Annotated in this window: 32 protein-coding genes and 6 pseudogenes (1 of these 38 running past the window's edge); 34 read left to right on the top strand and 4 right to left on the bottom strand. The window is 41.9% G+C overall.

Annotated elements, in window-relative coordinates; genetic code table 11:
* The first annotated feature begins 739 nt into the window (after positions 1 to 739).
* The 6 genes from V7K25_RS17915 to V7K25_RS17940 all read left to right on the top strand — a co-directional run bounded on the left by V7K25_RS17915 (position 740) and on the right by V7K25_RS17940 (position 8,371).
* Complete coding sequence (locus V7K25_RS17915) at positions 740 to 3,097, top strand: family 2 encapsulin nanocompartment cargo protein terpene cyclase (RefSeq protein WP_335159873.1); 2,358 nt, start codon at positions 740 to 742, stop codon at positions 3,095 to 3,097.
* Between the two features lie 68 nt (positions 3,098 to 3,165).
* Positions 3,166 to 4,575 carry a family 2B encapsulin nanocompartment shell protein gene (locus V7K25_RS17920; RefSeq protein WP_335159874.1) on the top strand — a complete coding sequence of 470 codons (1,410 nt, stop codon included), beginning with the start codon at positions 3,166 to 3,168 and terminating at the stop codon, positions 4,573 to 4,575.
* Positions 4,576 to 4,608: 33 nt separating this feature from the next.
* On the top strand, positions 4,609 to 4,761 hold the full coding sequence (locus tag V7K25_RS17925; RefSeq protein ID WP_335159875.1) for a hypothetical protein: 153 nt from the start codon (positions 4,609 to 4,611) through the stop codon (positions 4,759 to 4,761).
* Between the two features lie 281 nt (positions 4,762 to 5,042).
* The gene (locus tag V7K25_RS17930) at positions 5,043 to 6,452 is read left to right on the top strand and encodes a family 2B encapsulin nanocompartment shell protein (protein ID WP_335159876.1); all 1,410 of its coding nucleotides are present in this window, start codon (positions 5,043 to 5,045) and stop codon (positions 6,450 to 6,452) included.
* Positions 6,453 to 6,608: 156 nt separating this feature from the next.
* Complete coding sequence (gene crtE, locus V7K25_RS17935; RefSeq protein WP_335159877.1) at positions 6,609 to 7,538, top strand: geranylgeranyl diphosphate synthase CrtE; 930 nt, start codon at positions 6,609 to 6,611, stop codon at positions 7,536 to 7,538.
* Between the two features lie 530 nt (positions 7,539 to 8,068).
* Positions 8,069 to 8,371 carry a hypothetical protein gene (locus V7K25_RS17940; RefSeq protein WP_335159878.1) on the top strand — a complete coding sequence of 101 codons (303 nt, stop codon included), beginning with the start codon at positions 8,069 to 8,071 and terminating at the stop codon, positions 8,369 to 8,371.
* 186 nt (positions 8,372 to 8,557) lie between these two features.
* Here V7K25_RS17940 and V7K25_RS17945 read toward each other — a convergent pair whose 3' ends face one another.
* Entirely contained in the window at positions 8,558 to 9,262 is a 705-nt protein-coding gene (locus V7K25_RS17945; RefSeq protein ID WP_335159879.1) for a mobilization protein, read from the bottom strand.
* A gap of 11 nt (positions 9,263 to 9,273) precedes the next feature.
* On the bottom strand, positions 9,274 to 9,813 hold the full coding sequence (locus V7K25_RS17950; protein WP_335159880.1) for a hypothetical protein: 540 nt from the start codon (positions 9,811 to 9,813) through the stop codon (positions 9,274 to 9,276).
* 119 nt (positions 9,814 to 9,932) lie between these two features.
* Between V7K25_RS17950 and V7K25_RS31650 the strand changes: the two are divergent.
* The 15 genes and pseudogenes from V7K25_RS31650 to V7K25_RS18015 form a co-directional block, all read left to right on the top strand.
* Positions 9,933 to 10,011: pseudogene (locus tag V7K25_RS31650) on the top strand (IS1 family transposase); the annotation flags it as partial.
* 147 nt (positions 10,012 to 10,158) lie between these two features.
* A pseudogene (locus V7K25_RS31655) lies at positions 10,159 to 10,263 on the top strand (IS1 family transposase); the annotation flags it as partial.
* A 2,473-nt stretch (positions 10,264 to 12,736) separates the two neighbouring features.
* Positions 12,737 to 14,593 carry a fatty acyl-AMP ligase gene (locus V7K25_RS17955; protein WP_335159881.1) on the top strand — a complete coding sequence of 619 codons (1,857 nt, stop codon included), beginning with the start codon at positions 12,737 to 12,739 and terminating at the stop codon, positions 14,591 to 14,593.
* Positions 14,594 to 14,945: 352 nt separating this feature from the next.
* Positions 14,946 to 15,251: an acyl carrier protein gene (locus V7K25_RS17960; protein WP_335159882.1), complete on the top strand. Its 306-nt coding sequence runs from the start codon at positions 14,946 to 14,948 to the stop codon at positions 15,249 to 15,251.
* A 40-nt stretch (positions 15,252 to 15,291) separates the two neighbouring features.
* Entirely contained in the window at positions 15,292 to 16,689 is a 1,398-nt protein-coding gene (locus V7K25_RS17965; RefSeq protein WP_335159883.1) for a hypothetical protein, read from the top strand.
* A gap of 192 nt (positions 16,690 to 16,881) precedes the next feature.
* Positions 16,882 to 21,657, top strand: a complete 4,776-nt coding sequence (locus V7K25_RS17970; protein WP_335159884.1) for a type I polyketide synthase — start codon at positions 16,882 to 16,884, stop codon at positions 21,655 to 21,657.
* A gap of 4 nt (positions 21,658 to 21,661) precedes the next feature.
* Positions 21,662 to 24,556: a type I polyketide synthase gene (locus tag V7K25_RS17975; RefSeq protein WP_335159885.1), complete on the top strand. Its 2,895-nt coding sequence runs from the start codon at positions 21,662 to 21,664 to the stop codon at positions 24,554 to 24,556.
* A 177-nt stretch (positions 24,557 to 24,733) separates the two neighbouring features.
* The gene (locus tag V7K25_RS17980; RefSeq protein WP_335159886.1) at positions 24,734 to 26,599 is read left to right on the top strand and encodes a hypothetical protein; all 1,866 of its coding nucleotides are present in this window, start codon (positions 24,734 to 24,736) and stop codon (positions 26,597 to 26,599) included.
* 39 nt (positions 26,600 to 26,638) lie between these two features.
* Entirely contained in the window at positions 26,639 to 27,532 is an 894-nt protein-coding gene (locus V7K25_RS17985; RefSeq protein WP_335159887.1) for an SDR family NAD(P)-dependent oxidoreductase, read from the top strand.
* 163 nt (positions 27,533 to 27,695) lie between these two features.
* Positions 27,696 to 28,871 (top strand): MGDG synthase family glycosyltransferase, encoded by a 1,176-nt coding sequence (locus tag V7K25_RS17990; protein ID WP_335159888.1) that lies wholly within the window; start codon positions 27,696 to 27,698, stop codon positions 28,869 to 28,871.
* A 34-nt stretch (positions 28,872 to 28,905) separates the two neighbouring features.
* Positions 28,906 to 30,033 (top strand): UDP-galactopyranose mutase, encoded by a 1,128-nt coding sequence (gene glf / locus V7K25_RS17995; RefSeq protein WP_335159889.1) that lies wholly within the window; start codon positions 28,906 to 28,908, stop codon positions 30,031 to 30,033.
* A gap of 107 nt (positions 30,034 to 30,140) precedes the next feature.
* A complete protein-coding gene (locus V7K25_RS18000; RefSeq protein ID WP_335159890.1) occupies positions 30,141 to 31,067 on the top strand; it encodes a class I SAM-dependent methyltransferase in 927 nt (308 codons plus the stop codon).
* 207 nt (positions 31,068 to 31,274) lie between these two features.
* Complete coding sequence (locus tag V7K25_RS18005) at positions 31,275 to 32,498, top strand: MGDG synthase family glycosyltransferase (protein WP_335159891.1); 1,224 nt, start codon at positions 31,275 to 31,277, stop codon at positions 32,496 to 32,498.
* Between the two features lie 8 nt (positions 32,499 to 32,506).
* Entirely contained in the window at positions 32,507 to 34,072 is a 1,566-nt protein-coding gene (locus V7K25_RS18010; RefSeq protein WP_335159892.1) for an MFS transporter, read from the top strand.
* Positions 34,073 to 34,314: 242 nt separating this feature from the next.
* Positions 34,315 to 36,546 carry an SBBP repeat-containing protein gene (locus tag V7K25_RS18015; protein WP_335159893.1) on the top strand — a complete coding sequence of 744 codons (2,232 nt, stop codon included), beginning with the start codon at positions 34,315 to 34,317 and terminating at the stop codon, positions 36,544 to 36,546.
* A gap of 63 nt (positions 36,547 to 36,609) precedes the next feature.
* Here the strand turns inward: V7K25_RS18015 and V7K25_RS18020 are convergent, their stop codons facing one another.
* Positions 36,610 to 37,056, bottom strand: a complete 447-nt coding sequence (locus V7K25_RS18020) for a hypothetical protein (protein ID WP_335159894.1) — start codon at positions 37,054 to 37,056, stop codon at positions 36,610 to 36,612.
* 289 nt (positions 37,057 to 37,345) lie between these two features.
* Between V7K25_RS18020 and V7K25_RS18025 the strand changes: the two genes are divergently transcribed.
* The 7 genes from V7K25_RS18025 (at position 37,346) to V7K25_RS18055 (ending at position 52,703) form a co-directional block, all read left to right on the top strand.
* Positions 37,346 to 39,169 carry a ShlB/FhaC/HecB family hemolysin secretion/activation protein gene (locus tag V7K25_RS18025; protein WP_335159895.1) on the top strand — a complete coding sequence of 608 codons (1,824 nt, stop codon included), beginning with the start codon at positions 37,346 to 37,348 and terminating at the stop codon, positions 39,167 to 39,169.
* A gap of 250 nt (positions 39,170 to 39,419) precedes the next feature.
* On the top strand, positions 39,420 to 41,888 hold the full coding sequence (locus tag V7K25_RS18030) for an S-layer family protein (protein ID WP_335159896.1): 2,469 nt from the start codon (positions 39,420 to 39,422) through the stop codon (positions 41,886 to 41,888).
* A gap of 65 nt (positions 41,889 to 41,953) precedes the next feature.
* Positions 41,954 to 44,419 carry an S-layer family protein gene (locus tag V7K25_RS18035; RefSeq protein ID WP_335159897.1) on the top strand — a complete coding sequence of 822 codons (2,466 nt, stop codon included), beginning with the start codon at positions 41,954 to 41,956 and terminating at the stop codon, positions 44,417 to 44,419.
* 354 nt (positions 44,420 to 44,773) lie between these two features.
* Positions 44,774 to 47,323, top strand: coding sequence for a CHAT domain-containing protein (locus tag V7K25_RS18040; protein WP_335159898.1), 2,550 nt, complete (start codon positions 44,774 to 44,776; stop codon positions 47,321 to 47,323).
* 189 nt (positions 47,324 to 47,512) lie between these two features.
* Entirely contained in the window at positions 47,513 to 48,367 is an 855-nt protein-coding gene (locus V7K25_RS18045; protein ID WP_335159899.1) for a DUF928 domain-containing protein, read from the top strand.
* Between the two features lie 158 nt (positions 48,368 to 48,525).
* Entirely contained in the window at positions 48,526 to 51,405 is a 2,880-nt protein-coding gene (locus V7K25_RS18050; RefSeq protein WP_335159900.1) for a CHASE2 domain-containing protein, read from the top strand.
* Positions 51,402 to 52,703: a hybrid sensor histidine kinase/response regulator gene (locus V7K25_RS18055; RefSeq protein WP_335159901.1), complete on the top strand. Its 1,302-nt coding sequence runs from the start codon at positions 51,402 to 51,404 to the stop codon at positions 52,701 to 52,703. Before V7K25_RS18050 ends, V7K25_RS18055 begins: the two co-directional genes overlap by 4 nt.
* A 430-nt stretch (positions 52,704 to 53,133) precedes the next feature.
* Here the strand turns inward: V7K25_RS18055 and V7K25_RS31660 are convergent.
* Positions 53,134 to 53,362: pseudogene (locus V7K25_RS31660) on the bottom strand (ISH3 family transposase); the annotation flags it as partial.
* Positions 53,363 to 53,548: 186 nt separating this feature from the next.
* Here V7K25_RS31660 and V7K25_RS18060 point away from each other — a divergent pair.
* The 6 genes and pseudogenes from V7K25_RS18060 to V7K25_RS18085 all read left to right on the top strand — a co-directional run.
* Positions 53,549 to 54,510 (top strand): annotated as a pseudogene (locus V7K25_RS18060) (glycosyltransferase family 4 protein); the annotation flags it as partial.
* 131 nt (positions 54,511 to 54,641) lie between these two features.
* Positions 54,642 to 54,932, top strand: a pseudogene (locus tag V7K25_RS18065) (hypothetical protein); the annotation flags it as partial.
* A gap of 5 nt (positions 54,933 to 54,937) precedes the next feature.
* Positions 54,938 to 55,084 (top strand): annotated as a pseudogene (locus V7K25_RS18070) (NAD-dependent epimerase/dehydratase family protein); the annotation flags it as partial.
* A 109-nt stretch (positions 55,085 to 55,193) separates the two neighbouring features.
* Positions 55,194 to 56,018, top strand: coding sequence for an ABC transporter permease (locus tag V7K25_RS18075; RefSeq protein ID WP_335159902.1), 825 nt, complete (start codon positions 55,194 to 55,196; stop codon positions 56,016 to 56,018).
* A 71-nt stretch (positions 56,019 to 56,089) separates the two neighbouring features.
* Entirely contained in the window at positions 56,090 to 57,328 is a 1,239-nt protein-coding gene (locus tag V7K25_RS18080; protein WP_335159903.1) for an ABC transporter ATP-binding protein, read from the top strand.
* A gap of 176 nt (positions 57,329 to 57,504) precedes the next feature.
* Positions 57,505 to 57,671 carry the 5' end (the start) of a methyltransferase domain-containing protein gene (locus tag V7K25_RS18085; protein WP_335159904.1) on the top strand. Its footprint extends 724 nt past the window's final position, so only the first 167 of its 891 coding nucleotides appear in the window; its start codon is at positions 57,505 to 57,507; its stop codon lies off the right edge, out of view.

Here is a 57,671-nt window from a genome sequence, read left to right on the forward strand (position 1 = left end):
TCCTGCCAATGTGCCGTCCATACTACAACTTCGCTGTGCCTACCTCAATGGTCAACTTGCTATCTAATGTCTTTGCAAAAATGGGATGCTCCCACTGGTAACTTCCATATCGGTGGTTGTAATTATTATTCTGCATGGCTTAGAGCTTTACAAGCATGCCATTTTGTTATGACTTTATGTAGAGGAATGTTTATAGTAAGCAAGACATTGTAAAGTTAATATAAAGCAACAAAGCTGTTAAATAAAGTTTATTTGAATGTTAGCTTAACTGTCTTAACTGTCTTAACTGTCCTTGCATCTTCGCCATAGTCCTAAGAAGATATCTAAGTGTAAAAAAACAGTAAATTTGCTGTTTTTTTATTGTCAGATGCCACAAGCAAAGTGATTCAAAAGTAAATTCATAGCTCTAGGTGAGAAATTAAAGTTAGAACCTTGAAACTCTTATAACTGATTAGTGGATGTGGGTGAAAGTTCCATCCGTTAAGGACAACATGATTCCTTGTCTGACCACATAGAGGTTAATCACGTCTTGCGAAGCTAGTAAAAGGGCGCAATCACAAACCTCTCAGTTAAGGTCACACTGGCGCTAATAATGAGCCTCTATAGGGTTAGCTTACGCAAAAAATATCCTAGAAAAGCGTCCTACTCCCTATCAGCGAAAACCGATGTTAGCACGCCAATTTAACATGACTTGAATCAAGACAATGAGCTTAAACTGATAGATTTATTTAAATGTACAATGACTTCAAGCAAGCAACCTTTTGAGTTACCGAGTTTTTATGTACCTTGGTCGGCACGGCTGAACCCAAACCTGGAAGCGGCACGGGTACATTCTAAAGCTTGGGCTTATAAAATGGGGATTTTGGGTGGGGCAAAGGGATCGGAAGATTATGGGATTTGGGATGAGCGCAAGTTTGATGCCCATGACTATGCGTTATTGTGTTCCTATACCCATCCAGATGCCGATGAACCTATGCTCAATCTGGTAACTGACTGGTATGTTTGGGTATTTTTCTTTGACGATCACTTCCTTGAACTTTACAAGCGTAGCCAAGATATGGCCGGGGCTAAGAAGTACCTTAATGGACTACCAGCGTTTATGCCTGTGCAGCCCCAAAAAACGCCGCCAGAACCCACCAATGCCGTAGAACGGGGTTTAGTAGACCTCTGGGATCGCACCATCCCCAATGCCTCCCAAGACTGGGTAATCCGGTTTTCTGAGAGTACCATCAATCTTCTCAAAGAATCTCAGTGGGAACTCGCCAATATCAGCCAAAATCGAGTTGCTAACCCCATTGAGTACATTGAGATGCGCCGTAAGGTGGGGGGAGCGCCTTGGTCAGCTAACCTAGTGGAACACGCGGTTGGGGCAGACATTCCGGCTGCGATCGCGCCGACTCGACCAATGCGTGTCCTCAAAGACACCTTTTCTGATGGGGTACATCTGCGAAATGACATCTTCTCTTACCAAAGAGAAGTGGAAGAAGAAGGGGAAAATGCTAACTGTATCTTGGTTTTAGAACGATTCCTGGATGTGAGTACCCAAGAGGCGGCCAATCTCACTAACGATTTACTAACATCTAGGGTGCAACAGTTCGAGAACACCTTTGTCACAGAGCTTCCTTCCTTGTTCGAGGAATATAGTTTGAGTCCCGATGAGCGTCTGAAAGTAGTCCTATATGCCAAAGGACTTCAGGACTGGCAGTCAGGGGGGCATGAGTGGCACATGAGATCGAGCCGCTACATGAACCAGACATCAGACAAATCTTCGACAGCAAGCTGGTTTTTAGGCGGCCCGACTGGACTAGGCACATCGGCAGCCCGTCTAGGAGCTTTGTACGATAGTTTGGGACTAAAACGGTTTAAAAGCTTTACTCATGTCCTCTATCAACCTGTAGGGCCAGTAACTCTGCCACAGTTTTATATGCCCTTCTCCACCAGTTTGAATCCTCATTTAGGAGAGGCTCGGCGGCATTCTAAGGAATGGGCGCGTCAAATGGGGATGTTGGATGTACTGCCAGGGATGCCCAGCATTTACATCTGGGATAACCACAAATTCGATGTGGCCGACGTAGCTTTATGCGGTGCCTATATTCATCCCAATGGATCTAGTCCTGAGTTGAATATCACAGCTTGTTGGCTCGTTTGGGGAACCTATGCCGATGACTACTTTCCGGCATTGTATGGCTATAACCGAAATATGGCAGGAGCAAAAGTTTTCAACGCTCGGTTATCAGCCTTTATGCCCCTTGATGGGAGTCCTATTCCCGAACCAACGAACCCAGTTGAACGGGGTTTAGCGGATATTTGGGCGCGGACGGCTGGGCCGATGACAGCTAATGCTCGCCGCCAGTTTCGTCAGGCGATCGAGGATATGACCGAAAGTTGGCTATGGGAACTAGCTAACCAAATCCAAAATCGCATTCCCGACCCCATAGACTATGTGGAAATGCGCCGTAAGACTTTTGGCTCTGATCTAACCATGAGCCTGTCTCGACTATCCCAAGGGGACGAGATCCCATCAGAGATATTCCGCACTCGAACCATGCAGAATATCGAGAATTCAGCCGCCGATTTCGCCTGTTTGACGAACGATATTTTTTCTTACCAGAAAGAAATCGAATTTGAGGGCGAGATTAATAATGGTGTACTGGCGGTTCAAAATTTCCTTAACTGCAATATCCCCCAGTCCGTCGCCATTGTTAACGACCTGATGACCTCTCGTGCCCTTCAGTTTGAACATATCGTTGCGACTGAACTCCCTATTTTGTGTGACGATTTCAACCTGGATACCAGTGCCCGGAAGAAACTGTACGGTTACGTCAAGAAACTGGAACAGTGGATGTGCGGCGTACTCAAGTGGCATAGGGCAGTAGACCGCTATAAGGAATTTGAATTGCGGAATAACTCGACAGAACAACGTTTACTCCAAGGCCCTACAGGCTTAGGCACTGCCGCGACTCAGATTAGACCAAGTATTGGCCAGAAAACAACTCAAACCAATGTTCAGCCAATAGTGCAGAACGTACTGAGTAGTCCGACAGGGTTAGGGACTTCAGCGACCAAAATCGGAACGCTGTTAGGAAGGAAAGGTTAGCTCAATCTGAGTCCCTATTCCGGCCAATCAAATAACTTGTCAACAAACATTACCAATGGAGATTCATCATGACTAATACAGCAAACACTCCCCTAGAAAATCTAATTGAGCAACTGCCAATGGCTTTGCAGACCGAAGCGGCGCGGAAATTGGCAGGCACCACCAAAACCCAACCCCAGATGCAGGGAATTACCTCACGGTGGCTTTTAAAACTACTGCCTTGGGTAGAAACCGTGGGGGGTAGCTATCAGGTCAACCGCCGCTTAACCTATGAAGTTGGGGATGGACGAGTCAGTTTTTCTAGTACAGGGGCCCTGATACAGGTCATTCCGCAAGAACTCACTGAGTTACCTTTATTTCGGGGATTTGAAGATGTCGAGGTGTTAAACGCCTTAGCTAGTCAATTTGTACAACAAGAATTTGCTGCGGGTGATGTGATCATCCAAGAAGGTCAACCAGCTGATAGAGTATTGCTGATTGCTCATGGTAAAGTCAACAAAATTGGCGCAGGCAAGTATGACGATCGCGTTGTTTTGAGTGTATTAGCCGATGGCGATCATTTTGGTGATTACGCTTTAGTCGAATCCCAGGATACTTGGGATGTGACTCTCACAGCCATTACCCGTTGCACCATCTTGTCTCTGCCTCAAGCAGCTTTTCAAAACCTGGTTAACCAGTCTGAAGCTTTACAAACGCAAGTGGATCAATTCAGGGAAAAATTGCGCCAACCCCAAAACCAATACGGGGAAGCCTCGATTGATATTACCTCCGGCCACTTTGCAGAGGCAGTATTACCTGGAACTTTTGCCGATTATGAACTCAATGCACGAGAATATGAGTTAAGTGTCGCTCAAACCGTTTTGCAAATCAATACGCGGGTTGCTGACCTCTACAACGAACCCATGAATCAGACTGAGGAACAATTGCGCCTCACCATTGAAGCATTACGGGAACGCCAAGAACACGAAATGGTTAACAATCGTGACTTCGGACTGTTACACAATTCCGATCTCAAACAACGCATCTTTACCCGCAGCGGCCCTCCAACTCCTGACGATCTTGATGAATTGATCTCCATTGTTTGGAAAGAACCGAGCTTTTTCTTAGCTCATCCCCGCACCATTGCCGCGTTTGGTCGGCAATGCAACGCCCTTGGACTTTATCCCAACCCTATCCCTATGGGTAACAGTGCAATTCCGGCTTGGCGTGGCATTCCCATCTATCCTTGCAATAAGATTCCCGTTACGAAAGAGCGTACTAGCTCGATCATGTTAATGCGTGTGGGAGCAAGCAACCAGGGTGTCGTTGGTCTGCATAAAACTGGCATTCCTGATGAATATCAGCCTAGTTTGTCTGTCCGCTTCATGGGTATTAACGAAAAGGCCGTTATTTCTTACTTGGTTAGTGCTTACTACTCTACAGCCGTTCTTGTTCCTGATGCACTAGGCATCCTTGAAGATGTAGAAATTGGTTTATAAGTACTAGCTTTGCGTAAAATCATAGCGTTTTTAATGCAAGGCGACGCATTGGCATTGTCAGTCGATGCATTGGCATTGTCAGTCGATGCATTGGCATTGTCAGTCGATGCATTGGTATTGCCAGTCGATGCATTGGCATTGTCAAATTTAATTCGCTACGAATTAATGAAATGCTGTACTAAGTAGTCGGATATCCTCTAAGGGACTTCCAAATAAAAAAATATCCCAAAACTGACGCAAAAATCTTCTCTATTTCTCCTATCTCTGTGTTCTCTGCGTCTCTGTGGTTCGTTCATTTGGATAATTTATTTCTTGGAAGTCCCTAATACGGTTCGGTTAATATCCCCCCGAAGGGGGGTTGGGGGGATCTTCAAGGGCAAAATATCACTAACCGAACCGTCGTTCGCTCTTACTCTCCGATGCTCTCTCTTAGGAATGTAAATTTAGTTGCATGAAACGTTAACTTTATGACAGATGCTTTGATTAGGCCCAATTTAGACCGAGAAAACAGGCAACTCCAGATGAGCTTAAGCACAAAAGGGGCGCGGAGTTTAGCCAAAACCACGAAAACTCCGCCCCAGATGCAAGGCATTACCCCCAGGTGGTTGTTACAGATGTTGCCTTGGGTGCAAGTTAAGGGTGGAGCCTATCGGGTTAATCGTCGCTTGACTTATGATGTCGGTAACGGACAGGTCAGCTTTACCAATACAGGGGCCCAGGTGCGGGTCATTCCCCAAGCTCTTTGTGAACTATCTTTACTGCGTGGTTTTGAGGATATTGAGGTACTCAACGCTTTAGCAGACCGCTTTGTACAACAAGAATTTGCCCCTGGTGAGGTAATTGTACAGGAAGGTCAACCAGCTAACCAGGTGTTATTAATTGCTCATGGTAAGGTTAATAAGCTGAAGGCAGGCAAATATGAAGCGGAAGCTTTACGGGATATCTTAGCTGATGGCGATTGTTTTGGTGGCGAAGCTATAGTTCTGTCTCAGGAAACTTGGGAGGTTAGCCTGAAAGCTGTTACGCGCTGCATAGTTTTGTCTTTGCCGGTACAGGCGTTTCGGGAGTTGATGAACCAGTCTGAAGCGTTGCAGACTCAGGTTGATCGCTTTAGAGCTATATTGAGCAAACCCCAGGATAGGCATAATCAAGCGGCGATCGCTATGGCCGCAGGTCATAGTCAGGAAACTGAGTTACCCAGAACATTTGTTGATTATGACTTGAAACCACGGGAATATGAGTTAAGCCTCGCTCAAACCATTTTACGGGTGAATACACGGGTTGCTGACCTCTACAACGAACCCATGAACCAGACGGAGCAACAATTACGGCTGACTATCGAAGCGTTGCGAGAACGGCAAGAATACGAAATGCTGAATAATCGTGATTTTGGATTGTTGCACAATGCCGATCTCAAGCAACGCATCTTTACCCGCACCGGGCCACCGACTCCAGATGATTTTGATGAATTGCTCTCTCGGCGGCGCAAATCCCATTTTTTCCTAGCTCACCCTCGTGCGATCGCTGCTTTTGGCCGGGAGTGTAACCGTCGTGGAATCTATTCTCCAAGCACGGAGGTCAACGGAAAGATTGTACCTGCATGGCGCAACTATCCGATTTTTCCTTGTAACAAAATTCCGATCACTAAAGAGGGTACTAGCTCTATTTTGATATTCCGGACTGGAGAAGAAAACCAAGGGGTGATAGGTCTACACAAAACAGGTATCCCTGATGAATACCAACCCAGTTTGTCTGTGCGGTTTTCAGGTATCAGCGAAAAAGCGATCGTTTCTTATCTTGTCAGCGCCTACTACAGTGCAGTTATACTCATTCCCGATGCACTTGGCATCCTGGAAGATGTCGAAATTGGACGCTGAGGGAAGGGTAAACCTGACTTTTATTTATAGTGATTAAATTAAATGCCGTCGTGACAAATTGCTGTCTTTGAAATAAGTAGAGCGTTGTTTGATAGTTCCCTCAAACCAAATTTTGTCGATTAAGTGTAGTACTGTAATCTTAAAAATGAATTATTTATGGTGAATACTCAAATCTTTGAATGGTCATCTGTTAAAGAAACTACCTTTGACCTTAAAGCTTATTTATCAGAACGGCGATCGCAAGTTGAAGCAGCGCTTGAACAATCAATCACTGTAGTCTATCCAGAAATACTCTACGAATCCATGCGCTATTCTCTGCTAGCTGGAGGAAAGCGCCTACGCTCGATTCTATGTCTTGCCTGTTGTGAACTGGTTGGAGGCACAGTCGAGATGGCGATGCCTACTGCTTGTACGCTGGAAATGATTCACACCTTTTCTCTGATCCATGACGATTTACCCACAATGGATAATGATGACTATCGACGTGGCAAGTTAACTAACCATAAAATTTATGGCGAAAACATCGCTATTCTAGCTGGTGATGCGCTTTTAGCCTACGCCTTTGAGTTTCTTGTGGTTCAAACCAAAGGAGTTGCTGCCCAGCAGTTATTGCAGGTTGTTGCTAAGTTGGCTCATGCAGTAGCAGCAACAGGTCTAGTTGGCGGTCAAGTTGTTGATTTACAATCTGAGGGATTGCAGAATATTGACATCGAAACTCTCAACTTTATTCATGCTCACAAAACAGGAGCAATGTTCGAAGCTTCCATTCTCTCAGGTGCAATGCTAGCGAAAGCTGACAACGAAGTTCTGCAAAAGCTTTCTTCCTATGCTTCTTACATTGGTCTAGCTTTTCAAATTGTTGATGATGTTTTGGATGTAATTGGGACACAAGAAGAACTCGGTAAAACCCCAGGCAAAGACCAAAAGGCACAGAAAGTGACGTATCCCAGTTTATGGGGTATTGAGGAATCAAAACGCAAGAGCCAAGAATTAGTTGACCTAGCCAAAGCTGAACTTGTTGATTTTGGAGCAAAGGCACAACCTCTAATGGCGATCGCAGATTACATCATAGCAAGAACGCAATAGTCCTTAATTTGCCATACTTCTAGCGTGTATGAGGTCTGAAAAATGGATACCAAAGCTTTCAAGCGATCGCTGCATAGTTCTTAAGCATAAGTGCTACTAATAAATAGTTATTCCACTTTTTTTACCTATCTACATAAGGTAGTAGAGGACTTAAATCCGACCAAGAGAGATGTTAAGTTTGTGGCTACGCAATTTTATCTAAGAGTGCAACCGAACTAATAGTAGTCTCACGCCAGAATGGCTGTTGATAAATGTTTTTTCAGTTTACCTGTGAACAACACCAATTAGATAGACAGCCAGGGGTCTGTCTGCAAAGAGGATTTTATAAAGAATTTTTAAGAAATTAAGATTTTTCAGAAAAGGAAAGACCTAATGCTGAAGTAATCCCCAAAAGTTCAGAATCATAGATTTTGTAGTTTACACACACCCTAGTATCTGAAAACTTTACATGGCTTGCGTCTCTGATGTACTTCATCCATGTCGAAACCTAATTATTATTTTATTTTTTCAATTTTTTGGAGGAGAGCAAAATGAAGAAGTTCACCTGTTTCATGATTGTCGGGGCAGTATTGTCGATTAGTGCGCCGGCCTTTGCTGAAAATCGTGCAGTTAATATTAGTATTGGCAGTATTGGTGGTTCCTTAGATAATGCCGCTTTGCGAACAATTCGCCAGGTTATTGGGTTTGCAGTCGGTACTAGCACCGTTGATAAATTCATTGTATATAGTCCCAAGGCCGGATCTCCTATTCCCATCGAAGGAGGTTTATCTGCTTGTGCTGAAGCTGGATTCGGCACAAGCAATACAACATTTAATGCTTTTATCCAACAGTAGCGTTCAATTAATCCCAAAGCAGGGACTTTCTACAATGTAGAACTTACCGCAAGCTGCAAACAGAGATAAGAATGTTGCTAACTCTCCTTATTGAAAAGTAGATTAAGCTAATCGTCATTCATTTTCTAGTCAGAATGATTCCCTTGAATGCAATAGTCCTAGCTATCTAGTACCTCCAAAGATTTATTATTTAACTTCTTCATCCCAGATACCTACCTTCTCAAATTCTGCATAAGCAAGCTTTAGAAAATTTACTACTCTCTGTCTTCCTATAATTCCAAATTCTTTATTCTCTCTTGCCTCAGCAAAGGTCATTCTGTTTTGGTCTATTATGTTTCTTTCTTTATATGCTAGTTTCGGAAAATCTATAACAATAATTTTATATTTTTTGATTAGTTTCTGTATATTCACATCTGAATCTACATGTTCCCAATCATCACACAGCCCTAAATTGCGTACCAGAATATGAGGTATTTTCTCCCCATAGCTATTCACTGACTGTCCAAACAAGTTAAGACTATCATATCCTCCTGTAGAGACAAACCATTTGCAAAAAGTCACTCCCTCAGAATTCCCTAGTTCAATTAACTGATTTCTTTCTATCCAGTCAAAGACTGCTCTATGTGATTGTGCTGCCAAATTCACAACTACTGGCTTATTTGTCGCCATCTCAAATATTCTATCTGCCTTATCAGCCTGTCGCTCATTTTCGCTAAACACTGCATATTGACATATTCCTTTATAGACTCCTGCCACATCTGGATTTGATCTATCTGTTTCTACTGGTACAAACGGAATTTTCTTATCTAGAAAGTACTGAATCATTGTCCTAGTTACTAGAGACTTCCCTACCCCACCTTTTTCACCATCTACCAAATGAATCGTTGGCATAACACCCACCTCTAATACTGATTAAACTCACTCAATATATCTGAACTAGGCTTAGAAGTTTTTGGCGTTTGTCGCCTAGTACTTTTAGCAATTTTCTGAGAATCCTTACCCCCTTTTGACAATGATTGCTTCTCTTGGGACTCCTCTGTTAATTGGACTATATCTTTCGGAGGATTTTGAAAGTCCTCTGTTACTCCTATAATTGCTGGTGTTACCGATGATTTGGTTGAAGTCTGAGTCGAATCTTCAAAAGATAAAACTTGTTTTGGTTTAGCCCCTCGCTGACGAGAACGCTTTTCTTTTTCAATCTCAGTTAAATATTGCTTAAGTGTCGCTGCGGAAACTTTTATTTCTTGCTTCTCCAGTAACTGCGATAGGTCTTGATAACTATAGCCTTTCTTCAATGCCGATTGAAGTTGTTCACGCAGAAAGTAAATACTCTCTCGTAAGGATAATTCCTCTTTAGCTTTTTCTTCTAGCTTCTCTAATTCTCCCAGCGTGGTTTGGAGTTTATCAATTGGAATCTTTTGCCCTGGAGTTGTGCGTACCATTTTTGATGATGACTGAAACTGAAAATTTCATTAATCCTATCATCACATGTTCTTGTGTGGGTGATAACCACATACACATTAATGAAACTAAGCTCTTGCACCAGAGCGATCTAATCCGGCAAGGAATTTTGGCTTGGGTGTTGGAAGATCATAGTGCAGAAATATTTAAATCATTATGGTAGGAAAGTTTGCTGTTGGTAGTGCTATTTTTACGTCACAGATAGATAGAAGGTTTACTTCAGCTTTATTGAACCAGAGTTGAAGGAGAAAATACCCGTTTACGTCATTAAGCTAATGGGCATTTAAGTTGCATACAAGCAAGGCTCAAGCGAATGAACCTGGAAAAATGAATGGCTATTACCTTACTTAGCACGCCTACATTGCAAAACATTGTGCTATTCCAAGTCAGTAGATATGCTTAAACACTCAATTTGCTTGTTATTCTCATAGAGATATATTAGAATATATAGCCGTATTTTGGCTGACTCATTACGCATTTATACCACGCCACACTTTTTAAATATCCAAAAGTTAAAAAATAAGTGTTTTAGTGTAAAAAAGGCAAAATGCAGTATGCTAAGTGAAGAATGCAACAAGTGTGTAAGTTTCTGACCTACGCTGAGTGATAGTCAGAAAATCAGAAATTTTACTGAATGGCTAAAATACTTGGCTAATTTCACTTGCGACTCATTGGTTTGGACATTATAAAGGAATAAATCCCTTTTGTCTTCTACCTTTAGATGTAAAGTAGAGAGCTAAGTTTTTAAACCAGCAATCTAACTGAAGAAGTGTTGCATTATGTATCAAATGACTGTATTGTTTAAATTGGTTTTACAAATACCACTGAACACTACACAAATAAATGGGAAAAATGAAAAAATTGCTTTGCTGACTTTATGAACAGTATAAATCTGGACTTTCCAGGGTAAGCCTTTGAAACAAGTACTTAATAGGCATTTCAAGGTTTTGCAGTGATTGCATTTCTTGAATAGTTCCTATGGGTTGGGCATTTTCGTCTAGCCATAGTACCTGTAGCCTTTAAAAGACTTGTCTTCCCTGATTGGAATTAATTTAATTTACAGATATTGTTTTTAAATAGGAAGGCTGTAATGTTTACTTGAAATAGCAGATTTGCTTCAAAAATTAACTAAAAACTATATCAAGCCTGGATTTACCTTGGAACATCCAAAATGTTAGCAGGTAAAAACTAAGCCCTGACTTAAACCGTGAGTGAACCCCCTAGTATCCTAAAATACCAGAGGGATTATCCCAGGTTTAGCTGTCTATCAGTCTGTTAAAAAGTTAACCTTTGCGGGCTAACTTGATATATATTTTCTGCAAAATCTCGGGCAAGAGAAATTCAGAATCAACTGCGGCACTTTTGTGCAGCCGTTTTGCGTATGAATGACAACTAACTACAATTATGACACAAACTCTTCATCAAAATCAAGCTGTTATCAAGCATTTTTTTGTAAGCTTTAAGGCTTGCAAGAGGGATCTGTTGTACCAATGTACAGAGTCTATTTCACTGTGAACTTGGGGATTTATTGCTGGCTTATTGTGGCAATTTGCGCCAACGAACTCTACCAAGCATTTTGCACTCATTATCTTAATTTGAGCTGAGGTGATCCTCAAATAGACGTTTAAGCACTCTACATTCTTAGAACATTCTTGTAATTTTACAAAAAAGGCAGAGGGTAAAACGTGGAAGGAAATAAATATTAATGAAAACCTTAGTTGTAAGTACAGAGATGCACTAATAGAGATAGATAGCAAAATTTGTATCGAGATGTGTAGCACAAAATACAAAAGAGCGAGTTGAGTCTGTGGTTTTACCCAATTGGATCAACCCGGCGCGTGAGTAGGTATGCCAACTTAAGCGGACTGGGATCATCTGGCGTCGAATCTCTCGTTTAAAAACATGGTTTGCTTATGCTTTCTAAATCAGATAGGCAATACTGCAATATTAGACATAATGGAAATTTTTCACAAACTTCAATGTAACATTCACTCCTATTATCCACTTGGAAATCTAACTTATTTGATTTGCAAGTACTACATACAATAAGTCAGCATTTGCAAATATTGGTAATTCAATTACAAATATGTAAATACTATTTTTCCTATCCTCGACTGGAGAAATAAAATTTTCATATAAAATAAATATTGGAGTGATTAAAAATATATGTTATAGACAGTTAAATCATTATTAAGTCATCATTTAAAAACAAATTAAAAAAAGATGAGCAAGTGTTTTTAAAAGTAAGATTCAAAGTAAAAATCTGGAAAACTTGTGGAGAGTATCGATGCCAAGCTTAGAAGTTAAACAGTCTTGTATCATTGCTTTGAGGCTTTAGTTACCTAAAAATTAATAATTCAAAATTCACTATAATTTTCTTAAATTACATTGAAATAAACATAATAAGTTCAGTTGGTTATTATGTTTATTTCAATGTAATTTGCTTTTTTGTTAGTAGACAAAAAAGCAAATTAAAGACAGTATTAGTAATTATATTCTTAAGATAATTAAATCTATATCAAGAGAGGGATTTGTTAAAATTTTTTAAATGGTGTGTTGACTTATAAAAAGAATGACTATATTGTAAATTGTAAATCCATCAAAGACAAACACAATTTATCTCTGATTTGTGAAATGGGGGAACTCATCTAAATTAATTTAGATCACAAACAAAGTTAATCAGCAACGAATAAATTAGGATTTGTAATTTGATTTATTATCTAAGCTTCAAGCCTATCACTTAAATCTTTTTTAATAAACAGGGTTTAGTGAGATTAAATTAACATATTTAGGAAATAAGATAGTCTTATTGACACCATGCGATCGCTCTAAATTCCTGACGCAGATTCAAGATAATATCTGGCTGAAAAAATAACTGTAATTGAATATATAGAGGCACATTGAATGAGTGTTTATTCCAACAGCGTGATAAGTCCGCATCATTTTTCAACGTTAGTTGAATTGCTGATTTATAGAGCAAAAAATCAGTCTGAACAGAAAGCTTATACTTTTTTACAAAGTATAGAGACAGAAGCTGCATCGTTGACTTATGAAGAGTTACATGTGCAAGCACAAGCGATCGCAGCTAGTCTCCAGGCTCTAAATCTTGGCGGTGAACGTGCTTTGCTTCTATATCAACCTGGTCTAGATTTTATCGCTGCTTTCTTTGGATGTTTATATGCCGGCGTTATTGCTGTTCCTGCATATCCACCCAGACGAAATCAAAAATTATCCAGGTTGCAGGCAATAGCCGCAGATGCCCAAGCCAAAATTGTACTGACTTCTAAATCTATTTTAGATAACCTCCAAACTAGTTCTAATCAAGAGAATTTAGAAATTTCGGGATTGCATTGGCTAGCTACCGATGAGTTGAGTAACGATCTAGCACAAGCATGGCAACCGCAGGAATTGACCGGTGATACCTTAGCTTTCCTCCAATACACATCTGGCTCTACAGGGACACCAAAGGGGGTGATGATCAGTCATGGGAATCTGCTGCATAACGAGCAGATGATCGAGAAAGCTTTCGGACATACAAACAAAACTATCGTTGTTGGTTGGTTGCCTGTCTTCCATGATATGGGACTCATTGGAAATGTCTTGCAACCCCTGTATTTAGGAGTTCCTTGCATTCTGATGTCTCCAGTAGATTTTCTCCAAAAACCAATTCGTTGGTTACAAGCAATATCTCACTACAAAGCTACAACTAGTGGCGGGCCAAACTTTGCTTATGATCTTTGCATTCGCAAGGTGACACCCGAACAGTTAGCAACTCTCGATCTCAGCAGTTGGGAGGTTGCTTTTACCGGTGCTGAACCTGTCCGTGCTGAGACTTTAGAACAGTTTGCTTCAACTTTTGCACCTTGTGGCTTTCGCAAAGAAGCATTTTATCCCTGCTACGGTATGGCAGAAACCACTTTGATAGTAAGCGGGGGTGAGAAAACAGCTTTACCAATCACTTGCAATATAGATAAAGCAGCATTAGAGCAAAACCGAATTGTTAAGCAGTATGAGGCTCAGGGAAATACCCAGACAATAGTAGGTTGTGGGCAAAGTCCTTCTGATCAGAAGGCGATCATTGTTGATCCTCAATCTTTAACGATGTGTGCATCTGAGCAAGTGGGTGAAATCTGGGTAGCAGGCCCCAGTGTTGCTCAAGGTTATTGGAATCAACCTGAAGAGACAGAAAAGACTTTCCGTGCCTATTTAGCAGATACAGATATAAGCGATGGTGAAACCGCAATCCCGTTTTTTCGCACCGGAGATTTAGGATTTTTGCAAGATGGGGAGTTGTTTATCACAGGAAGACTCAAAGATGTAATTATCATCAGAGGGCAAAATCATTATCCACAAGATATTGAACTGACTGTTGAAAAGAGCCATCCAGCCCTGAAACCTGCTTCAGGAGCAGCATTTTCAATCGATTTCAAGGGTTCCGAGCGACTTGTTATTGTTCAGGAGGTAGAGCGTAGTTACTTACGTAAGTTAAACGTTCAAGAAATTCTTGGAAATGTCAGACAAGCACTGATTGCACATCATGGACTGGATATATACGCTACGGTACTCATCAAGACTGGAAGTATTCCCAAAACCTCTAGTGGCAAAATTCGCCGTCAAGCTTGTAGAACTGCATTTATTGCCGGCACCTTGGATGTGATAGAGGATTGGAGTGAGAATCCTCAGAACAAAGCTAAGTTTAAGCATCTAGAAGCAGAGGTTGATTCTGTTTTAAGGCAGTTAACACCTACTAATCACCTGTAAACAGTAATCAGATTATCTAGGAAAAGATTCATAGCAATCCAACTAAATAGCAGACATCCAAGATGAGTTTTGTTAAATCCCTTCAGAGGCAAAAGAAAGCGATCCCAAATAAATACCTGCAAACTGTCTAGAGGCTTATCTATAGGTAGTTAGATTAATAAACTATCATACATTTCCAATAGCTGAGTTGCAGTAGTGGCAGCTACCTCCAGATACCGGGATCATTTATTTTCTAGAGTTTTTTAGCTTGATTTGGAATGTAAATATCTACCAAAACAGCTATGGTTGCAGTAAAGAATTGAACGCATTTCATTTGATTGTTGAAACATTTACAGAGACAAGGAGTTAAACCATGACAATGCAGAATCTTGAATTGAATACCACATCTACAGTTGCACTGAAGCAGATCCCAACAGCAGCAGAGATTCAAGCCTGGATAGTCCTTTATCTAGCTGACTTGCTGGAAGTCGATTTAGATGAAATCGAAGTCACAATACCTTTTGACCGCTACGGTTTAGACTCTTCAGCAGCAGTCGGTTTGACAGGTGACTTAGAAGATTGGTTGGGATGTGAACTCGATCCAACCTTACTATACGATTACCCAACTGTTGAGGCTCTAGTTCAGCATTTAGTCTCAGAGCTAAAAGCTAAAAATTAATCTCAATTCTCTTCATATTTAGTGCATTCAGGAGAAAATCATGGTAACTGTAAACAAGACCCTCCAACCATTAGAAGCGCAGGAGCCAACGCACTTCCATCGGATTGAAAAAACTTACAAAAATAATCAAGACTCAGATTACACTGAGAAAATTAAAGAACTGGGTCAAGAATTTAATTACGCCAAAAACAGCAATTATTATTGGAGTAAACCTGACCTTTCGCTTCTTTATGGAACTCCTCTTTACGATGCGGCTTCTGACAGCCAAAAGCTAGCGCTTAACCATCTTTATTGGGTTGGCAATTATAACCATACTGCTGTTAGCGAGGCCAGTACAAGTATTTACAATATGGTCACATCTGGTGTTTTTCGTGCCGTTGGTGGTTATGAAACACTTTGTGATGAACTGGACTTTGAAACCGAGCAGGAAAGCTACCACATTCGTACCTTTCAAAAGATAGGCTACAAATCGAAAATGGCTATTGTCGGCAAAACCATATTGGGTAATTCCCTTTATGGCAAAACAGCAAAAGACAATAATAGTTGGCTTAGTCTGTTGATTCCTCAACCTGTGCGAGAGTATTTCACCTCTAGTCAAGGAAGTTCTCCCTTTTCAATACAGCGAGACAATACCTTAAGCGCGATCGCTAAGACAATGTTGAGCGATAAAAAGCAGTATTACTCTCAGTATTTGAGAAATTTAGAAGAAAAAGGTGAGCCGATTCCTGCACCAGCAGATGGATTAGCAGGACGAATCGCACCCCGCCACTGGTTACGGTTTTTTACTGTTCACTGGGGTATGTCGCCGTTTATGGCATGTCAGTACTATTCCTTGCGCTATACGGCTAATGCAATTCTCAAGAATCAAGAATATCCTTATGTCAGGTATTACCGAGAGTTAGAGCAAAAAGGCGAATATATTCCGGCCCCAACAGCTGTTTCTTATTACCACTTATTGGACGAGGCTTTCCATACAACTATCTCTCAAACCATTGCCAGAGATATGTATAAGGATTTTCCTAAGCCAACTGCTTACGAGAAATTTATATCTGGTTCGATAGTCTATCAAATCCAACGCAACCTTTTGAGCGGACTTTCTGGAGTCTTACCTGGTCGTTGTGTTTATGATGACCAGATGTTGATGCTATTTTACTACAAGCTCTTGAAGTCTTCTTTATTTGATATGGAAACAAAAGAAGCACTTGATTGGATGGAAAAATGTTTCTGTCAAGAACACGAAGGTTATCAAACCGGACTTAAATATCATCAAAGTCTTTTGGAATTGATGCGGAGATTATTTAATCGCCTAGACTATCAGTGGGCTGTCAACCGTAACATGGAGATTATGGCTGCTGGAGCCTCAATTGACAAAGCAATTCAAAACAATATTCCGATTTTTAAAGAGTTCAAAAAATCGGTTCTAGCTCAAGAAAGTTAAAGCAATCCGTAAGGGACTTCCAAATAAAAAATATCCAAAAAACTTACTTCCCTTTATTCCTGTGTGTTCTCTGTGTTCTCGGCGTCTAGGTTTATTTGGGTAATCTATTTCTTGGAAATCCCTAATTCGTAATTCGTAATTGAATTCTTAACTACGAATTAGTAATTAGTTAAAAAGAGGCATAATATTTTGATGGAAGCCATAGCAATTGTTGGCATTGGTTGCCGTTTTCCCAAAGCTAAAAATCCTGAGTCCTTTTGGCATCTTTTGCGTGATGGAGTAGATGCGATCGCACAAGTACCACCAGAACGATGGAATATAAACGCCTTTTATGAATCTAAGCCAGCGACACCAGGAAAAATGAACTCCCGTTCGGGCGGTTTTTTAGATCAAGTAGATTTGTTTGATCCTAACTTTTTTGGAATTTCTGCCCGCGAGGCAGAACATCTAGACCCCCAGCAAAGATTAGTCTTGGAAATAGCTTGGGAAGCTTTAGAAAATACTGGACTTGTGCCAAAAACTCTAGCAGGTAGCCAAACAGGGGTGTTCATCGGTGTTACCAACGCTGACTACCACAAACTGATCTACAAAGACTCTTCCCAGATAGGTGCATATAGTGCTACGGGGACTACTCCTTGCATTGCCGCCAATCGTCTATCTTACTTGCTGAATCTGCGTGGCCCTAGTATGGCAATAGATACGGCTTGTTCTTCATCATTAGTAGCAATTCATTTAGCTTGCCAAAGTTTGCGAAACAGAGAGTCCAATCTCTGCCTAGCTGGAGGAGTTAACTTGATGTTGGCTCCAGAGCCTGCGATTTCTTGCTCCCAAGCTCAGATGATGGCTCCTGACGGGCGTTGTAAGACTTTTGACGCTAGTGCTGATGGTTATAGCAGAGGAGAAGGTTGCGGCGTAGTCGTACTTAAGCGTCTAGGAGATGCCGTGCGTGATGGAGACAACATTTTGGCACTAATCAGAGGCTCGGCAGTTAACCAAGATGGTACAAGTAATGGACTGACAGCGCCCAATGGGCCTTCCCAGCAAGCAGTTATTCGCCAAGCCCTAGAACAGGCTGGAGTCGCTCCAGCGCAGATTAGCTATGTGGAAGCTCACGGCACTGGCACTTCTTTAGGAGATCCAATTGAAGTCAAATCCCTTAAAGCCGTACTGATGGAAGGTCGTTCCCCAGATCAACCCTGTTGGATTGGCTCAGTTAAAACCAACATTGGTCATTTGGAAGGTGCTGCTGGCATGGCTGGCCTGATCAAAGTGGTCTTACAAATGCAGCAACGGGAAATTGCTCCCCATCTGCACCTCAAGCAGCTTAATCCTTATATTTCTCTGGAAGGCACACCCTTTGCCATTCCAGTTGAGCTACAGCCTTGGTCTTCCTCTGGAAGTCGCTTGGCAGGGGTCAGTGCTTTTAGTTTCGGTGGTACTAATTGCCACATAATTTTAGAAGAAGCACCATCTGATTTTAGATTGCCGATTTTAGATTTTAGATTTGGGGATTGTGGTTCAAGAGAACGACCCCAGCACATTCTGACCTTATCGGCGAAAACTGCTCCGGCTTTAGCGGAACTAGCACAACAGTATCAAGATTTCTTTGCGTCTCATTCTGAAGTATCGTTGGCGGATGTCTGCTTCAGTGGCAATACGGGGCGATCGCATTTTGAGCATCGCTTGGCTGTTGTTGGTGAATCTGCTGTACAAATGTGTCAGCAATTGAGTGCTTTTGGCGCTGGAGAAGATGTTTCCGGTCTTAGGAGTGGGCAATTAAAGAAAAAGAAGTTACCGAAGCTAGCATTTTTATTCACCGGTCAGGGATCGCAGTATGTCGGTATGGGCCGTCAACTCTACGATACCCAACCGATTTTTCGGGAAGCTATTGACAAATGCGCCCAAATTCTACATCCATATCTTAACCAGCCTTTAGTTGAAATTCTCTATCCCGAAGCTGGCAAATCTTCGCCTTTAGATGAAACTGCTTACACTCAACCAGCCTTGTTTGCTCTGGAATATGCTCTATTTCAGTTATGGGAATCCTGGGGGATAAAACCAGATGCAGTGATGGGGCATAGCGTCGGTGAATATGCAGCTGCTTGTGTTGCAGGGATATTTAGTTTAGAAGATGGTCTAAAATTAATTGCCGAACGCGCTCGTCTCATGCAAGCATTGCCCCAAGATGGTGAGATGGTGGCGGTGTTTGCGTCAGAAGCTTTAGTAACCTCAATTATTCAACCTTATGCCCAAGTGGCCATTGCTGCTATTAATGGCCCTAAGAATATAGTAATTTCTGGCGATCGCTACGTTATAGAAACAGTTACCAACATTCTGCGAACACAAGGAATCACGACGAAAAAGTTACAAGTTTCTCATGCTTTCCACTCTCCCTTAATGGAACCAATGCTAGGTGAATTTGAGCAAGTAGCCAAAAATATTACCTACTCTTCACCTAAAATTAGCCTAATTTCAAATCTCACTGGTCAACCAATTACAGATGAAATGGCTACCCCTGAGTATTGGTGCAATCATGTGCGGCAGCCAGTAAGATTTGCAGACAGTATGGAGGCGCTGTATCAGAGGGGCTACAAGATATTTGTCGAGATTGGCCCCAAGCCTATACTCATGGGAATGGGTCGTTATTGCTTACCGCAGGGAGAGGGAACTTGGCTGCCTAGCCTGCGGACTGGGCGTGAAGATTGGCAACAAATTCTTGACAGTTTAGCGGCATTGTACATTAATGGTGCGATCGTAGACTGGAATGGTTTTGATCGAGACTATGCCCGTCGTCAAGTTGTGTTACCAAATTATCCATTTCAACGCCAGCGCTATTGGTTTGAAGCAGTTAAGACTGGGCATTCAAAAACAGAGTCTTTATCCCAAGATCGTATTCAGACTCAAATCTTCAATCTTTTACATCAAGGGGAGACTCAAGAACTAGCCAAATACTTACAAACTGCAACACAATTTTCCCAAGAAGAAATTAAAGTACTGCCTAAGCTGTTAGAAATATTAGCCAAGCAACATCAACAACAATTAACAGCAGTATCTTACAAAGATTGGCTCTACGAAGTTAGTTGGCAGCCTAAGCCCCGGCAATTGACACAAATCAACCCTCAAGAACCTGGTAGCTGGCTGATTTTAGCTGATAGATCGGGTGTTGGACAAGCTCTAGCTCATCTTTTACAAGAGCGGGGTGAAAGTTGTTTTCTGGTTTATTCTGGGGACGGCTATGAAGTTAAACAGCCTGGAAATTGGAGGATTAACCCATCGAACCCAGCCGATTTTGAGCGACTTTTCCAAGAGGTAGTGGGAACTAACAAGTTACCGTTAAAAGGAGTTGTTCACCTGTGGAGTTTAGAAGCAGGATTGACTTCAGAATTAACCGTCCCTTTAATAGAAAAGATTCAGGTTCTTGGTTGTGCTAGTACTCTGCATTTAGTACAAGCTCTTGCCTCACGCCTCGCTTCGCCCCGTTTGTGGTTAGTAAGCAGGGGGGCAGTACCAGCAGTATCCTCATTGCAAGCACCAGCCCAGGCTTCTTTGTGGGGATTGGGTAAAGTTATTGCTTTAGAGCATCCCAAGTTGTGGGGAGGACTACTAGATTTAGCTGCCGATGCTCCCACAGATGAAGCAGTAAATCTGTTAGCAGAGATTTGGGATTCTCAAGGGGAAGACCAAATCGCCTTCCGAGAAGGACGGCGTTATGTGGCTCGTCTCATCCGCAGCGAAGTACCAGAGGCTCGTTCAGTGCGGCTGCAATCGGATAGCACATATCTAATTACTGGAGGGTTGGGAGCATTAGGTCTAAAAGTAGCGCAGTGGATGGTAGAGCAAGGGGCGCGGCATTTAATGCTGACCGGACGCAAACAGGCATCAGCTGAAGTACTCCAAGCGATCGCTCAGATGGAAGACATGGGAGCTAAGGTTGCGATCGCTCAAGCTGATGTCGCCCAATGGAGCGATATGGTTAGAGTATTCGAGGAAATTAAAACCTCGATGCCGCCTCTGGGAGGAATTATACATGCTGCTGGTATGCTTCAAGATGGTATTCTCCGACAGCAGGAGTGGAAATCCTTCGAGCAAGTTATGGCAGCAAAGGTTAAAGGAACTTGGATTCTGCACACATTGAGCCAGCAGTTAGAACTGGATTTCTTTGTCACATTTTCCTCGGCTGCGGCGTTATTAGGTTCGCCAGGTCAAGGAAATTATGCAGCCGCTAATGCTTTCATGGATGCGTTAACCGATTATCGCCGAGCGTCGGGACTACCAGGATTGAGTATCAACTGGGGACTTTGGAAAGATGCTGGCATGGCTACAAGTCTGGGAAACCGCGACCAAGCGAGATTGGCTGCCCAAGGGATGGAGTCAATACCACTAGAACAGGGATTGCAGATATTAGGAAATTTGCTAGGACAGGATAGAAGCCAGGTAGGAGTATTGCCAGTTAACTGGTCTAAGTTCTACGAACAATTTCCTGAAGGTGTGGTTTCACCATTTTTGGAATCTTTCATTGCAATAGATAAAAAACCATCGTTGCAGCGAACAAAATTTTTACAACAGTTAGAGGCAACATCTGTAAATGAGCGGCAAACTCTTTTAACTGCTCACATCCAAACTGAACTTGTTAAGCTTTTGGGGATTGATTCATCGGAATTAGAGCCGCAACAAGGTTTTCTTGATCTCGGCATGGATTCTCTGATGGCGGTGGAGTTGAAAAACCGTTTGGAAAGTACTCTGAGTTGTTCTCTACCTGCAACTTTAGTTTTTGACTATCCCACAATCGAAGCGCTTGTCGATTATCTACTTAAAGATGCGATCGCGGCATTTTCTGATGAATCTGCTGTGGAGTCAGAAAAAACCAACCATGAGGAGCAAGTTGTAACTGAGTCATATTTAGACGATTTATCAGACAGCGAAGCCGAAGCACTGCTGCTTGGTAAATTAAATAGCATGAGGTACTAAAGAGATGTCAGAACAAGAAAATACTGTATCACCCATCAAGCGGGCGCTTCGGGCGATTGAAGACCTGCAAGCCAAGGTTAACCAGTTGGAGTACGCCAAACGAGAACCAATTGCAATTATTGGTATGGGTTGCCGATTTCCCGGTGCTGACAATCCAGAGACATTCTGGCAACTGTTACGCAATGGAGTTGATGCCATTACTGAAGTTCCTGCCGATCGCTGGGATATTGAAAAATTATACGATCCAGATCCTGATGCTCCTGGCAAAGTGTGTACCCGCAAAGGTGGTTTTTTAACTCAGGTAGATGGCTTTAACCCAGAATTTTTTGGGATTTCAGCTAGGGAAGCAGCAAGTATAGATCCTCAACAACGGCTGTTATTAGAAGTTGGTTGGGAGGCTTTAGAAAATGCAACTCTTGCACCAGAGCATTTGTATAACAGTTCTACAGGAGTATTTATCGGCATTTACCTCAATGATTACAGCAAGGTAATGTCGTCAGTAGGAGACTCAACCCAAATCGATGCTTTTAGTGCGATCGGCAACTCCTTGAGCGTAGCGGCTGGGCGTTTGTCGTATATTTTAGGGCTAAAAGGCCCGAGTATGGCGATCGATACTTCTTGTTCTTCTTCATTAGTTTCAGTGCATTTGGCTTGTCAAAGTTTGCGGTTGAGAGAATGCAATTTAGCCCTAGCTGGCGGAGTTGGCTTGAATCTCGTCCCAGACACCAGCATTGCTCTCTCCAAGTCACGGATGCTAAATCCTAACGGTCGCTGTCAAACCTTCGATGCTGCTGCGAATGGCTTTGTGAAAGGAGAAGGCTGTGGTGTCGTCGTCCTCAAGCGTCTCAAAGATGCTTTAGCTGACGGAGACAACATCTTAGCCTTGATTCGGGGTTCTGCGGTAAACCACAATGGTCGCAGTAGTAGCTTGATTGCTCCTAATGGGATGTCTCAGCAAGCTACGATTCGCCAAGCTTTAGAAAATAGTGGCGTAGACTCAGCCCAAATTGACTATGTAGAGGTTCAGGGTACTGGGACATCAGTTGGAGAACCAATTGAGGTGGCAGCTTTGGGGGCAATATTTGGTAAGAATCGTCCTCAAGATCAGCCTTTGGTTATTGGTTCAGTAAAAACCAACATTGGTCACTTAGAACCCGCTTCTGGGATCGCCAGTTTAATTAAGGTGGTGCTGGCTTTGCAACATGGAGAAATCCCACCGCATCTGCATTTTCAGCAGCCTAATCCTAACATTAAATGGGATGAATTTAGGCTAAAAGTTCCGACTGAGCGAATGCCTTGGACTGTAGGAGCAAAGCGCCGACTGGCGGGAGTGAATACCTTTGGTTTTAGCGGCACTAACGCTCATGTGATTTTGGAAGAGGCTCCCATTTCAGAAGTAGCGCCAAGGTTAATAGAACGCCCCTTACATTTACTAGCACTATCAGCTAAGACAGACGAAGCTCTAATTCAGTTAGCCGAACGGTATGAGAAGCACTTGGCTGCTAACCCAGACTTAGCTTTAGGAGATATCTGCTTTAGTGCCAATAGCGGGCGATCGCACTTTCAACATCGCTTAAGTGTGGTAGCATCTTCATCTAGCGAACTTTATGAAAAGCTAGCCGCCTTCAGGGCTGGACAAGAAGTAGCAGGCTTATTTAAAGCAAAGGTGGCAGGTTCTCCAAAAATAGCCTTCATTTTCACAAACTTGAGCTACCAGTATTTAGGAATGGTGCGTAAACTCTACGAAACCCAACCTACCTTCCGTGCTGCCCTCGACCATTGCGATCAAATCCTGCGTTCTTACTTAGAGCAACCATTACTAGAGACAATTTTCTCTCAATCTCCCCCTGCTCCTCCTGTCATCTTCTCCCTAGAGTATGCCCTTTTCCAATTATGGAAATCCTGGGGTATACAACCCACCACAGTTATGGGTCATGATATCGGGGAATACGTTGCTGCTTGTGTAGCCGGAGTTTTCAGCTTGGAAGATGCCTTGAAGTTGGTTGTCAAGTCCCAAGTAGACGAGTTTGAGAAAATTGCTAGGGAAGTAACCTACTCCCAACCACGAATTCCTGTAGTTTCTCATCTAAATGGTGAAATTGCTACCCCTGAGTATTGGTCTGAGCAAGTACGAAAACCTGTAAATGCAGCCAGCGTAGATATTCTAGCTCAACAGGGGTACGAAATATTTGTAGAAATAGGTAGCGATCGCTTGTCTAAAAATGAAAAAGTTTCGCTTCCCAGTCTGCATCCAGAAAAAGAAGATTGGCAACAGCTACTAGAGAGTTTGGCAACTTTATATGTACATGGGGCAAAAGTAGACTGGTTAGCTTTTGACCTAGATTACTCGCGTCAACGTCTGCAATTACCAACCTATCCCTGGCAGCGAAAGCGTCACTGGTTTGGAGCTAATCGGAATGGGCAAGAGAAAGTTGAGAGCGTCTCCTTGAATAAATCTCTCAATAATGCAGACTTCAAACAATTAGTCAAACAGTTAGAAATGACCGCAGAACTTTCACAAGCAGAGTTAAATTTGCTGCCGAGACTGTTTGAGCTATTAGAGAAGCAACACCAGCAGACCGAAACTAAGGAGGAAACTAACATAACATTGCAGCAACTTAGTCTCAAATCTCTGACAGCAGAAGATATTCAAGCTTGGTTAGTTAACCAAATTGCCCAAGAACTGGGAGTTAAACCCGATGAAATCAATGTCCGGCTACCTTTTGACAGTTACGGCTTAGATTCCGTACTAGCGATCGCGATCGCTAGTACTGGAAAACAATTCCTCGGACTAGATATGTCTCCACTTCTCTTAGTGCATTATCCCACTATAGAGTCACTTTCACAGCACTTAGCCAAAGAAGTAGAAGCTTCTGAATCAGAAACCTTTGAAATTTAAGTTAAGCCTTTCTTTCTTCCTTCGCGTCCTTCGCGTCTTTGCGGTTCGTTAAAAAAATTGCCTTTTACCCAAGCCTATTGACACATAATTCATTCTGTTAGCGGTAGCAGGGCGTTTAGCCCATTCTGACTCCTGACCCCTGAATTCTATTTACATAACAACAAAAATGGTGAATCTATGAACGTATCAGAACTTTTGGAAAATCTTAATCATCAAGGCGTTCAGTTGTGGGCTGATAATGATAAACTCAAGATTAATTCTCCGAAAGGATTACTAACAGCAGAAATTCGCACAGAACTAGCTGAACGCAAAACAGAAATTCTGGCGTTTCTGCAAAAAAGTAACGATGTCGTTAGTGATAGTTCTACAACTAAAGCTCAAGACCTGAGTTTGCAAACAATTGGCCGTTTGATTGGTGGCTATTGCCGTAAAATTACAGGCTTTATTCCTCCTGTCATCGATCCCAAGCTGATGGCGAATAGGCTTAAAGTTACCTTTAGACCTTTGCCTAATGGTTACAAAGAAGAGACAGTTTTACAGTTTAGGAAAGAGTTAGAAAATAAACTGCAAGAAAATGGAGTTCAGATTCTATCTTGGGAAGAAGCAACTAAAGAGTTTAACTACGAAATTACTATTCCTTTAATAAATTTGAAAAGAAATATCACCACAAGAGTGATTAAATCAGGTGTTAATGCTGTCGTAGATGTTGAAAAATATCCGTCTTTGTTTGGTAAAGCAAAGATATTTTTAGCAGAATTGCTCTATCGGTTATATTCTCATTTTGTTTTCAACAAGAACCCGATATCTGCTTCTAAAATAATGCAATTTATCAGTTGGGCTGAAGAGAGTGTCCAACCACTTGAAGACCCGACAAATACTCAAGCGATCGTTTTAACAAAACTGAATCCAAAGCTAATTGATCCAAAAATACCTTATCAACAAAAGATTCCAATTGGTGTAAATACCCTCATCAAGAACTTTTCGGAAATTGTGATTGGGGTTGATAGCACCAATATCTCTATCTTAAACATGAACCTCTCAGACTCAGTATTTTCTACAGAGTTGCTTGATGAGTTCGTTTCTAAGTCTTTAATTCCTAAAATCTTTGTACCAATTCAACCATTACCTTTAAGTCGATTTGAAATTGGTGAATATGACGCGAAAGCATCTGTCTATGCAGGACAATTAGTCAAATTGGGTAAAGAGTTAGCATCAACAGAGTTACTACCTTCTGGTTTTAAAATTAACGATGTGATGAAAAGAAAGTCACACCGTGATATTGTGGACTGGATGATAAATGGTAGAACAGGAGTTTCTTACGGTTTTGTCGCTTACGCGGAACCCCCACAATATATAGGTGCTGTAGAAATATCTGAGAGGGAGTGGGACAACTTATCAACAATCGCAGGATTCAGTAGTGATGAACTGCGTCAAAATGAAATTGGTAGAAGGTATATCAAAACTAAGATTGCCGAAAAATACGTATTTAAACAAATACCAGATATCTGGCTTGCTAGTTCTCGTTCTGGCTCAAATAAAACAAACCTGAATTTAGAAACAGACGTATTTAGGGTTGGATTACAAGATAGATTATTACTCCAGTTACCAAAAGGTCTTGATTCTGTAGTGGGCGATATCAAACCATCTTATGATATCTATGTCATGGTGGCGATCGCACTGGCTGCTGCTTTATATGCACCAGAATTAATTGAAAATGGAATGCCAATGGTTCATTTCCACGGATATCCTGCAAAAGAGTGGTTGCAACCCCATGAATACTGTACTGGAGTTCAAAATCCCTCAGTTCCTTGTGGAACTTATGAATCAGGAGTTTTTAATTTCTTAGGTATATACAATCTAGTGAATAAATATGGCAGCAATATTGCCTTAGCCAGTCTGATAGAACCAGATCATGGCACAAATATCATCGCCTCTGACTGGAAATATTTACTTGCCAGAATCAAAACTGGGGTTGAACAGGAGCAAATTGAACTGGGTGGTAAGCATTTCCCTTCTCTCAAAGAGAGCGTTGCTACTTCCTGAAGTAAGTTGGTACTCAATGAAAGAGGATGTTAAGCAAACATGACAATTATTGCAGGTCAGACAGTACTCTTGACAGGAGCCTCACGCGGGATAGGAGTCTTTATTGCTCGTGCTTTGGCAAAAGAAAAAGCAACTATAGTTGGTGTTTCGCGGGAGCAAGAGGCACTAGATCAAGTAGCTGCCGAAATCAAAGCTTTAGGAGGTCGCTGGTTAGGTATTAAATATGACCTCAGCAAGCTTGACGATCTGCCAAACCTCATTCAGCAAATCAATCAGCTTGCAGGGCCAATTGACATTTTGATTAACAACGCAGGTATAGAGATATACAAAAAATTTCAAGATTATTCCACTGCGGAGTTACAGTCAATATTAACAATTAACTTGCTATCGGGGATGGAATTAAGCCGTTTGGTACTACCAACGATGTTAGCCCAAAACAGGGGTCACATTGTTAATATTGCTTCTCTGGCTGGTAAAAAGGGAAACCCTTACAACAGTGTTTACTCTGCTAGCAAAGCTGGTTTTCTTATATGGACTGATGCACTCAGACAAGAACTAGCTAGTACTGGCGTGGAGATTTCTGCAATCTGTCCAGGATATGTTTCTGGTGAGGGAATGATTGCTGATACTGGCGTACCTATACCAAAGTTAGCTGGCGCATCTACACCAGATGATGTCGCAAAAGCCGTCATCCGCGCCATTAAGCAGAATCAAGCAGAAGTGATTGTCAATCAAGATCCGACAACAGAAACTATATCAAAACTGCTAATGGCACTGTGGCAAATTTTTCCCTTATTTGGCGACGCAGTTTATCAGTGGATGGGAGTAGGTAAGCTCAATCAACTCCGGATCGAGAATCAAAAGCGCGTTGCGTTGAAATTTAGTGGAAGTAAATCAATGGTAGCAGCAATATCAGACAAAACTAGTACTTGACCACACCAACTTTGATAGGTAAATAAGTTCGTAGAAAGGACTTTAGTCCTTTTCTTAAGCACTAAAGTGTTTACTACATATCAGTGAAAGATGACGTTGTTTATTTAGATATCAAATTTAAAAAGATTGTCCTGAACCCGAATACAAACCCAATGGAAAAACCATGAAAAAAGTATATTTGATGATTTATGATTTAGGCGCAGGTCATCGCAGCACAGCCAATGCTTTGCAAAAAGTAATCGAGAAGCGACAATTGCCTTGGGAAATTCATATAGTAGATGCTTTCAAAGAAATTATTGGCACGACTGCTCCACATTACGTTTATAATCAGCTAATACTCAAAAAAGACTGGGCAAAAATTATTAATGACCCTTTCTTAGTTCCCTCATTCAAATTACAAATACGCCTTTCTCGTTTTGCTTGGCTAGGACGTTTTAAAAGATATTGGCAGCAGCATCAACCTGATATGGTGGTTTCATTATTGCCTTATATCAACGGGCTAATTAATCAAAGCTTGCAGGCAGTATCGCCTAGTGTGCCTTTTACAACCGTAATGACCGATCATGCCGATTGTCCACCTCACTTCTGGATTGATCCACAAGCACAGTTCTTAATTTGTCCTACTCAACGAGCAGTTGAACAAGCAAAAAAATTGGGTTATACGCAAGAGCGAATTTTCAGCACTTCAGGAGTGGTAATTCATCCTCGATTTTCTGAACCCGTAAATAGCGATCGCAAAATTGAAAGAGAACGCTTAGGTCTAAATCCAGATTTACCAACAGGTTTAATCACTTTTGGTAGTCAGGGATCAAAAGCAATGCTAGAAATTGCCGATTCTCTAGAAAAATCGTCACTAAATCTACAACTCATTTTTATCTGTGGACGCAATGAAGAGATAGCAAATACTTTGCGCCGTCAACAGAGTCGCTTACCAAGATTCATTGAAACTTTTACTAGTGAAATTCCTTACTATATGCATCTATCGGATTTCTTCATTGGTAAATCCGGCTCTGTAGGTGTTAGCGAAGCTGTGGCAATGAGCTTGCCAGTAATTACAGATTGCAACGCCTTAAGTATGTTTCAAGAACGACCTTCGGCTGAGTGGATTGCAGAAAATGAGATTGGAATTGTAGTCCCCGATTTTCGGGATATTAACCAAGCTGTAGCAAAGCTAATCCAACCGGAAACTCTGGCTCAGTACCGTGCCAACGCCGCCGCGATCGATAATCAAGGAGTATTTGAAGTTGTTGATATTTTGGAACAAATACTTGAAAACTCCTTCTCAGTTGCACCTTCTGCAACAGTTGAAATAAATAAGCAGTTATCCTCAACAGTTTGATGAATTCCGAAAAAAATAACCGGAGTGAAATAATATGCTATTTGATTGGCTGATTGTAGGGGCTGGATATTCAGCCTGTGTAATGGCTGAACGGCTAGCAACTCAGCTTGGACAGAGAGTACTTATTGTAGAGCAGCGAGATCATATCGGAGGTAATGCATACGATTACTACAACGAGCATGGTATTCTAGTTCATAAATATGGCCCTCACATCTTTCATACTAAATCTAAGAAAGTATGGGATTATCTCTCTCAATTTACAGAATGGAGACATTACTATCATCATGTGCTGGGAGTATTGGAAGGTAAGAAAGTTCCTATCCCTTTTAACCTCAATTCTCTCTATGCACTTTTTCCTGAGAAATATGCAGAAAAACTGGAGAATTTGCTTCTAGAAAACTTCGGTTTCGGAGTAAAAGTACCGATTTTGAAACTGCGAGAGAGTGCTAGTGGCGATCTCAGCTTTTTAGCTGATTACATTTATGAAAATGTTTTTTTGCATTACACAATCAAGCAGTGGGGGATGAAACCAGAGGATCTGGATCGGGGGGTAACGGGACGTGTTCCAGTTTATATCAGTCGGGATGACCGTTACTTTCAAGACCCCTATCAGGCTATGCCTAAGCTAGGCTATACAGAAATGTTCCGGCGGATGCTTGCTCATCCCAACATTAAGCTACTGCTAAACGCAGATTACCGCGAGATTATCAAAGATGTTAAGTTTCATCGGCTACTTTGCACTGGGCCGATTGACACCTTTTTTGATTATATGTATGGTGAATTGCCCTATCGTAGTCTGCGCTTTCAATTCGATACTTTGGATCAAGAACAGTATCAAGAAGTGGGTACAGTTAATTACCCTAACGATTACGACATCACTCGGATCACTGAACAAAAGTATTTGTCAGGGCAAACTTCTCCTAAAACTACCTTGGTGATGGAATATCCCCAGGCTTATGTACCAGGGAGGAATGACCCTTATTATCCTATTCTCAATGAAGAGAGCCGCGATCGCCTCAGTCTTTACCTCAAAGAAGTAGAAAATCTCAAAGGTACAGTACTGTTTGCCGGACGACTTGGGGATTACAAGTACTATGACATGGATCACGCAGTACTTCGCGCACTTGGTTTATTTGAGAAAGAAATAGCGAATTCTATGTAGAAAGTGCCAAAAGGATACGATGCGATCGCACTTGTGATGGATAAAAAACATAGAATTTCCCTAAAGTTCTGACTAAAAAATTGTTAATATTTTCTAACAGAAGGATTATGGTGCAACAACAACTCGTTAGTACAACCAAGCAACGCCTTGAATGTTTGATTTGCAATTATCGCGTCGATCCGAATGATGAATCTGCATTTTCTACGTTTCCATGCAACGTCAGAGCCTTTATGGATGAAAAATTTAAGCTTTGGAGATGTCCTGATTGCAAGACAATTCATTGTTTAGATGTCGTGGATCTTGATCATTACTACGCAAAATATCCGATTGCCCAGGCAACATTGACATGGCCATTTCGCGTCTTCTACAGAAAATTACGCAAACAACTCACCAAGTATGGGTTTTCCAAGACTCACTCAATACTCGATTATGGCTGTGGTGCAAACGGTCTATTTGTACAGTACCTGCGACAACAAGGCTTTACCAATTGTCACGGATATGATCCTTACGGGACCAAGGACGGCTTTGGCGATCCGGCAACGCTTCAACAAGGAGCATTCGATTACATTTTACTCCAGGATGTCATCGAACATGTTGAAGATCCTAATGCTCTGTTAGATAGGTTAAACAACTTGCTCGCCCCTGGTGGTTATATTCTGATCAGCACACCAAACGCGTCTAACCTTAACTTAAATCGACCTGACATAAACGATATTTGTAACGCGGTACATGTCCCCTACCACCTTCATATTTATACTCCTGAATCCATCGAATTATTGGGGCGTCGTCAAGGGTGGGAGTTTATAGATTCATTACGGCCTAATCATGATACACTCTGGCCCAGCCTGAATGCTCGCGTTTCAAATGAGTACCAACGGATTCTCGAGGGCCCAGTAGATGTCTTTTTTGAACCGATCAACTCAAGGAAAGTGTTGACTTCGAGCAGATTTATATTCTTCGCATTTTACGCAATTTTTGGCTATTGGCTCAATTTTTATTCTGGGATGAGCATCATTTTCCGCAAAAGCATTTAATCCAACGATCGCCTTCCTTAGGATTTGTGTAAAAATAACCTGAACAATTTTTGTGTGAAAGCTAGATTTAGCAAGCTATTCCAAATAAATTTTGTACAACTTATTTTTACATGATGCCTTATAGAGTTGCTGGAAGAATCAATTGAATAGAAATTTGCACAGCAGCATAACAAAGAAAGTTTTGTTTGTAAGAGATTTTTTGTATTTATGGAAACAATGCAATCACCCTCATATCCCAAAAAAAAGTTTTTGATCAATGTTGTTACCGGAAATAGTGGTGGAGGTCATATCGCCACTTCTAATGCCATATCTTCAATCATTGAGCAACAACTCCCCTGTCAAACTAGTATTACCGATGTGGATGCATTAGCGCAGCGTTTAGCAGAAGGAAAAAAGACACTAGATATCTACAGGCTATTCGGAACTAGTGGAGATCAAGTTCTCAACCAGATTATGCAAAGCGGCTGGACATGGATTCACCATCTGACGATGCCCTTTAATAAACTACTTATCAAACTAAATCACGATGCTGGTGTGAGGATATTCGAGGAACATTGGCGCGAGCAACAGCCAGATATGGTAGTTTCTGTAGTGCCGTTGTTTAACAAAATGATATGGGAAAGTTTACAGAGAGTAAAACCAGACACCCCTGTAGTAACAGTTTTTACAGATTTAGCTGATTTTCCGTCGGCGTATTGGATAGAACCGGAAACAGGAAGTTATATAGTCTGTGGTACTGAAAAAGCAGTAGAGCAAGCTCATTCTTTGGGAGTAAAGGAGGAGCTGATTGTCAAAACTTCGGGACTAGTCATTAACCCTCGCTTTTATGAACCAATTGTCAGCGATAGTGCCGAAGAAAGGCAACGGTTGGGTTTAGATCCAGACTGTCTGACTGGACTTGTATTATTCGGGGGTAATGGCTCCAAAGCAATGCTGGAAATTGCCAAGCGTCTGGAGTCTTTCCACCAAAAACTACAACTCATTTTTATTTGCGGACGCAATGAAGAACTAGCTTTAGCTTTACGTGAGAGTCAAAGTCTCCAGAAGAGGTTTGTCACCACTTTTACAAAAGACATTCCTTACTATATGCATCTTTGTGATTTTCTGATTGGTAAACCAGGTAATGTCAGTATCAGCGAGGCACTGGTTATGAATCTACCAGTAATAGTGGAACGCAGTATTGCCACAATGCCACAAGAACTATACACTACTGACTGGATTCAACAGCAGCAGGTGGGCTTGGTTATCCCCAGTTTTCGAGATATTGATCGAGCGGTTGACCAGTTTCTTCAGCCGGAAAATTTTGCCCGCTACCGTGCAAATGTCGCTGCCATCAACAATAGAGCCGTGTTTGAAATTCCCGATATCTTACAGAAGATTCTTGCTAATAATTATAAAACAACTGTGGCAGAACCACTCCAGCAGAGGTAGTAACAGCGATGAATCGAGATCGTGTTAAAGCAGTTACCCTGGCGGTAATGTGTTTCGCCCTCTTCATGGCCAATCTTGATGACACTGTGATGAATGTGGCGCTTCCCCAGATTCAGATAAGTCTAAACTCTGGCGTGTCGGGATTACAGTGGATTCTCAACGCTTACACTTTGTCTGCGGCTGGTATAATGCTGCCAAGCGGAACATTAGGAGACATTTATGGACGTAAGCGAGTCTTCCTTACAGGGCTAGTCATCTTCACGATCGCTTCTTTAATTTGCGGTCTGGCTCCAAGTTTGAGTATCTTAATTACTGGGCGAACCCTTCAAGGAATTGGAGCTGCTGCCCTAGTAACTGGTTCTCTCTCGATCATTGCTGATACCTTTCCTGAACCGAATGAAAAATCAAAAGCCCTTGGTATTTGGGCTGCCGTGTCAGGACTTGCCCTCGTTGCGGGGCCTGGACTAGGCGGACTACTAGTGGATACTTTGGGATGGCAAAGCGTGTTCTTTCTCAACCTACCGCTGGGCGCGATCGCTTTTTGGGTGACTTCGCGTGTTGTTAAGGAAAGTAAAGATCCCAATAAACAACGTCTTGATGTGCCTGGTTTACTGCTTAGTGTAATATTTCTAGCTTCACTTACATACATACTTACCCAAGGGAATACTGGGCTGTGGCGATCGCCGCTCATTGTCTTGCTGCTGATAGTTGCTGGACTTAGCTTTCTGGCATTTTTATTTGTTGAGTCCCACAGTAGCCACCCAATGCTACCATTATCCTTGTTTCAAAATTCGACATTTACTGTTGTCAATGTCGTTGAGGTTTTGGTATTCTTCAGTGTTGTCAGCTTACTTTTTATCTTCAGCCTGTTCTTCCAACAAGTGCAGGGGTACTCGGCAACGACAGCTGGCTTGCGCTTCCTGCCGATGAATGGAGCTTTTGTAATTGCATCTATATGTTCTGGGTGGTTTGCTGCTCGCTTAGGGTGGCGCTTTGCGATCGCGACAGGACTTATCCTAGCAAGCATAGCTACATTTTCGTTGATCCGAATTAGTGCCGATACAGAGTATGGAGCGATTTTGTGGAGCCTGATTCTTTCGGGTTTCGGTAGCGGCTTGACACTCGCGCCCTTAGCAGCAGTAGGTCTGAATTCTATAACCTCGACAAAAGTGGGAATTGCCTCAGCAGTAATCAACACTAGTAATCGTTTTGGGAATATCTTAGGAGTTGCTATCCAAGGAACAATTCTCACCCAACAGCTAGCCTCAGATTTGGCGCGATCGCTCTCCACTTGGGGTCTACCCTCAAACCTCCAAGAAAGCCTCATCGCTGATGTTTTGCATGGTGGATTTAAAGTCCCCAGTCACCTGCCACTCAACATTTCGACCCTAGCTATGCATCAGGCAATTAGCAATGCATTTGTGTCGGGTTTACACGCAACTGTGCTTATGGCAAGTATTGCCCTGCTAGGTGGGGCATTTTTGATTCTGGTATTTGTTCAGCCAACTTTTAACCAAGCCACTAAGAATTCTCGTCTTTATATTAAACACAAGAAGCAGGGTAAGCGTATCTAAATTAGACTTTACAAAACAGATAATTTATGTATTCACAAAATATCAGAATTTATCGTTTTTTGAAACTGTTAAATAACTTGCAAAAAATAAATGCTTTACTATTTGGCCTAAGTGTTGGATATTATTCATTAGAGATGCCTAAATATAACCACCAGAGCATCAGCTAACGGAAATTAGTCACAATTCCGAAACTAAGTGTTGAATAAATCTAAATTGTTTCTCAAATAAGGGATTTAAAGACAATGGCTGATGAAAAAATAGCAGTCTCATTATTGACACCTGCCAGTGATATAGTCTTGGGAGGAGGTACAAATGATTCTGAAGCCCTTTTCGGTCGTGCCGGAAACGATACGATTTATCCTGACAATCCGATTGCCAGCGCTACTCAAGCAACAAATGTAGATTATTTGTTCGGGGATCTATTTGATAACTCTGCTGAAGAATTTGAGATTATTCTGAATATTCAGAATGCTCAACAAGGTGGAAATCCGTTTCTTATTCTAGACAGAGATATCCCATCTGTAGGGGCAGATAGATTTGTTCTTGGTGATACAACTCAGCCTTACTATACTGCCTCTAACCCAGATACCCTTCTAACTACAGACTTCCTTGGTTTGAACGAGTATGCTGTCATTTATGATTTCGGTCCAAATAATGATGTCATTCAGCTAAATGGTAAACCGAAAGACTATCGAATCGTAAAAATTGATGGATTACAGATTGCAGGAGTCGCACAACCTCTTTCTGGAGAAGCTATATTTTCACTGCAACAGGGAGCACCTGACCTCGTAGCTTTTCTGGTTGAAAAGCCTGATGTCAATTTAGATTTGAAGTCAAACAATTTCCGGTTTGTCGGTGAAAAACCACCAAAAAAACCAACAGAAAACAAGAAGATTCAGCAATTAGGAACTACCGGAAACGACCTCAGTCTTGCTACGGGTGCAGATTCTGCTGGCAATGTTTATATATCAGGAACTACCAACGGGTCATTGTTTGGAACAAATCAAGGTTTTGGAGATGCTTGGGTAGCAAAATATGACACCAATGGCAACCAGGTCTGGGGTAGGCAGTTTGGCACTTCTAGTGATGAGTCTAACTTTGCAATGGTTGCAGATAAAGATGGAAACACCTACATGGCCGGTGGCACGTCGGGTAACTTGTTTGGAACCAAGCAAACAGAAGCTGATGTTTGGGTGGCTAAATATGACACCAATGGCAACCAAGTCTGGGGTAGGCAGTTTAGTGCTGGTGGTTTTACTAGTGGAGCCTTTGGCATTGATCTAGATCCAGCAGGGAATGTCTATTTATCAGGAATAGAAATTAACAATAATGATAGAACAGACATTTTCAATTTTGCCGTTCAGGATAATTCCTGGGTGTCTAAATTTGACACCAATGGCAACCAGCAGTGGCTTACCCTGATTAAAGATCCTTCAGCGACCTTTCCTTTTAACATAACTCCCTTTTTTGACGAATCTTACGACCTTGCTGTTGATAAGGATGGCAACAGCATAGCTGTAGGCTGGACTCAGGGCTTAGTTAGAGAATCAGACCCATCACGACAACTTTTGAAGTACGATGCCTGGGTGTCAAAGGTGGACACTACAGGGCAGGTAAAGTGGGTTCAACAGCTAGGAAGTATAAATCAGGGACTTGATTTTGCCTGGGGTGTTGATACTGACAGCAAGGGCAATATTTACGTTACAGGATGGACTACAGGGGATATTGGCACAAAGGTAGGAAAAAAGGGACTTGGGGGTCGCGATATTTGGATTAGCAAATTTACCCCAGATGGCTCTGAAGTGTGGGCTAAACAATTTGGGTCTCCAGATGATGATGGCATGTACCTATCAGACATGCAAATCGATGACAAAGACAACATCTTTGTGATTGGAGAATCTAACGGCAAGTTAGGAAAAGGCCAAAAAGATCAATCTTATAATGCCTTTGTGGCGAGGTTCGACACTGATGGTAACAACAAGTGGATTCAACAATTTGGAAGCAAAAACAATCTTGACTACCCTACAGGTGTTACTACTGACGGAAAAGGCAATCTTTTTGTGACTGGAACTACTGATGGATTATTAGGGAACAGTGGTGGCGTTAATACCTCAGCTCTGGACGGTTGGTTAGCTCAACTTGACGTCAACAAAGGAAAACTGCAAAAATTTATCGGTAGTTCAAATGATGTCATCAGTATTGCCGATCCTGAATCAATTCCCACCATTGATATCACTAATGATTTGGTAACTAAGGAAAGGCTGCCTCAAGGCGATAACGTGATTAACCCTGCTGAGGGTCTTAACCCTACTCTAGGGATTAGTACTAACTCTGCTCAGAGAACCAGTAGCAGCAGTGCATTCAACTATGGACAGTTCACTTCTAGTCTTGGCAGCATATTTAACTCTCAGTCTGAAGGTTCTTTTAATTCAGCTTTGACTCAGGGAGTTAATAATGGCAGTATAGTGATTTGAAATAGAGATTTGGTAGAAATATAAATATACGTTATCCAAAACCCTTGTAGAGACGTAGCACTGCTACGCCTCTACATTCTTTTTCACTCCTATGTCTAAAGCGATGCAGAAGGCAAACAAAGCAACTTTTAGATAGCCTAGCGTATTAATTTCGCAGCAAAGATTTTCTGTCAGGACTTGAAACAAGGTTTTGAGCTTCCAAAGTTTGCGGTATATTTGGGCTATCAACACAGTGAAAAAGCAACCGTCGCGCGAGTACCGCGTGCCTACTGCGCTATCAGATGGCAAATTAGTGAGAATAAAAGTTTCTTTGTCTTCATCACTTAATAGTTCTTCTAAGCAGACTTTGATGCGACGTGCCAATAAGCATTGAATATCATCGGCACTTAAAATAAGATTCTGCTCAAACACAATGCCGCGATCGCTTTGACCTACCAACCGCAAATCATCAGTCGCTTGCCAGAGTAGGCATTGATGCTGTCTAATCTCAAGTTCCCAAAGGTCTACCACTTCTTCTAAGATACAGGGTTGGGTTTCACTGCCGTTTAACCTAACATGAACAAGGATTAAGTGTTGGGTTACTCTGCGAGACGGTATTGGGGTTACTTCTTGAGAAAAAACAGTATTTACCCTGACGGCAGCTGTAAAAAATACAGCGAATATTTATATGAAATGATATAACATCCGTTACATTCAAGTATCGGGGCTTAATTAGATAACTAGTCATGCAAAATAAATTATCTAATTGGGCAAGGGAAATATTAATAGTGAAATCGCGTTAAAAAATGGCTAAGTATTTATGCGTATGTATTTAAATGTGAAGAAAGAATCGATAATTAACTATACGCAAAAACAGCAACTGATTCGTAAACTTCGCATAGCAACAACACTAAAACCTTTAACATTCGGCTTTGTTCTAGCAGCAGTATTGTGCAACTATGATCGGGTGATGTCTACGAAGGGCTGCGCCTACGCCCAAACTTCTAATCCTCAAATGTTACCACCTGGCCGGATAGAAGATACCCCTGTGATTCCCTTACCTTCGGATGTACTACCGCAGCCATCAGATCAGAATCAATTACTTCCTTCGCCACAACTACCCGATCAGCCAACTTTAGGAGAGGATAATCCTAATGCTAAATTTCGGGTTGATCGCATTGAAGTTGTTGGCAGTACAGTTTTCAAACCAGAAGATTTTACCACTATTACGGCTCCCTTTGTGGGACGAGAAGTATCATTTGCAGAATTGTTGCAAGTCAAAGATGCCATTAGCAAGCTCTACACTGATAAGGGCTATGTAACTACTGGCGCTCTAATTACACCGCAGACAATAGAAGCTGGAGTCATTAAAATTCAGATAGTCGAAGGCAGTTTGCAAGAAATTAAAATCGTTGGCAATCGACGATTGCGTAGTCAATACATTCGCGATCGCATCCGCCTCGGTGCTGGCCAACCCCTAAATGTACCCCGCTTAATAGAAAAACTGCAACTGCTTCGCCTTGATCCGCGCATTCAAAACCTATCAGCTGAGTTGCAGATGGGTATACGTCCCGGAACCAATATATTGCAAGTCGAGGTTAAAGAAGCCGATACTTTTTCGCTGACAACAACTTTAGACAACGGGCGATCGCCTAGTGTTGGCAGTTTTCGCCGGGGTGTGAATCTGCAACAAGCTAATCTATTGGGCTTTGGTGATACTCTCAGTGTAGGATACGCCAATACCGATGGCAGTAATACAATCAATCTGAATTACACACTGCCAATTAATGCTCACAATGGCACTGTATTCTTTGGTTTTAACCAAGGGTGGAACCACGTAATTGAAAAACCATTCACTGTCCTTGATATTCAGTCAAACAGTAGGTCTTACGAATTCGGTTATCGGCAACCGTTAATGCAAAAGCCAACTCAGGAATTAGCGGTGGGGCTATCGTTCTCACGCCAAGAAAGCCAAACAGAGTTAGGTCTTGATAATATTGGCGGGTTTCCTTTATCGCCTGGTGCAGATGCGAACGGAAAAACCAAGATTTCTGCTCTGCGTTTTATCCAAGAGTATACCCAACGCAGCAATAAACAAGTTTTTGCAGCGCGATCGCAATTTAGCGTCGGGGTAGATTGGTTTGATGCCAATGTCAATAAAGATGCCCCAGATAGCCGATTTTTTGCTTGGCGGGGACAGGCGCAGTGGGTGCGGCAATTTGCACCAGACACTCTGTTTTTAGTTAGAGGTGATTTACAACTAGCAGCAAATTCCCTCGTACCTTTAGAGCAATTTGGTCTGGGTGGACAGTTAAGTGTGCGGGGTTATCGTCAGGATGCATTACTAACAGATAATGGTATGTTGTTTTCGGCTGAATTCCGATTGCCGATTGTGCGTGCCTCCAAGCTTGGAGGAGTGCTACAACTGACACCATTTATTGACGTGGGCAAAGGCTGGAATAGCAAGGGCGATAATCCATCATCTAGTACGTTAATGGGTACTGGGCTAGGACTGCTGTGGCAACAGAGTGATAAATTCTCAGCTAGGCTGGATTGGGGCATTCCTCTGATATCAGTAGACGGTGAAAAGCGATCGCTCCAAGAGAATGGGCTATATTTCTCACTTAGCTATTCGCCGTTTTGATCGAGACTGCTGCATCTCCTACCTATGTGTAAGAATCATTAACCTTTTAGTGATAAGAGCAAATAAATTTCGGAAGAGAAGTGCAAAAATCGGAAAAGCCTCTTTCCCCCAGCAACAACTGCGATCTAAGTGATAAGTCTTTAGCCGGACACAATATGATACCCACAATGGTAACTACAAGTTGTTGATAGCGTTAGATGTAATATGATTTCGGGAATCTTAGCTAATAAGTATAAATGGAAATTAGGTGATGAAAGCAACCGTTATTTGCTTTGGTTTAGTAAATGGAATATTGATCGGTGCCATCGCCTCCAGCTTTGCTAATGCTCAGGTTACTCCCGACGGCACGCTGAATACCAGTGTCTCCCAAAGTGGCAATAACTTTACCATTACCAATGGCGATCGAGTTGGCAACAACCTCTTCCACAGCTTCAGCCAATTCTCGGTTTCCACCAACGGCTCGGCTTTCTTCAACAATGCCGTAGATGTGCAAAATATCTTTAGTCGCGTAACTGCGGGTAATGTTTCTCAAATTGATGGTTTAATACGGGCCAATGGTAAGGCTAATCTATTTCTGCTCAATCCTAGTGGGATTATTTTTGGCGCAAGCGCTCAATTAAATATTGGCGGATCGTTTATCAGCACAACTGCCAACAGCATAAAATTTGCCGATGGTCTTGAGTTTAGCACAATTAATTCTCAATTTGCCCCGTTGTTAAGTATCAATGTTCCCATTGGATTGCAAATGGGCAGCAATCCGGCACCCATTACCGTTCAAGGCACAGGACACTCTTTAAGTAATCTCAGTGGACTGGCTCTGGTTCCCCTAACTCGTATTCCTAGTGCTACAAAACTGCGGGTACAGCCAGGAAACACTATAGCTTTAGTTGGTGGCGACTTACATCTAAATGGGGCAACCTTGAGCGCCGAACAAGGGCGAGTTGAATTAGGTAGTGTGAGCAGTACAGGATTGATCGACCTGATACCAAATGCCCAGGGCTATACATTGGGATATGCAGATATACAAGACTTTGGTGATATTCAGTTAGCAGGGCGATCGCTATTAGATATCAGTGGCATGAATGCGGGTTCGGTGCAAATTCAGGGTAAGAAAATTCAGTTTACCGATGGCTCTCTGGTGCTGGCGCAAAATTTCGGCAATCTCTCTGGCGGTGATATTCGCCTTCAGGCTATGGAGGGCATTGATATAATTGGCACAACACTTGATACCGCAATTCCCAGTGGAGTACGTAGTGAAGCTCTGGGTATCGGATTTGGCGGGAACATCATCATAATTACTCCCAGGCTCACCCTGGAGCAGGGAGGATTGTTGTATAATGCAACTTTCGGGGCAGCTTCAGGTGGCAATATCCACATCAATGCCATCGCGATCAATGTGTCTGGCTTTCAACCTACTAATCCTGCTAACGTTTCCGTCATCAACACTAATACACAAGGGACTGGGAATGCTGGTGATATCTTAATCAATGGTAATAGTCTACAGGTATCAAACGGTGGCTCATTATCTTCGGCTACCTTTGGTAGTGGCTCTAGCGGTAAAGTGACGATTTATAATACCAACACCACAGTAAAGGGAGAAAGCCCCTCTGGACTTTACAGCAATATTAGCTCAACTACATTTGCCACCGGAAGTGCCAAAGCTTTAACATTAAATACCGCCAACTTGCAAATTCTAGATGGGGGAGCAGTTGGTGCCACCGCATTTTTTGTAGGTAATGGAGGGGATTTGAGCATCAACGCCACGGAATCGATCGCAATCAGTGGTAAAAATCGGGCAAATAATAGTAGTATTAACGCCTCCACCATTCGACCGAATCCCTTCTTGCGGCAGCGATTCGGTTTACCAGATATACTCACAGCAAATGCTGGCACTGTGAGCATTACCACACCGAAGCTAACCCTGACGGATGGCGGGACAGTCAGCGTCACCAGTCAAGGCAGTGGAAATGGTGGCAATATTAACATCAGTGCAGATACCATCCAATTAAAAAATGAAGGGTTGATTCAGGCACAAACAGAATCTGGTAATGGTGGCAATATTACATTGTCTGCCAACAACCTGTTGTTTCTGCGAGACAATAGCCTGATTACCTCAACAGCTGGTGGCTCAGGGAATGGGGGTAATATCAGCATCAATGCACCCATTGTCGCTGGCTTAGAAAACAGCGATATTATTGCCAATGCTTTTGAGGGCAAGGGTGGCAATATTGCTATTACAACTCAAGGCATTATTGGTTTAGAATTCCGCAATACCCTGACTCCAAAAGTTGACCTCACCAATGATATTACCGCTAGTTCCGAATTTAATATCAATGGCACGGTAGAAATTAACAATATTGGTGTTGATCCCAATTCTGGCTTAGTAGAATTACCAGCAAATGTTAGCGATCCATCCCAACAAATTGCTATAGGTTGTTCTAGTAATACTGGCAGCAGTTTTGTGGCAACGGGACGAGGTGGTGTACCACAAAATCCAACGCAGGAAGTGAGGAGCGATCGCACTTGGTCTGATATCCGCGATATCTCTGCATACCGCAAAACCCAGAAGGTACAAGCACAAATACCCACCGCTCCAGAAACTCTTATTCAAGCTACATCTTGGCATCGCAACGCCCGAGGAAAAATTGAGTTAGTTGCAGATAAATATCCTACTCAGGTGCAGCAACGATTAACCTGTGCTGCTGTTCCCAAAAGTTAATGATGTTATTGATCGTGCCATTTAGGGAATTCTAACTTTAAATCTGGGTAAGGAAGTTTTTAGTGATGAGAGTCGTACCTTTTCTATTTATATTAATAAGTGGGTTCTTAACTTCAGGGATGATGCGATCGGCGATCGCTCAAGTCACATCCGATAGCACAACTAACACCATTGTCAATCCAAGTGGTAATAATTTTAATATTCTTAACGGGATTGAAAAAGGTAATAATTTATTTCATAGTTTCAGTAATTTCTCTGTGCCTACGGGTGCTTGGGCGACTTTTGATTTAATCAACACACCAAATATTACAACTATATTTAGTCGGGTTACGGGTGGAAATGTTTCCCATATTGATGGGTTAATTCAAACTCTCAACAGTAATAATCCTGTCAGTTTGTTTTTAATGAATCCGGCGGGGATTGTATTTGGAAAAAATGCCTCGTTAAATATTGGTGGCTCCTTTGTGGGAACAACGGCGAATAGCATTAAGTTTGCTGATGGAATAGAGTTTAGTGCGACTAATCTCGGTGCTACGCCGTTGTTGACGATGAGTGTGCCAATTGGGTTGCAAATGGGGCAAAATCCGGGAGATATTACCGTCCAAAACACCGGACACCGTTTAATTAATATTGATAATGCTATAGGTTCTCCTCTGGATCGAAGTAACAATCCTGTAGGATTAAGCGTTACCTCTGGTAATAACTTGGCATTGATAGGGGGAGAAGTAGCCTTAGATGGTGGAGTGTTAAATGCACCTTCTGGACATATTGAACTTGGTAGCGCTAGTAATGGCACAGTTAATCTCAACACCTCTTCTCCTCATTGGAATTTTGATTATGGCAATATAAAGCAATTTGGGAATATTCATCTGTCCCATCAATCCCTTGCCGATGCCAGTGGCACCCCTGCGGGTTCTATTCATTTCCAGGGTCGAAATATTAGCTTACAAGATGCGTCTGCTGCCCTATTAGTTAATCAAGGAAGCAATAATTCAGGCGACATTAGCGTTAATGCTAGTGAGTCATTGCAACTTGGGGGAGTTGGCACTGATGGATTTTCACAAAGTCGATTGCGTGCTGATAATTTTGGCGATGGTGCTGGGGGTAATATTTTGGTTTCTGCCTCCCAAGTATTCCTCCGCGATGGTGGTTCTATTGATGGATTCAATTTTGGTAAAGGTTCAGGAAGTAATATTTCTATGGAAATTAGAGATTTGCTTCAAATTGTGGGATTATCACCTATTAATGGATTGGCCAGTTCACTGATTACTAACACCAGCAATTCGGGGAAAAGTGGTGATATTCGAGTAGTTACCAAAAAATTGCAGATTTTAGATGGTGCTGAGATCGACAATGTTAGCTTGGCAAATGGTATGGGAGGTAATACCACGATTAATGCTGCTGATTTCATCGAAGTGATGGGGCAAAATTTGAATGATAGCCTCATAGTGGTTAGCACATTCAGCCAAGCAAATGCAGGCCAATTAACTATTAATACTGCCAAACTGAGAGTACAGGATGGAGGAGGTATCGTTGCCTCTACCGTAAATAGCGGCAATGCAGGGGATTTGCTAATCAATGCTTCTGACACCGTTGAAGTTAGTGGAGTGGGTAGTATTTCTCGTCTCCCAAGTCGAATTGGTGCTAGGGCCGAATTACTTGTACCACCTATTCGGCAACTACTTGGATTACCAGATGTGATCACAGGTAAAATAGGTAAACTCGTTGTTAACACCCCACGCTTGCAGATTACAGATGGAGCGGTTGTTGGCGTTGACCATCAAGGGGTTGGCGATGCTGGAAAACTTGAAATTAATGCAGGTTCAATCCGTCTTGACAATGGTGCTAGACTTACCGCCGCTACTTTTCAGGGTGAAGGTGGTAATATTTTTGTCCAGGCAAATGACTTGATCATGCGTCGTGGTAGTTCAATAGTTACTAATGCAGGTGGTATTGGCAATGGGGGCAACATCACCATTAACTCTCCCATCATCGTTGGCTCGGAAAATAGCGATATCATCGCCAACGCATTCCAAGGTAATGGGGGCAACATTCAAATCAACACCCAAGGTATATTTGGGCTAAAATACCGTAACGAACTCACCCTAGAAAACGACATCACAGCCAGTTCCAAATTTGGCGTAAACGGTACGGTAAATATTAATAATTTTGGTGTTGACCACAACTCTGGTTTCGTTGAACTGCCCGTAAGCTTAACAGATTCATCCCAGCAAATTACTACAGGTTGTTCTGCAAATCAAGGCAGTAGTTTTGTGGCAACGGGACGAGGTGGGATACCGCAAAATCCAACACAGCAAATTGGGAGCGATCGCACTTGGTCTGATATTCGCGATCTCTCTGCATATCGCAAAACACAGCAAGTACAAGCCCAAACGCCCCCATCTTCAGAAACTCTAATTCAAGCTAGTGGTTGGCATCGTAATGCTCAGGGAAAAATTGAGTTAGTTCCAAATAAATCTTCTGCTCAGGTGCAACAACCATTAACCTGTGCTGCTGTTAAGAGGAGTTAATTATTTTGGGTCTTTGGCTTGCCGTTGCTGTCGAGAAAATGTAAGTCTGCATTGGTGGAAAAGAAGGTGGTCATAGGTTAAACCGGAATGACACAGTATTTTGGCGTTGCTGAATTGAAATATGAATCCAGATGTAGAGACGTAGAACTGCTATGTCTCTACAGGGATTTTGGTATTATACAAAATCATTTTCATACATGGAATCAGCAACGCCGTATTTTAATTGTATGTGAATCGCTCCTCAACTGATAGCTGGTATTGTAATTTGGGCATTATACACATAGTCATTTTCTAAACATTTGTGCTGTGACTAATTTTCAAACAAACTACTCAATAGTAAATAAATAATTATTTATGATTTTCCGAATTAAACAAATTCGTTGGCTATATGTCAGCCTCAGCATTTTAAGTTTGTGTTTAGCATTTACCATTACACCTATAAAAGCATCTCCACTAGTAACAATCTCTGTTCTCTCTTCTGCCCAACCTGCCAACGGGCTAGAACTTGGACGAAACTTTTACCAATCGGGAAGTTTTGCAGAAGCTATCAGGGTTTGGCAAACGGCAGCACAACAATATCATAATCAAGGCGATCGCACCAACGAAGCCCTAAGTTTGAGTTACCTCTCACTAGCACAACAGGAACTAAACCAATGGGAAGCAGCTAAACAATCTATCGAAGAAAGTATAAAAATTTTGCAAACGGCTAAACCCTCTGTCGATGCGATTATCTGGGCGCAAGTACTGAATACTCAAGCAAATTTACAACTACATACAGACAAAACTGAAACCGCCCTAGAAACTTGGCAACAAGCTCAAAAATATTATGAGCAAGCAGGCGACAAAATGGGCAGCATAGGCAGTCAAATCAACCAAGCACAAGCTTTACAAAGTTTGGGATTTTACCGCCGCTCGAAACAACAATTGGAGGCGCTAACGCAAAAGCTGGCAGCAATGCCAGATTCGGAAATAAAAGTTAGTGGGTTGCGATCGCTGGGTTTAGCTTTGCACGCGATCGGTGATAGTAGTAGAAGCCAGGAAGTTTTAGAACAAAGTTTAGCCACAGCAAACAAAATTGTTGCTAAAACTCAGTTAAGTTCTATTCTTTCGAGTCTAGGGAAAGTTGCCTCTGACTTACAAGATCCAGAAGCAGCATTAAATTACTTTGAAGATGCCCAAACAGCAGCTACGAACCCGAATGAAGCTTTACAAGCGTGTTTAGCTCGTTTCAAATTATTGGTGGATTACAACAAACTGGAATATGCAATTCCCCTCGCGCCTCAATTACGACAAGAGTTGTCAGAACTAGCACCCAGTCATAGTTCCCTTAATGCAGCGATTAATTTTGTAGCAACCTTGAATCACTTGGAAAACCCCGATCGAGTTTTACCAAGCAAAGATTTGGCACAACTCATGGCAGACACAGTTAAGTCTGCCCAAGAAATTCAGGATGCAACCGCCCAAGCCTATGCACTGCATCAATGGGCGCAACTCTACCGTCGCAAAAAACAGTGGTCTGAGGCAAAGGAATTAGCCGAGAAATCCCTCAATATTGCCCGTCAACTCCAAGCTGACGATCTCATTGCTCAATCAGCATGGCAGGTAGGACAGTTGTATAAACAACAAGGCGATCGCAAAGAAGCAATTATAGCCTATACAGAAGCAGTTAAGTCCTTAAAGGCACTACGAGGCGATATGGTTGCGGTTAACCCCGATGTGCAATTTTCTTTCCGCGAAAGTGTGGAGCCTGTCTATCGGGAACTAGTGAGTTTACTTCTTGATGAGCAACCAACTCAGGCTGCATTGATGCAAGCGCGTGAATTGATTGAGTCACTCCAAATTGCCGAACTTGATAACTTTTTGGGCGAAGCTTGTTTAGATAAAGCCCAGCAGATTGACGAAGTTGACCCCACAGCAACGGTTATTTATCCGATTATCTTAAGCGATCGCTTAGGAGTAATTCTCTCCAAAACTGGACAACCACTGCGTTATTATGTCACTCAAAAATCTCAAGCTGAAATTGAGCAAACTTTAGATAAATTTCTAGTTGCTCTCAACCCAGTCTCAGACTCAAAAGTTCGGGATCAATTGTCTCAGCAGATTTACGACTGGCTGATTCAAAAAGCAGAAGTAGATCAAGCATTCATTGATACTAAGACACTGGTATTTGTTTTGGATGGTCGGTTGCGGAACATTCCAATGGCAGCCCTGTATGACGGTAATCAATATCTGATTGAGAAGTATGCTGTGGCGCTCTCACCAGGATTGCAACTAATGGCGGCGCGATCGCTCTCTTCAAAGCACATTGATGCAATTATCGGCGGTATCAGCCAATCTCGTGCTGGTTTTAGTCCCTTGCCATCTGTGGAATTAGAAGTGAAGGAAATCTCTCAGACTGTGCCATCTACAATGTTACTGAACCAAAAATTTACAAGTCTTGCCCTGGCCGCTCATGTCAAATCCAGTAATGCCAATATTATCCATCTAGCAACCCACGGACAGTTTAGCTCCCGGCTCGAAGATACTTTTTTACTTACGTGGGATGGACAACTTAATGTAAAGGAGTTGTCCGAACTCCTCAAAAATCGTAGTGGTAATTCATCAAAAGCGATCGAATTATTGGTACTGAGTGCCTGCGATACCGCAATGGGAGACGATCGCGCCGTTCTTGGATTAGCAGGCTTGGCTGTTAAATCCGGTGCGCGTTCCACCATTGCCACACTTTGGCCGGTCAAAGATAAGGCAGCCCAAATGCTCATGACTCGCTTCTATGACCAACTACGGCAACCCAGAGTTACTAAAGCGGAAGCACTACGGCAGGCACAAATTAACCTGATTCGTCAAACTGATTTCCGTGATCCGTTCTTTTGGTCTGCCTTTGTTTTGGTTGGAAACTGGCTGTAATTAAGTAATATATCTGAGATATTAGATACTAAAAAACACATCTACTTTATAGAATTCTAGCCTAAATTCGGATATAAATGTTAGTAAGCTTCCCTGCTCTGGCTAGTGTTTAAAAGTATTCCACGATTTTTTAGCGCATTTATTTTAATGTATTTTCTATCACTATTTAATGAAATGAGGTCAAACATCATGAAACGTCGATATTTAACTAGTGCATTGAGCATGATTGCTCTGATAGCCAGTAGTACATGGGCTAGTGCCTATGCTGTAACATTTACCCCACCTGTCAAAAATGGCGCTCCAAGCCAAGCAACTGGAGGAGCATCCCGTGGTAATCTCTTTACCCCAAGCAAAGATAACAGCGCCCCTAGACAAGCAACTGGAGGAGCGTCTCGCGGCAACCTCTTTACCCCAAGCAAAGATAACAGCTCCCCTAGACAAGCATCTGGAGGCGCTTCCCGCGTTGGTACTTACTACTTGAATTCTTCGACTGTAGCAGCAGGAGGGCCCGCAGCGCTAATCGCACTTCTGCCCCAAAGCTTCTATGGCACAACGGTGTCTGAACGCCCCACAATTTTGGTATATTTGCCTGCTTCTAATGCACAAGAAGCTGTGTTCAGCCTCAAAGATGAAGCTGGCAATATACATTATCAAATGACCATTCCCGTTGCTCTTAAAGCTGGGGTGATCGCAGTCAAATTACCAGATGATGCACCCGCTTTAGCCGTTGGTAAAAACTACCAGTGGTTTTTGGCACTGAAAGTGAACGGAACACTCGGCCCAAGTACACCTTACGTTGATGGTTGGATTCAGCGTATCCAGCCTACTGCTGAACTGGCGACAGCGATGCAGCAGAAAGATGGTTTAAAGCAAGCAGCAGCTTTCGGTAAAAATGGGGTGTGGTATGACTGTGTAGCAACAATGGCTGTGCTGCATACCGCCCAACCCAAAAATGCGGCTATTATCAACCAATGGGAAGAACTTCTTTCCTCAGTTAGCTTAAAAGATATTGCAACAGTTCCCTTAGTAGCATCTGGGAATTAGGGACTCAGGAGCGGGAAAGAAGTAGGGGAGCAGGGAGCAAGGGAGAAGAATTTTCTTCTCTGTCTCTTGCCAATCCCCAATCCCCAATTTTCAGACAAATGTTAGTGGAGTAAAACTGACGAATACTAATCAATATTATTTAAGCCTCTGGCGAAATTATGTGGCGTAAATTCCAAGCTTTCATCCAACGCTCTCGCAGTGTTTTGATTATTAGTCCCAGCGTTGCTCTAACAGTTATTGTTGGGCAGTCTTTGGGACTTTTTAATTTGCCTGAGTGGAAACTTCGTGATGAATGGATACGACAGCGATGCCTTCCGGCAAGCCGCTTCTCTACGAGACGCTACGCGAACGCGTCTACGCAAAATACAATAGCTGACAAAATCATAATTGTCACAATTGATGAACAAGATATCCAATCAGTTGGTAAATGGCCAATTCCAGACTGGTCACTAGCACAATTACTAGAAAAAATCCAGGCGCAACAACCCCGCGCCATCGGTTTGGATCTCTATCGAGATTTACCGGAGGGCAGTGGATACGATCGACTTGTAAAAGTCTTCCGCAACAGTGCCAATTTGATTGGCGTTGAGAAAATTACCGGAGAGCATGTCAATCCACCACCAGAATTGAAAAAACTCGATCGAGTCGGATTAGCAGATTTGGTGTTGGATGGCGATCGCCATGTGCGTCGTGCCTTACTTACAGCAGTCGATGCCAAAGAAGAGGGAAAAATTAAAGCAGGACTGGGAACTCTTGTAGCCCTCAAGTACCTTGAAGCCGAAAAGATAACTTTAGAATCCGTTGACGAAAAGCAGCAGAAGTTTCGCTTAGGCAATCAAATCTACCTACCATTACACAATCAAGAAGCAGGTTATTCTAATGCCGATGTTGGCGGCTATCAAATTTTGCTCAACTGGTACGGAACGGATGCGGCGTTTCGCACAGTTGCGATGCGGGATGTGTTGGCAGGAAAAATTCCAGCAAATCTGATGCGCGATCGCATGGTGTTTATTGGGTCAACTGCTGCCAGTACCAATGACTTCTTTAGCACACCCTTCAGTTCCTCCTTCATTTCTGACCAAAAACCGACACCTGGTGTTGTTATTCATGCCAATATTGCTCATCAACTAGTAGAAGGATCAAAAACAGGGAAAGCAAACTTGCATGGCATTTCTGGAATGGCTGTGTCGCTCTGGATTCTTTTATGCTCTTTTATCGGTTCTGGTGGTAGTTGGTATTTAGCTAGTGCGCGTACCCGGCGACAGATTCCAGGCGGCAAAATTCTTTGGGCAACCGTAGGCATTAGTGGCGCATTTATGGGTGGTGGTTACGGGATGTTTTTGCACGGTGTTCTGATTCCCGTAACACCCGCCTTAGCTACGTTCATCAGCAGCGTAGTTGCCACAACCAATGCCTATAAACAGCAGAAGTTAGAAGAAGCGAATCGGCAACTAGCAATTGCTAATAATCAACTATTAGATTATTCCAAAACCTTGGAGTTCAAAGTTGAAGAACGAACTCATCAACTGCTGGAGGCAAAGCAAGCTGCTGATGCTGCTAACGAAGCAAAGAGCGAGTTTCTGGCCAATATGAGCCACGAACTACGTACACCGCTTAATGGCATCCTTGGTTTTGCTCAGGTGCTTGAGGTATCGCCAAACATGACAGAGAAAAACCTAGAAGGAGTCAGCATTATCTACCAGTGTGGGACACACCTTTTAATGCTAATCAATGACATTCTCGATCTTTCAAAAATTGAAGCTCGGAAATTAGAATTGGTTGCGACTAATGTACATCTGCCCACTTTCTTACATGGTGTCACCGAGATTTGCAGTATTCGAGCCGATCAGAAAGGGATTGCATTTAACCTTTTCATAGGCGATCGCCTACCACTTGTCATTCAAGTAGATGAAAAGCGGCTACGGCAAGTGTTGATCAACTTATTAGGCAACGCTATCAAATTTACAGACAATGGTAGCGTGACATTCAAAGTAGATGTACTGGAGACTGGGGACTGGGGGCTGGGGACTGGGGACAAGGACAATCCCCAATCCCCAATCACTAAAATTCGCTTCCAGATTGAAGATACAGGTATTGGGATGTCACCAGACCAACTAGAGAAAATCTTTTTAGCTTTTGAACAAGTAGGTGAGGCTGGACGCAAATCTGAAGGTACTGGCTTGGGATTAGCAATCAGTCAAAGAATTGCTGTATTAATGGGCAGCCAAATTCAAGTCCAGAGTCACCTTGGTGAAGGTAGTCTATTTTGGTTAGATTTGACAGTAGCAGTACCAGTTTCCCATGACTGGCATCCAGTAACCATCGCCTCAACCCACCAGAAAATCGTCGGTATTCGGGGTACTGCGCCTCAAATTTTGATTGTCGATGACGATCGCAACCACCGTTCTATGTTGACTAGTCTGCTACAAGAAATCGGCTGTCGAACCTTGGAAGCAAACGACGGCAAACATGGGCTACAGATGGTAACTGAACATCAGCCAGATGTGATTGTGCTTGATTTGGCTATGCCCAATATGGATGGCTTTGAGCTAATGGTTCATTTACAAGAGAATCCCCAAACTCGAATTATTCCGATTATTGTCTCTAGTGCCAGTGTATTTGAAGAAAATCGGCAACACAGTTTACAGGTAGGAGCTACAGCATTCTTGCCTAAACCCCTGCAAATTGATGAACTATTCAATGCACTGCATTCTGCCTTTGAGGCAGTAGCAAAGCGATCGCTACTAGAATTTGATTGGATCTATGCCCAATCTAAACCTCAACAGTTATCTACCAAGAATGAGCAAATAGATAATAGTGAATTGATTTTGCCATCTCAGGATATTTTGCAACAACTCTATCATCTGGCAATGATGGGAGATATTCCAGCGATTGAGGGAATTATAGGGGAGCTAATGAAGCAAGACAGTCAGTTAACTGCCTTCGCAACTGAGTTGAGCAAACTCACTGCCAACTTCCAAACCGCAAAAATCCGTAAATTCCTAAAATCATTTGTAGCAACGGAGTCACATCCATGATGACCGAACCTTTTTTGAAGCCAATGCATATCCTGTTGGTGGACGATAATCCAAATAATCTTAAGGTTCTCTCTGAAGCGCTTCAGGGATGTGGTTGGAAAGCACTTATGGCAACGGATGGAGAGTCGGCGATCGAACAAACAGAATATGCCCATCCCGATCTGATTCTCCTGGATGTCATGATGCCAGGTATGGATGGATTTGAAACTTGCCGCAGGCTGAAAGCCAATGCCATCACTCAGAATATTCCGGTCATTTTTATGACTGCATTGACCGATGCCACAGACAAAGTGAAAGGGCTAGAAATTGGTGCAGTTGACTACATTACCAAACCCTTTCAACAGGAAGAAGTCATTGCTCGATTAAAGTTACACCTAAAAATCTCGCATCTCACCCGTACTTTAGAAGAAAGAGTGCAAGAACGCACCGCAGAATTATCCCAATCTCTACAACAGTTACAACAAACCCAACTACAACTAATCCAGAGTGAGAAAATGTCCACCCTTGGACAACTTGTTGCAGGCATAGGTCATGAGATTAATAACCCAATTGGTTTTATTAGTGGAAATTGCTTTCATATTGAGGAATATGTAAAGGATCTCTTTCGTTTGGTGAGTCTGCAACAGCAAAAGCTAGCACATCCAGATTTAAAAAGTGAAGAACTTATTGAAGAAATTGACTTAAAATATATCACTGAAGATTTCCCAAAAGTTCTCTTATCAATGCATGAAGGAATTGCTCGTCTTAAAGACATAAGCCTTTCTTTAAGAACCTTTGCCCGATCTGATATTTCATCTAAGGTAGAGTTTCAGATTCACGAAGGAATCAATAGTACCTTAATGCTATTAAAACACCGACTAAAAGACCAAGTAGACCGCCATAAAATCGAAGTTTTCACACAATACGGTGACTTACCTCCAATTATATGCTATCCCGGACAACTGAACCAGGTACTTATGAATATTATTGCTAATGCAATTGATGCATTTGATGGTCTTCATCAAATGTGTTCAGATCAGAAGATAGCCCCTTGCCATAACACAATTACGATTACTACATCAGTCGATCATCAGCAAAAAACCGTGACAATTTGCATTGAAGATAATGCTCTTGGTATGGCTCCTGAGGTGCAAGATAGAATTTTTGAGCCATCTTTTACAACTAAACCTGTGGGTAAAGGAACTGGGCTAGGATTAGCTATCAGCCACCAAATTATTGTCGATAAACACAATGGACAAATCAACTGCTCGTCAACCTCTGGTCAGGGAACAAAGTTTATTATTACTCTGCCAATTTAGTTTTGACGTGAGTTCGAGTTAAAAAAGGAACAAAAAAAGGCTTTTAGGAGGCAGGAGGAGGAAGGCAGTATGAAATCAAAAATGGTGATTTTTCAGAAATGATTTAGGATTGCTATAGTTAGCTAGTAATTGCGCTAACGTGACTATTTACTTGCTAATAAGTAGGTAGGTGGAATTAATTATAAGATAGAAAGACTGCTAAATTAGCCTATTATGCCTGCGCCTTTACGCATCATTCTCACGCCAGAAGAAAACCGAACCTTAACTAAACTGCGACTAGCTCAGTAGACATCTCCAAAATAGTATATTTTGTGGTAAAAGAACATAACGATAAGTTGTTTGACACCAAAATATGACTGACATACTGAATCACATTGGGGAGAATCCTAAAGAAACAAAGTGGTCAATTGGTATAGAATATGAACAGTTACGTAGGAACATTCTTTAATAGTTTAGCTGTGTTCTCGATACTATCTCCACTACTGGCTGCTTTTATGAGAATCTCGAATAAAGTTTGCTGGTCACATACTTCTTGAGAATCAAAAAGAAAAATTTTCTACTAAACACTCAATAACTTCATCTAGGGTTTCTGAGTCTGTTAAAATTGGTTCTTCTGTAGACTCACTCCTCTTAGCTTTTCGTAGAGATAAAACAGTCAAATTTTTCAGCCAATATACGACACACTCCTTTGATCATTTCATATTTTGAAGTGCTGTAAAGTATGATAACTATTTTTTATATTATTAAAGAGTATTACAGAATACTTGCTTCTCTGTACTCATTTCTTGATGATATCTCCTGTATCACTAGTGGTTCGACCTTTTAGGAAAACTTTTTGGTTTACTGATATATTGTTACTAACTACAGCTCCCCTATTTTTGCCAGTGATTGGATATCTGGCTTATATCTTGTTCCGATTGCCCTATGTCTGCATACTATATGACTTATACCCTGATATTGCGATCGCACTAAGGGTAATTCCCAAGGGTAACTGGCTGGCGCGCTTGTGGCGTGGTAAAATATGAACAAGTTTAGTTAAATGCTAAGGCGATTATAGTACTTAGTCCTGTGATGAAACAAAAGATAGTAGGGCATTGTCCCGAAATAGGTGATAAAATTTCGATAATTCACAGTTGGGCCAAACCAGAAGCAATCGTACCGATTGCCAAGCGAGAAAACTGGTTTGCTTGGAAATACAACTTAGTTAACAAATTTACCGTACTCTATTCTGGCAATATGGATCGCTGTCATGATATCAACACAATATTGGAAGCTGCAAAAGAACTGCAAGATGAGCCAATTCAGTTTGTTTGGATTGGTGGTGGGGCCAAACGCGATGAATTAATCATATGAAGTCGAGCGGTTAGGGCTGAACAATTTTACGTTTCTACCTTATCAAGACAAGCAAGTGCTACCTTATTCCTTAACAGCTTGCGATCTATCACTAATAAGTGTAGATTCAGCTACAGAGGGTTTAGTTGTTCCCAGCAAACTATATTCAGCTTTAGCCTCTAGGCGACCAATAGCAGTAATATGCTCCCAGGTTTCATATCTTAGACAATTGATGGCTGAAGCAAACTGTGGTGGAACATTTGATAATGGAGATAGGGTCAAGGTCTGGCACAATTTCTTCGCTTTCTGAATCGAGATCGACAGATAGAAGAGCAGATGGGCAAAGCAGGTCGCCAGTATTTGCGATCGCACTTCACGTTTAAAGTTATCTTTCAACAATACTTACATACATGTTTTACAGCACGCATTATTCTCTGATGAGATAAAAATCATGTCTCAAAGTGATGTAAAGTAAGTAGGTATGTCGGAATTAATTGAATATTTTTACTGTATTTTTTAGGAGTTGGACTTCGATGGTCTTATTGATCTCAGCCCCTCCAACATAGCCTTCCTTGCTCATAGTTTTTGTCTATACAGGAGGTTAAATTGCAGAGAAGGTGTGACCGAAATCGGAAACGTTCCAAACGACGGGCTATTTATTGCCCCATTCATAGCTGTTATGTCGATAGCGTCAGTCAGAAATATAAAATGTTTGCTGACCAAGCAGGTCAATTACAGCAACGAGGGATGAGTCGGCGGAATGCGTTGATGTTAATAGCGAACCAAACCGCAGTACCTATAGGAGGGGAATGGTTAGAAGCTTTTTGGTGTCAAGAGTGTCAACAGACAAAATGGTATTACGTTCGGCAAGGTAGCGATCGCATATATCAAATTTCACTAACCAGGGTATTGATGAAAACATGAGTATCGATAACACCAAACACTCATTATTTGGTACTTCTAAAGTAGCCGCAGATGTATTAGTGCAGGAATACGGACGCTATTTTGATATGAAAACTGCAAGTTTTCGGGGTGGGTGTTTAACAGGCTATTATTGAGGAAGGAAAATCTCTATATTTTGCGCCAAAATCCAAATGTTTAAAGCCAAATTTTTAATTCTAATTAAAATAGTCACGCATCTTGAAAATAAATTTAATAATGAATAAGCAAGAACTAGTAATCGAAGCAGGTCGCACTGAAAAGCAGTACTGGAAAGACCTATGGAAATATAGAGAATTATTTTATTTTCTTGCTTGGCGTGATATTCTAGTGCGATATAAGCAAACTACGATTGGTATTGCTTGGGCATTAATTCGTCCGTTTTTGACAATGGTCGTTTTTACAGTCGTATTTGGACAATTAGCAAAGTTACCTTCACAAAGTGCGCCTTACCCGATTTTGGTGTTCTCAGCAATGTTACCTTGGCAATTATTTGCAAATTCGCTCTCGGAGTGCAGCAATAGTTTAATTGGCAATGCCAATTTAATCTCAAAGGTATATTTTCCTCGCTTGATTGTACCAACAAGTGCAGTAGTAGTAAGCTTTGTAGACTTCCTGATTTCGGGGATGATTTTAGTAGGGCTGATGGCTTGGTATAACTTTATCCCCAGTTGGCGAATTTTGACACTACCAGTATTTATTGCTATTGCCTGTGCTGCTTCATTGGGAGCGGGATTGTGGTTTGCTTCTTTAAATGTCAAGTATCGTGACTTCCGTTATATTGTGCCGTTTATTGTGCAGTTTGGTCTGTATATATCGCCTGTGGGATTTAGCAGTAGCGTTGTTCCACAACAGTGGCGATTCCTGTACTCTTTGAACCCAATAGTAGGAGTGATTGATGGCTTCCGTTGGGCGATTCTAGGAGGTGAGTCAAAGTTATATTTACCAAGTTTCTTACTGTCTTTGGCACTAGTCTTTTTATTATTATTCAGTGGAATTTGGTATTTCCGTAAGACCGAGCGGACATTTGCAGATATTATTTAAAGCGATCGCTACAAACTATTTTTGCATTACATTAAATCAGCACAACACCATTGTGACAAAGTAAAGAGCCAATGTCTGACACTATCATTCGGGTTGAGAATCTGGGCAAAAAATATATTATCGGGCATCAGCAGGAAAAGTACACTACACTCCGCGATGTAATTGCCAGTCGCGCTAAAGGTTTACTTAAACCGTTCCGAAATAGAAAATCCGACATCCAAAATTCCCAGGAAGAGTTTTGGGCGCTGAAAGATGTATTTTTTGAAATTAAGCAGGGTGACAGAGTTGGAATTATTGGGCGAAATGGTGCGGGTAAATCTACGCTTTTGAAAATTCTCAGCCGGATTACTGAACCTACAAAAGGAAGCATCAATATTAAGGGAAGAGTTGCTAGTTTGTTGGAAGTAGGTACAGGCTTTCACCCAGAGTTGACAGGTAGAGAAAATATTTATCTCAATGGTGCAATTCTGGGAATGAGTAAGGTAGAAATTAAGCGAAATTTTGATGAAATTGTGGCATTTGCTGAGGTAGAGAAGTTTTTAGATACGCCTGTGAAGCGTTACTCCTCTGGGATGTATGTACGCCTTGCATTTGCAGTTGCAGCGCATTTGGAGCCAGAGATTTTAATTGTGGACGAAGTATTAGCTGTGGGGGATGTACAGTTTCAAAAAAAATGTCTTGGCAAAATGCAAGAAGTTGGACAGTCTGGTAGAACAGTACTTTTTGTTAGTCATAATATGAGTACGGTTCAATTTCTATGCTCAACTTGTATTTTGCTAGACTCAGGTAGCGTAATTGCAAATAGCACTCCTAGTTCTGTAGTTGAAGTTTACCTCAAAGATACTTCTGCATCACAAAGTTTTACACGCTCAGTTCAAAAGAGTGGGAAGCCAACAATTGTCTCAGGAGAAATTATATCTAAATTTGAGCTTGGAGATAGCAAAGTTGAAATTAATTTAACAATTTATACAAGTGAATATCACAATCTAAGTTTAGAACTGAGATTGCATGATGCAGCAGGAATTCCTGTAGGTTTTGGTAATTTTGGTATCTACCGACCGAGTGAGGTAATAGCGCTAAGTCCTGGAGAGAATTCTGTTTCATTCATGCTCTCTTTAGAACAGCTAGCTGTTGGTTCTTATTATATCAGTTTAGATTTAGCGTTACCTTGGTTGGAATACTATGATCGTGTTGAAAACTGTTTTTTATTGGAAGTTGTCCGACCCCCGAAGGATGGCGCCCATTGTGTTATGTTGCAGTCGTGGGGTTATGGTTCTCTAGAGTTACCTTTAGAACTTATTAGTAACTAGTTTATAGTTAGCTTTGGCTTTCCTATTCATAGTCAACTGATTAAGTTATTAGTGCAGAGGAAATATTTGATAAGTATAATTTACTTTTTTCCGTGTTCGTGCAACAGCACCATTTTATTTTATGGACCCATGAACTCAAAGGTTTCTCAGTATTTTAGTATTAAGAAAATAAAATCATGATTGAAATAGCTTCGCTAAACAACTTCCAGAAGTTTCTCGTTTGCCCCAAATGTAAAAATAAACTTGAGTTCGGTAAAAATTTCATTATCTGTACATCGTGTAATAGTAAATTTCCTCAGCTTGCAGATGACTGGTTAAATTTAATGCCAGATCAATTATTAGA

It is taken from the genome of Nostoc sp. (assembly GCF_036919495.1).
Classification (GTDB): domain Bacteria; phylum Cyanobacteriota; class Cyanobacteriia; order Cyanobacteriales; family Nostocaceae; genus Nostoc.

Excerpts from the sequence above, each read along its gene's own strand:
- V7K25_RS18025 (WP_335159895.1), top strand. The coding sequence starts at position 37,346 with ATGCGTATGTATTTAAATGTGAAGAAAGAATCGATAATTAACTATACG.
- glf (WP_335159889.1), top strand. The coding sequence starts at position 28,906 with ATGCTATTTGATTGGCTGATTGTAGGGGCTGGATATTCAGCCTGTGTA.
- V7K25_RS18035 (WP_335159897.1), top strand. The coding sequence starts at position 41,954 with ATGAGAGTCGTACCTTTTCTATTTATATTAATAAGTGGGTTCTTAACT.
- V7K25_RS18080 (WP_335159903.1), top strand. The coding sequence starts at position 56,090 with ATGTCTGACACTATCATTCGGGTTGAGAATCTGGGCAAAAAATATATT.
- V7K25_RS17930 (WP_335159876.1), top strand. The coding sequence starts at position 5,043 with ATGACAGATGCTTTGATTAGGCCCAATTTAGACCGAGAAAACAGGCAA.
- V7K25_RS17945 (WP_335159879.1), bottom strand. The coding sequence starts at position 9,262 with ATGCCAACGATTCATTTGGTAGATGGTGAAAAAGGTGGGGTAGGGAAG.
- V7K25_RS17950 (WP_335159880.1), bottom strand. The coding sequence starts at position 9,813 with ATGGTACGCACAACTCCAGGGCAAAAGATTCCAATTGATAAACTCCAA.
- V7K25_RS17975 (WP_335159885.1), top strand. The coding sequence starts at position 21,662 with ATGTCAGAACAAGAAAATACTGTATCACCCATCAAGCGGGCGCTTCGG.
- V7K25_RS18015 (WP_335159893.1), top strand. The coding sequence starts at position 34,315 with ATGGCTGATGAAAAAATAGCAGTCTCATTATTGACACCTGCCAGTGAT.
- V7K25_RS17925 (WP_335159875.1), top strand. The coding sequence starts at position 4,609 with ATGCAAGGCGACGCATTGGCATTGTCAGTCGATGCATTGGCATTGTCA.
- crtE (WP_335159877.1), top strand. The coding sequence starts at position 6,609 with ATGGTGAATACTCAAATCTTTGAATGGTCATCTGTTAAAGAAACTACC.
- V7K25_RS18030 (WP_335159896.1), top strand. The coding sequence starts at position 39,420 with ATGAAAGCAACCGTTATTTGCTTTGGTTTAGTAAATGGAATATTGATC.
- V7K25_RS17990 (WP_335159888.1), top strand. The coding sequence starts at position 27,696 with ATGAAAAAAGTATATTTGATGATTTATGATTTAGGCGCAGGTCATCGC.
- V7K25_RS17915 (WP_335159873.1), top strand. The coding sequence starts at position 740 with ATGACTTCAAGCAAGCAACCTTTTGAGTTACCGAGTTTTTATGTACCT.
- V7K25_RS17955 (WP_335159881.1), top strand. The coding sequence starts at position 12,737 with ATGAGTGTTTATTCCAACAGCGTGATAAGTCCGCATCATTTTTCAACG.
- V7K25_RS17940 (WP_335159878.1), top strand. The coding sequence starts at position 8,069 with ATGAAGAAGTTCACCTGTTTCATGATTGTCGGGGCAGTATTGTCGATT.
- V7K25_RS18010 (WP_335159892.1), top strand. The coding sequence starts at position 32,507 with ATGAATCGAGATCGTGTTAAAGCAGTTACCCTGGCGGTAATGTGTTTC.
- V7K25_RS17920 (WP_335159874.1), top strand. The coding sequence starts at position 3,166 with ATGACTAATACAGCAAACACTCCCCTAGAAAATCTAATTGAGCAACTG.
- V7K25_RS18005 (WP_335159891.1), top strand. The coding sequence starts at position 31,275 with ATGGAAACAATGCAATCACCCTCATATCCCAAAAAAAAGTTTTTGATC.
- V7K25_RS18000 (WP_335159890.1), top strand. The coding sequence starts at position 30,141 with ATGGTGCAACAACAACTCGTTAGTACAACCAAGCAACGCCTTGAATGT.
- V7K25_RS18040 (WP_335159898.1), top strand. The coding sequence starts at position 44,774 with ATGATTTTCCGAATTAAACAAATTCGTTGGCTATATGTCAGCCTCAGC.
- V7K25_RS17965 (WP_335159883.1), top strand. The coding sequence starts at position 15,292 with ATGGTAACTGTAAACAAGACCCTCCAACCATTAGAAGCGCAGGAGCCA.
- V7K25_RS18050 (WP_335159900.1), top strand. The coding sequence starts at position 48,526 with ATGTGGCGTAAATTCCAAGCTTTCATCCAACGCTCTCGCAGTGTTTTG.
- V7K25_RS18075 (WP_335159902.1), top strand. The coding sequence starts at position 55,194 with ATGAATAAGCAAGAACTAGTAATCGAAGCAGGTCGCACTGAAAAGCAG.
- V7K25_RS18045 (WP_335159899.1), top strand. The coding sequence starts at position 47,513 with ATGAAACGTCGATATTTAACTAGTGCATTGAGCATGATTGCTCTGATA.
- V7K25_RS17960 (WP_335159882.1), top strand. The coding sequence starts at position 14,946 with ATGACAATGCAGAATCTTGAATTGAATACCACATCTACAGTTGCACTG.
- V7K25_RS17985 (WP_335159887.1), top strand. The coding sequence starts at position 26,639 with ATGACAATTATTGCAGGTCAGACAGTACTCTTGACAGGAGCCTCACGC.
- V7K25_RS17980 (WP_335159886.1), top strand. The coding sequence starts at position 24,734 with ATGAACGTATCAGAACTTTTGGAAAATCTTAATCATCAAGGCGTTCAG.
- V7K25_RS18055 (WP_335159901.1), top strand. The coding sequence starts at position 51,402 with ATGATGACCGAACCTTTTTTGAAGCCAATGCATATCCTGTTGGTGGAC.
- V7K25_RS17970 (WP_335159884.1), top strand. The coding sequence starts at position 16,882 with ATGGAAGCCATAGCAATTGTTGGCATTGGTTGCCGTTTTCCCAAAGCT.